This is a genomic window from Ancylobacter dichloromethanicus (assembly GCF_018390645.1).
GTDB lineage: Bacteria > Pseudomonadota > Alphaproteobacteria > Rhizobiales > Xanthobacteraceae > Ancylobacter > Ancylobacter dichloromethanicus.
Genome location: NZ_JAHBGC010000004.1, coordinates 129609 through 185551, shown reverse-complemented (window position 1 = coordinate 185551; position 55943 = coordinate 129609). Strand labels below are relative to the sequence as shown.

General features: G+C 69.7%; 52 protein-coding genes and 1 other annotated feature (2 of these 53 cut by a window edge). Of the genes, 30 read left to right on the top strand and 22 right to left on the bottom strand.

Annotated elements, in window-relative coordinates; genetic code table 11:
- The 3 genes in view from tkt to KHC23_RS01060 are tightly spaced (at most 14 nt apart) and all read right to left on the bottom strand, a layout consistent with a single transcriptional unit that may run on beyond the window.
- On the bottom strand, positions 1-246 hold the start of the coding sequence (gene tkt, locus KHC23_RS01070) for a transketolase (RefSeq protein ID WP_213368459.1). Its footprint begins 1776 nt before the window's first position; the window shows 246 of its 2022 coding nt (coding positions 1-246); the start codon lies at positions 244-246; the stop codon falls past the left edge of the window.
- Between the two features lie 14 nt (positions 247-260).
- Positions 261-1136 (bottom strand): phosphoribulokinase, encoded by an 876-nt coding sequence (locus KHC23_RS01065; protein WP_213368457.1) that lies wholly within the window; start codon positions 1134-1136, stop codon positions 261-263.
- A gap of 13 nt (positions 1137-1149) precedes the next feature.
- On the bottom strand, positions 1150-2175 hold the full coding sequence (locus KHC23_RS01060) for a class 1 fructose-bisphosphatase (protein ID WP_213368456.1): 1026 nt from the start codon (positions 2173-2175) through the stop codon (positions 1150-1152).
- 180 nt (positions 2176-2355) lie between these two features.
- On the opposite strand from KHC23_RS01060, the gene KHC23_RS01055 reads away from it, so the two are divergent.
- Positions 2356-3321: a LysR family transcriptional regulator gene (locus KHC23_RS01055; protein WP_213368454.1), complete on the top strand. Its 966-nt coding sequence runs from the start codon at positions 2356-2358 to the stop codon at positions 3319-3321.
- 146 nt (positions 3322-3467) lie between these two features.
- Here the strand turns inward: KHC23_RS01055 and KHC23_RS01050 are convergent, their stop codons facing one another.
- Positions 3468-4469 carry a DUF2778 domain-containing protein gene (locus tag KHC23_RS01050; protein WP_213368452.1) on the bottom strand — a complete coding sequence of 334 codons (1002 nt, stop codon included), beginning with the start codon at positions 4467-4469 and terminating at the stop codon, positions 3468-3470.
- 434 nt (positions 4470-4903) lie between these two features.
- Between KHC23_RS01050 and KHC23_RS01045 the strand changes: the two genes are divergently transcribed.
- The 4 genes from KHC23_RS01045 (at position 4904) to KHC23_RS01030 (ending at position 11305) form a co-directional block, all read left to right on the top strand.
- Positions 4904-6739, top strand: a complete 1836-nt coding sequence (locus tag KHC23_RS01045; RefSeq protein WP_213369073.1) for a heavy metal translocating P-type ATPase — start codon at positions 4904-4906, stop codon at positions 6737-6739.
- A 130-nt stretch (positions 6740-6869) separates the two neighbouring features.
- Positions 6870-7289 (top strand): Hsp20/alpha crystallin family protein, encoded by a 420-nt coding sequence (locus tag KHC23_RS01040; RefSeq protein WP_213368451.1) that lies wholly within the window; start codon positions 6870-6872, stop codon positions 7287-7289.
- A gap of 16 nt (positions 7290-7305) precedes the next feature.
- The gene (gene lon, locus KHC23_RS01035; RefSeq protein ID WP_213368449.1) at positions 7306-9732 is read left to right on the top strand and encodes an endopeptidase La; all 2427 of its coding nucleotides are present in this window, start codon (positions 7306-7308) and stop codon (positions 9730-9732) included.
- A 139-nt stretch (positions 9733-9871) separates the two neighbouring features.
- Positions 9872-11305: a phospholipase D-like domain-containing protein gene (locus KHC23_RS01030; RefSeq protein WP_213368447.1), complete on the top strand. Its 1434-nt coding sequence runs from the start codon at positions 9872-9874 to the stop codon at positions 11303-11305.
- A gap of 81 nt (positions 11306-11386) precedes the next feature.
- Here the strand turns inward: KHC23_RS01030 and KHC23_RS01025 are convergent, their stop codons facing one another.
- Positions 11387-13204 (bottom strand): ABC transporter ATP-binding protein, encoded by a 1818-nt coding sequence (locus KHC23_RS01025; RefSeq protein ID WP_213368445.1) that lies wholly within the window; start codon positions 13202-13204, stop codon positions 11387-11389.
- Positions 13205-13608: 404 nt separating this feature from the next.
- Entirely contained in the window at positions 13609-14643 is a 1035-nt protein-coding gene (locus KHC23_RS01020) for a glutamine synthetase beta-grasp domain-containing protein (RefSeq protein ID WP_213368444.1), read from the bottom strand.
- Positions 14644-15096: 453 nt separating this feature from the next.
- Between KHC23_RS01020 and KHC23_RS01015 the strand changes: the two genes are divergently transcribed.
- The gene (locus KHC23_RS01015) at positions 15097-15294 is read left to right on the top strand and encodes a DUF2735 domain-containing protein (protein WP_213368442.1); all 198 of its coding nucleotides are present in this window, start codon (positions 15097-15099) and stop codon (positions 15292-15294) included.
- 147 nt (positions 15295-15441) lie between these two features.
- On the opposite strand, the gene KHC23_RS01010 is transcribed toward KHC23_RS01015, so the two are convergent.
- The gene (locus KHC23_RS01010; protein WP_246544029.1) at positions 15442-16326 is read right to left on the bottom strand and encodes a glutaminase; all 885 of its coding nucleotides are present in this window, start codon (positions 16324-16326) and stop codon (positions 15442-15444) included.
- A 288-nt stretch (positions 16327-16614) separates the two neighbouring features.
- Here KHC23_RS01010 and KHC23_RS01005 point away from each other — a divergent pair, with 288 nt between their 5' ends.
- Positions 16615-17451 (top strand): alpha/beta hydrolase, encoded by an 837-nt coding sequence (locus KHC23_RS01005; RefSeq protein ID WP_213368438.1) that lies wholly within the window; start codon positions 16615-16617, stop codon positions 17449-17451.
- 50 nt (positions 17452-17501) lie between these two features.
- The gene (locus KHC23_RS01000) at positions 17502-17966 is read left to right on the top strand and encodes a nuclear transport factor 2 family protein (RefSeq protein ID WP_213368436.1); all 465 of its coding nucleotides are present in this window, start codon (positions 17502-17504) and stop codon (positions 17964-17966) included.
- Between the two features lie 36 nt (positions 17967-18002).
- On the opposite strand, the gene KHC23_RS00995 is transcribed toward KHC23_RS01000, so the two are convergent.
- From KHC23_RS00995 to KHC23_RS00970, 6 genes are all read right to left on the bottom strand, one after another.
- Positions 18003-19367 carry an APC family permease gene (locus tag KHC23_RS00995; RefSeq protein WP_213368434.1) on the bottom strand — a complete coding sequence of 455 codons (1365 nt, stop codon included), beginning with the start codon at positions 19365-19367 and terminating at the stop codon, positions 18003-18005.
- 89 nt (positions 19368-19456) lie between these two features.
- Positions 19457-19642 (bottom strand): hypothetical protein, encoded by a 186-nt coding sequence (locus KHC23_RS00990; protein WP_213368432.1) that lies wholly within the window; start codon positions 19640-19642, stop codon positions 19457-19459.
- Between the two features lie 188 nt (positions 19643-19830).
- On the bottom strand, positions 19831-20274 hold the full coding sequence (locus KHC23_RS00985) for a DUF2934 domain-containing protein (protein WP_213368430.1): 444 nt from the start codon (positions 20272-20274) through the stop codon (positions 19831-19833).
- A complete protein-coding gene (locus KHC23_RS00980; protein WP_271188721.1) occupies positions 20271-21056 on the bottom strand; it encodes an endonuclease/exonuclease/phosphatase family protein in 786 nt (261 codons plus the stop codon). Before KHC23_RS00980 ends, KHC23_RS00985 begins: the two co-directional genes overlap by 4 nt.
- Positions 21053-23209: a VTT domain-containing protein gene (locus tag KHC23_RS00975; RefSeq protein WP_213368428.1), complete on the bottom strand. Its 2157-nt coding sequence runs from the start codon at positions 23207-23209 to the stop codon at positions 21053-21055. Before KHC23_RS00975 ends, KHC23_RS00980 begins: the two co-directional genes overlap by 4 nt.
- Before the next feature lie 113 nt (positions 23210-23322).
- On the bottom strand, positions 23323-23640 hold the full coding sequence (locus tag KHC23_RS00970) for a hypothetical protein (RefSeq protein ID WP_213368426.1): 318 nt from the start codon (positions 23638-23640) through the stop codon (positions 23323-23325).
- A gap of 163 nt (positions 23641-23803) precedes the next feature.
- Between KHC23_RS00970 and ku (KHC23_RS00965) the strand changes: the two genes are divergently transcribed.
- Positions 23804-24625 (top strand): non-homologous end joining protein Ku, encoded by an 822-nt coding sequence (gene ku / locus KHC23_RS00965; protein ID WP_213369071.1) that lies wholly within the window; start codon positions 23804-23806, stop codon positions 24623-24625.
- A gap of 9 nt (positions 24626-24634) precedes the next feature.
- Here ku (KHC23_RS00965) and KHC23_RS00960 read toward each other — a convergent pair whose 3' ends face one another.
- From KHC23_RS00960 to ku (KHC23_RS00950), 3 genes are read right to left on the bottom strand one after another with little or no spacing between them, the layout of a single operon-like run.
- On the bottom strand, positions 24635-25171 hold the full coding sequence (locus tag KHC23_RS00960; RefSeq protein WP_213368424.1) for an MgtC/SapB family protein: 537 nt from the start codon (positions 25169-25171) through the stop codon (positions 24635-24637).
- Between the two features lie 11 nt (positions 25172-25182).
- Positions 25183-27777, bottom strand: a complete 2595-nt coding sequence (gene ligD, locus KHC23_RS00955; protein ID WP_213368422.1) for a DNA ligase D — start codon at positions 27775-27777, stop codon at positions 25183-25185.
- 5 nt (positions 27778-27782) lie between these two features.
- Positions 27783-28667 (bottom strand): non-homologous end joining protein Ku, encoded by an 885-nt coding sequence (gene ku, locus KHC23_RS00950; RefSeq protein ID WP_213368420.1) that lies wholly within the window; start codon positions 28665-28667, stop codon positions 27783-27785.
- A gap of 228 nt (positions 28668-28895) precedes the next feature.
- Here ku (KHC23_RS00950) and KHC23_RS00945 point away from each other — a divergent pair, with 228 nt between their 5' ends.
- The 8 genes from KHC23_RS00945 (at position 28896) to KHC23_RS00910 (ending at position 36042) form a co-directional block, all read left to right on the top strand.
- Complete coding sequence (locus KHC23_RS00945; protein ID WP_213369065.1) at positions 28896-29753, top strand: SDR family oxidoreductase; 858 nt, start codon at positions 28896-28898, stop codon at positions 29751-29753.
- Between the two features lie 120 nt (positions 29754-29873).
- Positions 29874-30155 (top strand): hypothetical protein, encoded by a 282-nt coding sequence (locus tag KHC23_RS00940; RefSeq protein WP_213368413.1) that lies wholly within the window; start codon positions 29874-29876, stop codon positions 30153-30155.
- Between the two features lie 4 nt (positions 30156-30159).
- A complete protein-coding gene (gene coxB / locus KHC23_RS00935; RefSeq protein ID WP_213368411.1) occupies positions 30160-31146 on the top strand; it encodes a cytochrome c oxidase subunit II in 987 nt (328 codons plus the stop codon).
- Entirely contained in the window at positions 31143-33665 is a 2523-nt protein-coding gene (gene ctaD, locus KHC23_RS00930; RefSeq protein ID WP_213368409.1) for a cytochrome c oxidase subunit I, read from the top strand. The genes coxB and ctaD overlap by 4 nt, the downstream gene beginning before the upstream one ends.
- A 12-nt stretch (positions 33666-33677) precedes the next feature.
- Complete coding sequence (locus KHC23_RS00925) at positions 33678-34046, top strand: hypothetical protein (RefSeq protein ID WP_213368407.1); 369 nt, start codon at positions 33678-33680, stop codon at positions 34044-34046.
- A complete protein-coding gene (locus tag KHC23_RS00920) occupies positions 34043-34687 on the top strand; it encodes a cytochrome c oxidase assembly protein (protein WP_213368405.1) in 645 nt (214 codons plus the stop codon). The genes KHC23_RS00925 and KHC23_RS00920 overlap by 4 nt, the downstream gene beginning before the upstream one ends.
- On the top strand, positions 34684-35781 hold the full coding sequence (locus KHC23_RS00915) for a c-type cytochrome (RefSeq protein ID WP_213368403.1): 1098 nt from the start codon (positions 34684-34686) through the stop codon (positions 35779-35781). The genes KHC23_RS00920 and KHC23_RS00915 overlap by 4 nt, the downstream gene beginning before the upstream one ends.
- A gap of 123 nt (positions 35782-35904) precedes the next feature.
- On the top strand, positions 35905-36042 hold the full coding sequence (locus KHC23_RS00910; RefSeq protein ID WP_213368401.1) for a hypothetical protein: 138 nt from the start codon (positions 35905-35907) through the stop codon (positions 36040-36042).
- Between the two features lie 33 nt (positions 36043-36075).
- Here KHC23_RS00910 and mdoH read toward each other — a convergent pair whose 3' ends face one another.
- Both mdoH and KHC23_RS00900 read right to left on the bottom strand, forming a co-directional pair.
- Positions 36076-38307, bottom strand: a complete 2232-nt coding sequence (gene mdoH / locus KHC23_RS00905) for a glucans biosynthesis glucosyltransferase MdoH (protein ID WP_213368400.1) — start codon at positions 38305-38307, stop codon at positions 36076-36078.
- A complete protein-coding gene (locus KHC23_RS00900) occupies positions 38304-39830 on the bottom strand; it encodes an OpgD/OpgG family glucan biosynthesis protein (RefSeq protein ID WP_213368398.1) in 1527 nt (508 codons plus the stop codon). The genes mdoH and KHC23_RS00900 overlap by 4 nt, the downstream gene beginning before the upstream one ends.
- A gap of 292 nt (positions 39831-40122) precedes the next feature.
- On the opposite strand from KHC23_RS00900, the gene KHC23_RS00895 reads away from it, so the two are divergent.
- The 4 genes from KHC23_RS00895 (at position 40123) to KHC23_RS00880 (ending at position 43417) form a co-directional block, all read left to right on the top strand.
- Positions 40123-40842, top strand: coding sequence for an SDR family oxidoreductase (locus KHC23_RS00895; RefSeq protein WP_213368396.1), 720 nt, complete (start codon positions 40123-40125; stop codon positions 40840-40842).
- A gap of 10 nt (positions 40843-40852) precedes the next feature.
- A complete protein-coding gene (locus KHC23_RS00890; RefSeq protein WP_246543955.1) occupies positions 40853-41344 on the top strand; it encodes a carboxymuconolactone decarboxylase family protein in 492 nt (163 codons plus the stop codon).
- Between the two features lie 9 nt (positions 41345-41353).
- A complete protein-coding gene (locus KHC23_RS00885; protein ID WP_213368394.1) occupies positions 41354-41701 on the top strand; it encodes an Atu4866 domain-containing protein in 348 nt (115 codons plus the stop codon).
- Between the two features lie 115 nt (positions 41702-41816).
- Positions 41817-41872 (top strand) — a sequence feature (sul1 is cis-regulatory element that is thought to sense ions involved in sulfur or methionine metabolism; They are found in Alphaproteobacteria).
- Between the two features lie 63 nt (positions 41873-41935).
- Positions 41936-43417 carry a SulP family inorganic anion transporter gene (locus tag KHC23_RS00880; protein ID WP_213368392.1) on the top strand — a complete coding sequence of 494 codons (1482 nt, stop codon included), beginning with the start codon at positions 41936-41938 and terminating at the stop codon, positions 43415-43417.
- Positions 43418-43474: 57 nt separating this feature from the next.
- Here the strand turns inward: KHC23_RS00880 and nhaA are convergent, their stop codons facing one another.
- The 4 genes from nhaA to KHC23_RS00860 form a co-directional block, all read right to left on the bottom strand.
- Positions 43475-44845, bottom strand: coding sequence for a Na+/H+ antiporter NhaA (gene nhaA / locus KHC23_RS00875; RefSeq protein WP_213368391.1), 1371 nt, complete (start codon positions 44843-44845; stop codon positions 43475-43477).
- A 155-nt stretch (positions 44846-45000) separates the two neighbouring features.
- Entirely contained in the window at positions 45001-45822 is an 822-nt protein-coding gene (locus tag KHC23_RS00870; protein ID WP_213368389.1) for an FAD binding domain-containing protein, read from the bottom strand.
- 9 nt (positions 45823-45831) lie between these two features.
- On the bottom strand, positions 45832-46374 hold the full coding sequence (locus tag KHC23_RS00865; RefSeq protein WP_213368387.1) for a (2Fe-2S)-binding protein: 543 nt from the start codon (positions 46372-46374) through the stop codon (positions 45832-45834).
- Between the two features lie 43 nt (positions 46375-46417).
- On the bottom strand, positions 46418-46918 hold the full coding sequence (locus KHC23_RS00860) for an SRPBCC family protein (protein WP_213368385.1): 501 nt from the start codon (positions 46916-46918) through the stop codon (positions 46418-46420).
- 431 nt (positions 46919-47349) lie between these two features.
- Here KHC23_RS00860 and KHC23_RS00855 point away from each other — a divergent pair, with 431 nt between their 5' ends.
- The 9 genes from KHC23_RS00855 to KHC23_RS00815 all read left to right on the top strand — a co-directional run.
- Positions 47350-48579, top strand: a complete 1230-nt coding sequence (locus tag KHC23_RS00855) for an amino acid ABC transporter substrate-binding protein (protein ID WP_213368383.1) — start codon at positions 47350-47352, stop codon at positions 48577-48579.
- An 89-nt stretch (positions 48580-48668) separates the two neighbouring features.
- Complete coding sequence (locus KHC23_RS00850) at positions 48669-49532, top strand: branched-chain amino acid ABC transporter permease (RefSeq protein ID WP_213368381.1); 864 nt, start codon at positions 48669-48671, stop codon at positions 49530-49532.
- On the top strand, positions 49529-50479 hold the full coding sequence (locus KHC23_RS00845; RefSeq protein ID WP_213368379.1) for a branched-chain amino acid ABC transporter permease: 951 nt from the start codon (positions 49529-49531) through the stop codon (positions 50477-50479). Before KHC23_RS00850 ends, KHC23_RS00845 begins: the two co-directional genes overlap by 4 nt.
- On the top strand, positions 50476-51234 hold the full coding sequence (locus KHC23_RS00840) for an ABC transporter ATP-binding protein (protein WP_213368377.1): 759 nt from the start codon (positions 50476-50478) through the stop codon (positions 51232-51234). The genes KHC23_RS00845 and KHC23_RS00840 overlap by 4 nt, the downstream gene beginning before the upstream one ends.
- The gene (locus tag KHC23_RS00835) at positions 51227-51943 is read left to right on the top strand and encodes an ABC transporter ATP-binding protein (RefSeq protein ID WP_213368375.1); all 717 of its coding nucleotides are present in this window, start codon (positions 51227-51229) and stop codon (positions 51941-51943) included. Before KHC23_RS00840 ends, KHC23_RS00835 begins: the two co-directional genes overlap by 8 nt.
- 100 nt (positions 51944-52043) lie before the next feature.
- On the top strand, positions 52044-53540 hold the full coding sequence (locus tag KHC23_RS00830) for a pyridoxal-phosphate dependent enzyme (protein WP_213368373.1): 1497 nt from the start codon (positions 52044-52046) through the stop codon (positions 53538-53540).
- Positions 53541-53549: 9 nt separating this feature from the next.
- Positions 53550-54506 (top strand): CoA transferase subunit A, encoded by a 957-nt coding sequence (locus KHC23_RS00825; protein ID WP_213368372.1) that lies wholly within the window; start codon positions 53550-53552, stop codon positions 54504-54506.
- Positions 54496-55293 carry a CoA-transferase subunit beta gene (locus KHC23_RS00820; protein ID WP_213368370.1) on the top strand — a complete coding sequence of 266 codons (798 nt, stop codon included), beginning with the start codon at positions 54496-54498 and terminating at the stop codon, positions 55291-55293. The genes KHC23_RS00825 and KHC23_RS00820 overlap by 11 nt, the downstream gene beginning before the upstream one ends.
- Before the next feature lie 31 nt (positions 55294-55324).
- On the top strand, positions 55325-55943 hold the 5' portion of the coding sequence (locus tag KHC23_RS00815; RefSeq protein ID WP_213368368.1) for an LLM class flavin-dependent oxidoreductase. 326 nt of this gene lie beyond the right edge of the window; only the first 619 of its 945 coding nucleotides appear in the window; its start codon is at positions 55325-55327; its stop codon lies off the right edge, out of view.

The following is a 55943-nucleotide window of genomic DNA, read 5'->3' as shown; positions in this document are numbered from 1 at the left end:
GTGGCCGGCGGAGAGGATGAAGCGGTCGCGGTCGGGCCAGTCGGGACGGGCGGGGTCCAGCGTCACGAAACGCGCGAACAGGGCGGTGGCGACGTCCGCCATGCCCATCGGCATGCCGGGATGGCCGGACCTGGCCTTCTCCACCGCGTCCATGGCAAGGGCGCGCAGGGCGTTGGCCATATCGTCATGGGGGATTTCGGCGAGGTCCTGGTACGGACGCAGGGCGGTCGAATGGCTGGTCAACATGCTGTCCTCCCGGTTCACGCGGCGCGCCGCTTCTTCTCGACGAGGTTGAGGATCATCGGCGTGAGGATGAGCTGCATCGCGATGTCGAGCTTGCCGCCAGGGATCACGATGGAATTGGCGCGGCTCATCCAGGAGCCCTGGATCATCGAGAGCAGGTAGGGGAAATCGATCCCGCGCGGGCTCTTGAAGCGGATGACGACGATCGATTCGTCGGCCGTGGGAATCCAGCGGGCGATGAACGGGTTCGAGGTGTCGACCGTCGGCACGCGCTGGAAGTTGATGTCGGTATGGGTGAACTGGGGGCAGATGTAGTTCACATAGTCCGGCATGCGACGCAGGATGGTGTCGGTCACCGCCTCGGTGGAATAGCCGCGATGCGACCGGTCGCGGTGGATCTTCTGGATCCATTCGAGGTTGATGACCGGCACCACGCCGATCTTCAGGTCGGCATAGCGGGCGACGTCGATATTGCCGCTCGCCACCGCGCCGTGCAGACCCTCGTAGAACAGCAGGTCGGTCGGTGTCGGGATCGGCTCCCAGGGGGTGAAGGTGCCCGGCGCGCCGCCATATTCGGCGGCTTCCTTGTCGTCATGGACATAGTGCCGGTACTTGCCGGTGCCGGTGTGGGAATAGGAGCGGAAGGTCTCCTCCAGTTCCTCGAACAGGTTCGAATCCGGCCCGAAATGGCTGTAGTGATGGTTGCCGCGGGCGGCCTCCTCGGCCATGACGCGCTTCATCTCGGCGCGGTCGTAGCGGTGATAGGCGTCGCCCTCGATATAGGCAGCGGCGACATCCTCGCGGCGGAATATCTGCTCGAAGATGCGCCGCACCGAGGTGGTGCCCGCGCCGGAGGAGCCGGTGACGGAGATGATGGGGTGATGGATCGACATGGGTCCCTCTCCGTCAGGCGCGCAGAAGGCCGCGACGGGCGAACAGGGGCGAGCGCTCCGGCATGGCGGCGGCGTCGCGGTGATAGCGGGCGATGCGCTCGACCTCGGCGCGCGAGCCGAACACCAGCGGCACGCGCTGGTGCAAATGCTCGGGCACGATATCGAGGATCGGCAGCCGCCCGTCGGTGGCGGAACCCTGCGCCTGTTCCATCAGGAAGGCGACCGGATTGGCCTCGTAGACCAGCCGCAGCCGGCCCTGGCCATAGCCCCGGCGGGCGTCGCCGGGGTAGAGATAGACCCCGCCGCGCACCAGGATGCGGAACACGTCGGCCACCATGGAGGCGACCCAACGGGTGTTGAAATCCTTCGCCCGCGGGCCGTCGGCGCCGGCCTGGCAGTCCTCGACATAGCAGCGTATGGCGATGTCCCAATGCCGCAGGTTGGAGCCGTTGATGGCGTATTCCGCCGTTTCCGGCAGCACCAGCGCACGCTCCTCGGCCAGCAGGAAGGCGCCGCTGGCGCGGTCGAGGATGAATATCTGGGTGCCGACGCCCACCGTCAGCACCAGCGCGGTCTGCGGCCCGTAGAGCAGGAAGCCGGCGGCGAGCTGGGCCCGGCCCGGCTGCAGCAGCGACCCCGGCCCGGCATAGGGCAGGATCGAGAAGATGGTGCCCACCGTCGCGTTGCTGTCGATGTTGGACGAGCCGTCCAGCGGGTCGACCGCCACGGCCAGCGTGCCGGCGGCGTCGAGCAGCACGGCCTCGTCGGCTTCCTCGGAGCCGAACAGCGCGACCGGCGCGGCCGCCAGCGCCTCGCGCACGAGGGTGTCGGCGATCAGGTCGAGTTCCTTCTGGCTGTCACCATCGGCGTGGAAGCCGCGAATGGTGGCGAGCGGGCCCGCCAGCGGACCGGCGGCCAGAAGCTCGGAAATCTTGCAGCCGGCGGCGGCCAGCGCGCACACGGCGCTGGCGACGTCACGACGCAGGGCGTCGGCCTCGGACCACCTTTCCAGGTGATCCTGCAATGTCGGGCGTGTCATGGCGTTCCCCAGTTAGGTCTTGGGCTTGAGCCCTTTGGCGCATCATTTCCGTAAGGCCTTCGAGCGGGGAACCCGAAGCGGCGGACGCCTCTTGTTGTCAGAAGGTTGCCTCAATTGCCGGCGTAAGGAAATTCGAATAATCTAACCTTCAACTTCAATTTATCTGAAATGTAATGTTCCATGCGTAATGCCACGCTCAAGCAGCTTCGCGCCGTCGCCGCCATCGTCGAAACCGGCAGCGTCACCGGCGCGGCCAGGAAGCTGAACGTCACCCCGCCGGCGGTGACCATGCAGGTGCAACTGCTCGAACAATATCTCGGCCTGCCGCTGCTCGACCGCGCCGGCGACCGCTTCCAGCCCAGCGCCGCCGGCCGCGAAGTGCTTGCCGCCACCGCCCGCATCGAGCAGGCACTGGCCGATTGCGGCGCCGCGCTCGATTCGATGAAAGGGCTGCGCTCGGGCCGGGTCTCGGTCGGGCTGGTCTCGACGGCGAAATATTTCGTGCCGGCGGCGCTCGGCGCCTTCACCCGGGCCCATCCCGGCATCGACGTGGTGATCTCGGTCGGCAATCGCGAGGCGATCATCGCCGGACTGCGCACCGATGCCATCGACGTGGCCGTCATGGGCCGGCCACCGCTCGACATCGAGGTCGACAAGACCCTGATCGGCGACCACCCGCATGTGCTGATCGCCCCCGCCGACCATCCCCTGCTCGGCCGGCGCATCCCGGCGGCGGCGCTGGCCAACGCCACCTTCATGTCGCGCGAGCCGGGCTCGGGCACGCGCGGGCTGATGGAGCGGTTCTTCCTTCAGTCCGGCATCGAGCCGCGCATCGGCATGGAGATCGATTCCAACGAGACCATCAAGCAGGCGGTGATGGCCGGGCTGGGGCTCGCCTTCATCTCCGCCCACACCATCGCCGCCGAAGTGGCCGACGGGCGCCTCGCCGTGCTCGACGTGGAGGGACTGCCGGAGGTGCGGCAATGGTTCGTGGTGAAGCGCTCGGCCAAGCGCCTGACGCCGCCGGCGGCGGCGCTGACCGAATTTCTCGCCCGGCGCGGGCCGGAATTCCTGCCTGACACGCTGCACCTGCCCGGCGTGGCGGAGGCACGGCAGGCGCGCGAGGCGGCGGCGCGGGTGCCGTAAGGGTCCGCACCGGGAATCGCGACCGCCGGCGGCCGCTTTACTGAAGGGAGGAAGCGCGGTTTTCCGGCGCCACCCTCCGGCGTCGGGAAACCCGGCGGGTCAGAACCCGGCTGGTCATGCGTTCCGGATCGGCCGCGCTCGCCGGATCAGCTGCGCTTGCCGGCCAGCCAGGAGAGCAGCGGATTGGCCGGCTCGGCCGATTTCGGCATGGCCTCCACCACGATGACCTCCTCGACCTGCCCCTCCTTGAAGGCGGCGAGGAAGGTGTCGTAGTCGGCGAGCGAGATGCAGCCATTGGAATCGCCGCGCGGCCCCAGCAGGTAGGGGTGCAGCAGGAAGCCGGTGCGGCCATACATCTTGCCGTCGCCGACCGGCGTCATCCGCACCGCTTCGGTGCCGTGGAACAGTGCCTCGCGCATGCGCAGCTTGTAGCGGTTCGGCGGGGTCGGGCCGCGCATCTTCACATGGACGTAGCGGACATCGTCGAACTTGTCGCCATAGCCGGAATGCGCCTCCAGCTTGCGGCCGCCGGGCAGATGCAGCTTCTTGGCGCCGATGTCGTAAATGGCGAACTTGTCCTCGGCGGTGGGGTAGCGCAGCTCGGCCTCGGGCGCCTCGGTGGCCGCCGGCGGGGCCGTCTCGTCCGGCATCTCGTCCTCCGCCATCGGCGGGGGAAGCGCGGCGAGCTGGGTCTCGGCGTCGGGCTTGCGCGGCGGGCGTGGCGCCAGCGTCAGCGTGTCCTCCGGCTCGTCGCCGGGCATCACCCGGCCGGCAAAGAGCGGGTTGGCCATGGGCAGCGGCACCGTGCTCACCGTCTCCATCGGCGGCACCACCTCGCCGGGAGCGGCAGCGACGGCGGGCGGACGGGCGACCATCGGGGCGGGATCGAACAGCCAGTCGCGCGGCGGCGCGAAGGCGCCGGAGGTACGGAAATTGCGGACGTCCATCACCGTGTAGACCGGCGGCGGCGACGGCTCGTCCACCACCACGCTGGCCACCTCGGGGGCGACCGGCTCCATGAGCAGCGGAGGATCGACGCGCGCGGCATCGGCCGGCGTGGGAAGGGCCGTGTTGGAAATCCACGCCACGGCCACCGCCACGCCGACGAAACCTGCCGAGCCGATGAGGAACGAGCCAACTAGCCGCATAGGCATCTCTACACAGATGACAAACCTTCGCGCGCGGCCCTCGGGCTGCCCACGTCCGGCGTCAGTCTTCGGTTGCACACGGCACCGGCGCCCAAGCCATTGTCCGCCGATGGCCCCCAAGCCAATTCGGTTTCTAGTCAAGTTTAGGTAATATTTCATTAATGCCGCGCCGACAACCCGACCGTGGCACCGACTCTTCGCATCTGCACAGCCACCCGAGACGCCCCGAACCCGCAGCACATAAGGGCTATCCGGCGTCATGCCGATGGCGCCCGCCCCAGTCTGGAATTATTAAAGAGTTTGATGCCGGCGGCGCCTCCGCCGGCACGGAGCGCGGGGCCGTCGTGACGCCACTCTCTTTCGCCAGGCTTGGTTTTGCCGATCTTGGTTTCGCCGAGCTTGTGCCCCGGGCCGGGCGGGCTCTCCGGCGGGCGATGCTGCCGGCACTGCTGCTCGCGCTGGCGGCGAGCGCGCTGGCCTGGGTCGCGGGGCAGGACACGCTCGCGGAGCGGATCTGGGCCGCCGCGACGGCGGCGGTGCTGGCCGTGCTGGTCGCCCACATCTTCGCCAGCCTGCGGCGCGGCGCGTTCGGGCTCGATCTCATCGCCGCCCTCGCCATGGGTTCGGCCCTCGCTTTCGGCGAGAACCTCGCCGGCGCCATCGTGGCGCTGATGTTCACCGGCGGCGAAGCCCTGGAGGCGTTCGCCCAGCGCCGCGCCGCCCGCGAGATGACGGCGCTGCTGGCGCGGCTGCCGCGCACCGCCTCGCGCTATGCCGACGGCCATCTGGCGGATGTTCCGCTCGAAGACCTCGCCCCCGGCGACCGCATTCTGGTGCGACGCGGCGAGGTGGTGCCGGTCGACGGCACGCTCGACGGCCCGACCGCGGTGCTCGACCAGTCGGCGCTGACCGGCGAGCCGCTGCCCGTGCGCCACGGGCGCGGCGATACCCTGATGAGCGGCTCGACCAATGCCGGCGACCCGTTCGATCTCCGCGCCACCCGCGCCGCGGCCGAGAGCACCTATGCCGGCATCGTCCGGCTGGTGGCCGCCGCCCAGCAGTCCCGGGCGCCGATGGCCCGGCTCGCCGACCGCTATGCGCTCGGCTTCCTGGTCATCACGCTGGCGCTCGCCGGGGCGGCGTGGGGGTTCAGCGGCGACCCGGTGCGGCTGCTGGCGGTGCTGGTCATCGCCACCCCCTGCCCGCTCATCCTCGCCGTGCCGGTGGCGATCATCTCCGGCATGTCGCGCTGCGCCGGGCGCGGCGTGCTGGTGAAGGATGGCGGGGCGCTGGAGCGGCTGGCCAAGGTGCGCGCCGTCGTCATCGACAAGACCGGCACACTCACCGGCGGGCGACCCCGCCTCGTCGACACCAAGGCGGGCCCCGGCTTCACGGACGACGAGGTGCTGCGGCTCGCCGCCTCGCTCGACCAGGGCTCGGCGCATGTGGTCGCGGCCGCGCTGGTGGAGGCGGCGGGCGAGCGCGGCCTCCGCCTCGATACCCCGGCGCAGCTCCGCGAGGAGGCCGGGTCGGGCCTCACCGGGCAGGTCGGCGGCCATCTCGTGGCGGTCGGCGGCCGAGGCTTCGTCGCGGCGCGCGGCGCGGCGCGCGGCATGGACGGCGCCATCGCCGACTGGGCCGGCCGGCCCGGCACCGTCATCGTCGCGGTCGCGGTGGACGGGGTGTTCGCCGGCGCGCTGCTGCTCGCCGACGCGGTGCGCGAGGAGGCGCGCTCGGTGCTCGCCGCCCTGCGCGGCATGGGCGTCACCCGCCTTGTGCTGGCCACCGGCGACGAGGAAGGCCGGGCGCAGGCGGTCGCCGCCGGGCTCGGCTTCGACGCCGTGCTGAGCGCGATGACGCCGCAGGACAAGGCGCGCACGGTGGCGGCCGAGCGCGCCAACGGCCCGGTGATGATGATCGGCGACGGGGTCAACGACGCCCCGGCGCTGGCCGCCGCCGATATCGGCGTCGCCATGGGGGGCGGCGGTTCGGGCGGGCACGCCTCGGTGGCGTCGTCGGAGGCCGCCGGCGTGGTGCTCCTGGTCGACCGGCTGGACCGGCTGATCGACGCCATGCGCATCGCGCGGCGCTCCCGCGCCATCGCGCTGCAGAGCGTCACGGCCGGCATCGGGCTGTCGACGCTCGGCATGATCGCCGCCGCCTTCGGGCTGCTGGCCCCGGTCGAGGGCGCGCTATTGCAGGAGGTCATCGACGTCGCGGTGATCCTCAACGCGCTGCGGGCGCTGCGCGCGCCCGGCCCCGGCCGGTAGGGGCCTCTTGCCGCCGCGCCCGGCCGTCGACGGCCACGCGCGCCCCGCCACTGGTGTTGCCGATCAGCATCACCATATGAGCCCCCGTGGGCCAGACCTGAGAGGGAAAGCGGCCTGCCAGGAGATGCCCATGAAGAAGACTGATCCCCGCCTGTGGATGTGGTCCGACGCCGTCGACATGCTCAACCGGGCCGAGCGGATGCACCGGCAGATGTTCCAGCCGGCCCAGCGCGCCGAAGCACCGGCGCGCCACCGCGCGCCGTGCTGGGAGCCGCCGGTCGACATGCTGGAGACCGAGCGCGAATTGCTGGTGCTGGCCGCCTTGCCCGGCGTCGACCCGGACCGCATGACCGTGTCGATCCAGAACGGCGTGCTCACCATCGCCGGCGAGCGCGTGCTGCCGCCCGAGCTGCGCCGCGCCACCATCCACCGCATGGAGCTGCCGCAGGGACGCTTCGAGCGCCAGCTCGCTCTGCCGCCCGGCCGCTACGACGTCGCCCACCCGCGCGTGGTCAATGGCTGCCTCGCCATTGTGCTGCGCAAGGTTTGAGGAGGGGACCCAACCGATGACACACCCCGATTTCGACAGATACGCCCCGCTGCGCATGGCCGATGCCGGCGCCGGCGCCGGAACCAACGGCAATGTGCCGGACGACCAGATGATCATCCTGCCGGTGCGCAATTTCGTGCTGTTCCCCGGCGTGGTGATGCCGGTGGCGGTGGCGCGCCCGGCCTCCATCGCCGCCGCCCAGCAGGCGGTGCGCGAGGGGCGCCCGGTTGGCATCCTGATGCAGCGCGACCCGGCGGTGGAGGAGCCCGGCCCGACCGACCTGCACCGCATGGGCGTGATCGCCAACATATTGCGCTATGTCACCGCACCGGACGGCACGCATCATCTGGTCTGCCAGGGCGAGCAGCGCTTCCATGTCGATGCGTTCGTGCGCGAAAAGCCCTTCCTGACCGCCCGCGTGACGCGGATCGAGGAGAGCGAGGAGCGCACCTCCGAGGTCGAGGCCCGCTTCGTCCACCTGCAGACGCAGGCCAATGAGGTGATGGAACTGCTGCCGCAGGTCCCGGCCGAGCTGGTCGCCGCCGTGCGCGGCGCCAATTCGCCGACCGGCCTCGCCGACCTCGTCGCCGCCTATGCCGACATCTCCCCGGACGAGAAGCAGGAACTGCTGGAGACGGTCGACGTCGCCGCCCGCATGACCAAGATCTCGCGGCTGCTCGCTCACCGCATCGAGGTGCTGCGGCTGTCGCAGGAAATCGGCCAGCAGACGCGGGCCTCGCTGGACGAGCGCCAGCGCGAGGTGCTGCTGCGCGAGCAGATGGCGGCGATCCAGAAGCAGCTCGGCGAGGATGGCGGCAACAGCCAGGAGATCGCCGATCTGGAAGCCGCGATCGCGGATGCCGGCATGCCGGAGGATGTGGAACAGATGGCCCGCAAGGAACTGGGCCGGCTGCGCCGCATGCCGGACGCCAGCGCCGAATACGGCATGATCCGCACCTATCTCGACTGGCTGATCGCGCTGCCGTGGAAGCTGCCGGAAACGGCGCCGATCGACATCGCCGAGGCGCGCCGCGTGCTCGACGAGGACCATTTCGGCCTCGACAAGATCAAGCGCCGCATCGTCGAATACCTCGCCGTGCGCAAATTGGCACCGAACGGCAAGGCACCGATCCTGTGCTTCGCCGGGCCTCCGGGCGTGGGCAAGACCTCGCTCGGCCAGTCGATCGCCCGCGCCATGGGCCGCAAGTTCGTGCGCGTGTCGCTCGGCGGCGTGCATGACGAGGCGGAGATCCGCGGCCACCGGCGCACCTATGTCGGCGCGCTGCCGGGCAACATCATCCAGGGCATCCGCAAGGTCGGCACCCGCGACTGCGTGATGATGCTGGACGAGATCGACAAGATGGGCTCCGGCATCCAGGGCGACCCGTCGGCGGCGATGCTGGAAGTGCTCGACCCCGAGCAGAACGGCACCTTCCGCGACAACTATCTCGGCGTGCCGTTCGACCTGTCGCGCGTGGTGTTCATCGCCACCGCCAACATGCTCGACACCATCCCCGGCCCGTTGCGCGACCGCATGGAGATTATCCCGCTCACCGGCTACACCGACCAGGAAAAGCTGCAGATCGCCCGCCGCTACCTCGTGCGCCGCCAGCTCGAGGCGAACGGGGTGACGCCGGAACAGGTGGAGGTCGAGGACGAGGCGCTCAGCGCCATCATCCGCGCCTATACCCGCGAGGCCGGCGTGCGCAACCTGGAGCGCGAGATCGGCCGGGCGGTGCGCCATGTCGCGGTCGACATCGCCGAAGGCACGGTCGCCACGGCGAAGATCGGCGTCGGCACGCTGCCCGAGTTGCTCGGCCCGCCTGTGTTCGAGGACGAGGTGGCGCTGCGCGTCTCGGTGCCGGGCGTGGCCACCGGCCTCGCCTGGACCCCGGTCGGCGGCGACATCCTGTTCATCGAGGCGACCCGCATGCCCGGGCGCGGCGGGCTGATCCTCACCGGCCAGCTCGGCGAGGTGATGAAGGAAAGCGCACAGGCGGCGTGGAGCCTCGTCAAGAGCCGCGCCGTCGAGCTCGGCATCGACCCTGGCCTGTTCGCCACCAGCGACGTGCATGTGCACGTGCCGGCCGGCGCCACGCCGAAGGACGGGCCGAGCGCGGGCGTCGCCATGTTCACCGCCCTGGTTTCCCTGCTCACCGGCCGCACGGTGCGCAAGGACACGGCGATGACGGGCGAGATCAGCCTGCGCGGTCTGGTGCTGCCGGTCGGCGGCATCAAGGAGAAGGTGGTGGCGGCGGCGCGGGCGGGACTCACCCGGGTGATGCTGCCGGCCCGCAACCGGCGCGACTATGAGGACATCCCCGAGGACGCGCGGGACCGGCTGGAATTCGTCTGGCTGGAGCGGGTGGACGATGCCATCGCCAACGCGCTGGAGCCGGTGGCGGCGGCCGGCGAGGCGCCGTCGCTCAAGGCGGCGAGCTAGCCCCGCCGCGCGGCACGAAGGCCCAGGGCCGTCCCGGACTCCCCGGGGCGGCCTTTCTTCCGCCGTGGCGGCCGGAGATGACCGCGCCGGGGAATCCGGCTAGAGACGCCAGCCTGGACCCGGTCGACGGATATTCGCCATGGAGAGTTTCTGGTCGCATTACTGGCCGCACCTCGTGCTGGTCACGAGTGGCACGGTCGGCGTCGTGGCGGCCATCCATGCCGCCATGACCAAGGACGACGTGCGCGCCGCCATCGGCTGGGTCGGCGTCATCCTGCTCTCGCCGCTGATCGGCGCCTTCCTCTATCTGGTCGCCGGCATCAACCGCATCCGCCAGAGCGCCGCCGGACGCCGGCGCGCCAGCCAGGATCGCCACCGCCGGCTTGGGCGCCCGCCCATCGCCATCGCCCTCTCGCCCAGCCTCTCGGCGATGAAGCGGCTGGGCGACCGCGTCGCCGCCTTCCCGCTGACCAGCGGCAACGCGGTGCAGATGCTCGACAGCGGCGACGCCGCCTATCCCGCCATGCTCGCCGCCATAAACGGAGCGAAGCGGCATGTCGCGCTCTCCTCCTACATCTTCGACAACGACCCGGTCGGCGTCGAATTCGCCGGGGCGCTGATCGCCGCCCACCAGCGCGGGGTCGCGGTGCGGGTGCTGATCGACGCCATCGGCGCGCGCTATTCGCGCCCCTCCATCGTCGGGCGGCTGCAGGCCGGCGGCGTGGTCACCGACCTGTTCATGGGCAATCTCATCGGCCCGCGCCTGCCCTATGCCAATCTGCGCAGCCACCGCAAGATGCTGATCGTCGACGGCACGCTGGGCTTCACCGGCGGCATGAACATCCGCGCCCAGTTCACCAGCGCCCATGCCGGCGACGACCCGGCGCGCGACACCCATTTCCGCGTCGAGGGGCCGGCGGTGGAGCAACTGCTCACCGTGTTCGCGCAGGACTGGGCCTTCACCACCGACGAGCATCTCGACGGCCCGGCCTGGGCGGAGGGCGACCACGCCACGCCGCGCGGGCCGGTGGCGGTGCGGGTGGTGCCTTCCGGCCCCGACCGCAACCTCGCCTGCGCCCACTCGGTGATCATGGGCGCGCTCACCATGGCGCAGAACCGGGTGCGGCTGTGCTCGCCCTATTTCCTGCCCGACCAGCAGCTCATCGGCGCCTTCGCGGTGGCCGGCCGGCGCGGCGTCGAGGTGGATGTCGTCATCCCCTCGGCCAACAATCTGAAGCTGGTCGACTACGCCATGACCGCCCAGCTCGACCAGGTGCTCGCCGGCGAGTGCCAGGTGTGGCGGGCGGCCGGCATGTTCGACCACTCCAAGCTGATGACGGTGGACGGCTGCTGGGCCTATGTCGGCTCGTCCAATCTCGACCCGCGCAGCCTGCGGCTGAATTTCGAGCTCGACCTCGAACTCTACGATCCCGCCATCGCCGGCGCGATCGAGGCCCGCATCGGCGCGATGGTGGCCGCCGGGAGCCGCGAGACATTGGCCACCCTCGCCGCGCGCCCGTTCCTGAAGAAGCTGCGCAACCGCGCCATCTGGCTGGCCTCGCCCTATCTGTGAGGGACGACGGCGCGGACCCGCGCCCGCGCCGTCACCCGCTCATCCCACGCCGCCACGACTTGCCGCCCGCGCGCCGGGACGTCACTCGGCCAGCTGTCGCTCTTCGCTGCCGGTCGCGGCGATCGGCGTCATCCCGTCCGACTGGCGCTCGAACAGCCGGCGGTAGCGCCCGCCCGGACGGGCGAGCAGCGCTTCGTGCCGGCCGTCCTCGAGGATGCGGCCATGCTCGAACACCAGGATACGGTCCATCGCCCGCACCGTGGAGAGCCGGTGCGCGATGACGATCGCCGTGCGCCCCTGCATCAGCCGCTCCATCGCCTGCTGGATCGCGCCTTCCGATTCCGAATCGAGGCTGGAGGTCGCCTCATCCAGAATGAGGACCGGCGCGTCGGCGAGGAAGGCGCGGGCGATGGCCACGCGCTGGCGCTCGCCGCCCGACAGCTTCACGCCCCGCTCGCCGACCAGCGTGCGATAGCCCTTCGGCAGCCGCTCGATGAAGTCGTGCGCATTGGCGAGACGCGCCGCGCGCTCGATCTCCGCCGCGCTGGCGCCGGGCCGGGCATAGGCGATGTTCTCCGCCAGCGTGCGGTGGAACAGGATCGGCTCCTGCTGCACGATGGCGATCTGCTGGCGCAACGAGGCCTGCGCCACCTCGCGCACATCGTGGCCGTCGATCAGCACCCGGCCGTCGCTGACGTCGTAGAGCCGCTGCAGCAGCTTCACGAAGGTGGTCTTGCCCGAGCCGGACGGCCCCACCAGCCCCACACGCTGCCCCGCCGGGATCACTACGTCGAGACCCGCGAACAGCGGCGCGGCGTGCTGGCCATAGTGGAAGGTGACGTCCTCGAACCGCACCTCGCCGCCGCGCACCGCCAGCGGCTGCGCCGCGTCGCGGTCGGCGACGCCGGCAGCGAGGCCGTGCAGGTCGACCATCTCCTCCATGTCGTTCACCGCCCGCTGGAGGTTGTGCACATGCTGGCCGATCTCGCGCAGATAGCCATGCAGCACGAAATAGGTGGTCAGCACATAGGTGACATCGCCCGGCGTGGCGCGGCCCTGCCACCACAGCCACAGCGCCGTGGCGGTGACCGCGGTGCGGATCACCCACAGCAGCGCGAACTCGCCGCTGGCGCTCCAGGTCGCCAGCATCCAGGTGCGCCGCACCCGCCGGCGCCAGCGCGTCACCACCGTGGCGAGGCGCGCGTCCTCACGGTCCTCGGCGCCGAACGCCTTGACCACCTGGTTGGCGCCCAGCGTGTCGGACAGTATCCCGCCGATGCGGGTGTCCCACGTGTTGGACAGCCGCGCCGCCGGGGCTACGACGCGGGTGGCGAGCGTGACGGTGAGCGCGCCATAGGCCAGCGCGCCGACCGCCATGACCAGCCCCATCAGCGGCCAGTGCAGCATCAGCAGCAGCACCGTGCCCGCCAGCACCACCACCGAAGGCAGCAGCGAGAGCAGCAGCACGTCGTTGATGACGTCGAGCGCCCACATGCCGCGGGTGATCTTGCGCACGGTGGAGCCGGCGAAGCTGTTGGCGTGCCAGTCGCTGGAAAAGCGCTGCACGCGATGAAACGCCTCGCGCACCACATCCGACATGATGCCGATGGTGAGCGGCACCACGGCCCACCAGGCGAGATGGCGCAGCCCCACCATGGCGAGGCCGAGGCCCGCCATCATGAGGAAGGCATCGAGCGCGGCCGGGGCCTCGCTCCTGCCGGCGGTCAGGGCGTCGATCAGCCGGCCGGCGTAGAGCGGGACGAAGACCTCGGTCAGCGTCGCCAGGACGATGGCCGCGCCGATGCCCGCCGCCATCGGCCAGCGGCGCGCCCAGTGGCGGAAGGTGTAGGCAAGGACGTTGCGCAGCGCGTCGGCGCCGCGTTTGGACGAGATGGACATGGGAATCGCAGGCGCGAAAGGCGCGCCTCTCCTGCGAAGGAAACGAGCACAGCGGGGAAATCAGGTGACCGGATGGCGGGGGAGCGCGGCTCCGCGGCCTGCCGAACTAACCGTGTGGCTTCACAGCCGGGGTGGGCTGACGAAACAGAATATTCATTCGCGCCCCTCCCTGGTTCGCAGTGTCACTGGCGGCTTCCTACCACGGCCGGGCCGCCCGGGCAATCTCGCCGGGCCCGGGCCGGCGGGTCCGCAGAGGCCACACGGAGCCGGCATGGCGCCGGCATGGCGCCCGGGCGTCGACACCCGAAAAAACAAAAGCCAGCCCCGGCAGCGGGGCTGGCTTGAAGGAGACGGACGGTCCGTCTCGGGAGGCGCGGCGGCGGGAAGCGCCCGCCGCGTGTTCCTTACGCAGCGGCGACGGCTTTGATGTCGACTTCCGAGATCGTCTTCAGGACCTGGGAAGCGATCTTGTAGGGGTCCCCCTGGGAATTCGGGCGGCGGTCCTCAAGATAGCCCTTGTAGTCGTTGCGCACGAAGGAGTGCGGCACGCGGATGGAGGCGCCACGGTCGGCCACGCCATAGGAGAACTTGTTCCACGGCGCGGTCTCGTGCTTGCCGGTCAGGCGCATGTGGTTGTCGGGGCCGTAGACGGCGATGTGGTCGTCGAGGTTCTTCTCGAACGCCGCCATCAGCGCCTCGAAATACTCCTTGCCACCGACTTCGCGCAGATACTTGGTGGAGAAGTTGCAGTGCATGCCCGAGCCGTTCCAGTCGGTGTCGCCGAGCGGCTTGCAGTGGAACTCGATGTCCACGCCGTATTTCTCGGTCAGGCGCAGCAGCAGGTAGCGGGCCATCCACACCTCGTCGGCGGCCTTCTTGGAGCCCTTGCCGAAGATCTGGAATTCCCACTGGCCCTTGGCGACTTCCGCGTTGATGCCTTCGTGGTTGATGCCGGCCTCGAGGCAGAGTTCGAGGTGCTCCTCGACGATCTCGCGGGCGACGTCGCCGACATTCTTGAAGCCGACGCCGGTGTAGTAGGGACCCTGCGGCGCGGGGTAGCCATGCTCGGGGAAGCCGAGCGGACGGCCGTCCTTGTAGAAGAAGTATTCCTGCTCGAAGCCGAACCAGGCGCCTTCGTCGTCAAGGATGGTGGCGCGGGCATTGGACGGGTGCGGGGTGACGCCGTCCGGCATCATCACTTCGCACATCACCAGGGCGCCGTTCTTGCGGGCCGGGTCGGGATAGACCGCGACGGGCTTGAGCACGCAGTCGGAGTTGCGTCCCTCGGCCTGCTCGGTGGACGAGCCGTCAAAGCCCCACAGGGGCAGTTCCTCGAGCGAGGGGAAGTGGTCGAATTCCTTGATCTGCGTCTTGCCGCGCAGGCCCGGCGTCGGCGTGTAGCCGTCGAGCCAGATATACTCGAGCTTGTACTTCGTCATTGCGTGTCTCTCATCACTTAAGACCGGGTGCCGAACAGCCCTGGTCGTTGCGCCGGCCGTGCGAGGAAGGTCGGCCGCCAACGGCTAGCTTCACACAAGCATATGCTGTGCCAAATGCGTCCGACCCGTGCCGTCCAGCTACCCCGGCACGCTATGCAGCACGGGCCCGGGGGCGCTGCGGGTGACCGGCGCCGAGCGTGATTCGCCTGAGTCCTGCGGGGCTTGCGGCGGCCGCCCCGGCGCGGCCGCGCTGTTGCGGCGCATCGCGCCGTGCAACCGGGAGGAGGAGAGCGGCGTTATACATCAAGCTTTTGCGTCAGCATGTGGCAGTGCACATATTCTATGCGTTTTGTGATTGTAAAATGTGCATCTTGCGCAAACGCCATGCAAAAGATGTTATATGTAAATCAAGGGCTGGCGCAGGAACGCGCAGCCGGAAAGGAGAAACGTGCCATGAATACGCATATCGATGCCGCGACCCGGCGCGAAAGCGCGCAGATCGTTCAGTTCCCCGTCGGCGGCCGTGCCGGTCTCGCCACCCGCCGGCCGGATCTGCTGTCTTCCGAGGCCCTCAAAGTATCGCCCCGCGTGAATTTCGGGAGCTGGTACCATGAAGAGGCGATCAAGGAAGACAGCGGACGCACGAACTGAGCCGCATCCGTGTTTGCCACACCGATGCTGCCGCGTGCCCCGCACGTCGCCGAACGCCTTTGCACCACGCCCGCAAGAGGGCCGCGACCGACCGTCCGGCCCTCTTGTCATGTCTGAGCCGCGCCGGCCGCTGCCCCGGCCCCGCGGCTAGCCGAAGATTGACCAGCCCAGCCGCTGGGTCAGCTTTTCCAGCGCGATGCGGCCGAGATGCGAATTGCCGCTGGCGTCCAGCCCCGGCGACCACACCGCGATCGAGGCCTTGCCCGGCGCCACCGCCAGGATGCCGCCCCCCACTCCGCTCTTGCCCGGCAGGCCGACGCGATAGGCGAATTCGCCCGAGCCGTCATAATGGCCGCAGGTCAGCATGATGGCGTTGATGCGCCGCGCCCGCTCCGGCGACACCACCGAGAAGCCGGTCGCGGGGTTGCGCCCGCAATGGGCGAGGAAGCGCCCGGCCATGGCGAGCTGGCGGCAGCTCATGGCGATGGCGCAGTGGTGGAAATAGACGCCGAGCGTGAAATCGACCGGGTTCTCCAGCACGCCGAACGACTTCATGTAGTTGGCCAGCGCCCGGTTGCGGAAGCCGGTGCGCTGCTCGGAGGCGGCCACCGCCTCGTCGATGCCGATCGCCGGGTCCTCGGCGAGGAACTGCAGGAAGCGCAGGATCTCGCCCAGCGTGTCGCGCGGCTGGTGGCCGGAAAGGATGACGTCGGTGACGGCGATGGCGCCGGCATTGATGAACGGGTTGCGCGGAATGCCGTGCTCGTTCTCCAGCTGGACGATGGAGTTGAACGGGCTGCCCGAGGGTTCGCGCCCCACCCGCCGCCACAGCCGGTCGCCGATCTTGCCCAGCGCCAGGGTGAGGGTGAAGACCTTGGAGATGCTCTGGATCGAGAACGGCACATCGGCATCGCCGCCCACCACCGTGCGGCCCTCGCCATCGACCACGGCGATGCCGAAGGCGCCGGCGTCGACCCGCGCCAGTTCGGGAATGTAGCTCGCCACCTCGCCGCGATCAGGACGGGCGCGCATCTCGTCGGCGATGTCGCGGACGACGGTTTCGAGTTCGGGCACGGGTCTGTCACCTCGGGCTGCGGCGGGACGCGGGGTCGTGTAGCGCAGCCGGGACCTGCAAGGCCAGTGCCGCGCGGGCGACACGGCGCCGAGCCACCGCCGTTGCAAACGGGAATGTCCCGTCCATCCCGAAAGAGCCGCGCGGCGGGCGAGGCTAGGGTTCGGACATTCGCTGCGTCCCGCCGCTTCTCCGCCCCCTCGGCCGCGACGCCCCCGCTTGCCGCACCAACCGATGGAGTGAAGCCGATGCCGTCCCGTCATACCCGCGCCTCACTGGCGCTCGCCGCAGCCTTCAGCCTCCCGCTCCCCGCGCTGACGCTGGCCTGCGTCCTCAGCCTTCCGCTGCCGGCCGTGGCGCAGGCTCCGACAAATGCCGCCCCGCTGCACAACATCGTGCTGGTGCACGGTGCCTGGGTCGATGCTTCCGGCTGGAAGGGCGTCTACGACCGGCTGGTGGCGAAGGGCTTTCACGTCACCATGGTCCAGGAGCCCGAGACCTCGCTGGAGGACGATGTCGCCGCCACCAAGCGCGTGCTCGACCAGCAGGACGGCCCGACCCTGCTGGTCGGCCATTCCTATGGCGGCTCGATCATCACCGAGGCCGGCATCCACCCCAGGGTGGCGGGCCTCGTCTATGTCGCCGCCCACGCTCCCGATGTCGGCGAGGACGAGGCCGAGCTCGGCAAGTCCATGCCGAGCGTGCTGGGCCGGACCGAGGGCGCCATCGAGAAGACCCCGGACGGCTTCACCTACCTGAAGCCGGACCTGTTCCCGAAGCTGTTCGCCCCCGACCTGCCGAAAGAGAGGGCGGAATTCGAGGCCCGCGCGCAGGTGCTTGCCGCGGCCCGCGTGTTCAGCACCCCGCTCACCGCCGCCGCCTGGCAGGGCAAGCCGAGCTGGGGCATCGTCGCGGGGTCCGACCAGATCATCAACCCCGACCTCGAACGCTTCTATTACGAGCGCGCCGGGGCGCCGATCACCGTCATCGCCGGCGCCAGCCATTCGGTCTATGAATCGCATCCCCGCGAGGTCGCCGCCGTCATCGAGCAGGCCGCGCGCGAACTGGGCAAGGCGGCCGACTGAGCCGCCGGCGTCCCCGACCCCCGAAACGCCTGGAAACGAAGGAGCCCGCCATGTCCCGCCCGCCGCTGCCACCCTTCACCCAGGAGAGCGCCACCGAGAAGGTTCGCCTCGCCGAAGACGGCTGGAACGGCCGCGATCCGGCGAAGGTGGCGCTCGCCTACACGGTCGACAGCTACTGGCGCAACCGCGCCGAGTTCGCCAACGGCCGGGAAGCGATCGTCGCCTTCCTCACCCGCAAATGGGCCCGAGAGCTGGATTATCGGCTGATCAAGGAACTCTGGGCCTTCACCGGCAACCGCATCGCGGTGCGCTTCGCCTATGAATACCATGACGACAGCGGCAACTGGTTCCGCGCCTATGGCAACGAGAACTGGGAGTTCGATGCCGACGGCCTGATGCGCCGGCGCCTCGCCAGCATCAACGAGCACCCGATCACCGAGGCCGAGCGCAAATTCCACTGGCCGCTCGGGCGCCGGCCGGACGACCATCCCGGCCTCAGCGCTCTCGGGTTCTGAGCCGGGCCGGGCCGGGCGGCGAGCGTCGGGCGCCCGTCAGGCCGGCGCCTGACGCCCGATCGTCGGCTTCAGCAGCACCAGCGCGCCGCCGAGGGCGATCCAGAAGGCGACCAGATAGGGCCACAGATTGTCCGGGAAGGCCGGCACCGGGTAGATCGAATTGTACAGCGGCCACAGCATCGCCAGCGTGCCGAGACCGCCCAGCACCAGCCACAGCCGGCTGCCGGCCCGCACCGCGTGCATGGCGGCGGCGGCGGTGACGCCGAGATAGGCGACGATCAGCGCGATGACGCCGATGGTGGCGACGTTGTCGTAGTAATCGGCCGGGCCGATGAACGGCGCCCAGGCCAGCAGCCCGGCCAGCATGGAAAAGCTGACCACGCCGACCGCGACGGAAGGCGTGCCATAGCGCGGATGCACCCGGGCCAGCGTCGGCGACAGCCCGCCCCGGCCGAGCACGAACAGCATGCGCGCCCCGGCCGAGAGCGTGCCCAGCACGCAGGAGATGGCCGAGACGGAGGCGGCGAGGTCGAGCGCGGTGGCGATGTGGATGTTGCCGTATTTCAGCGCCAGCGTGTTGAGTGGCGCATCGCTCGCCGCCAGCGCCTTCATGTTGTCGAGCCCGAAGCCGATGACCTGGATGTAGGAGGCGAAGACGAAGAACAGGCCCGCCAGCACCACCGAGCCGACCAGCGCGATGGGAATGGCGCGCCCCGGCTGGCCGGTCTCCTCCGCCAGCGTCGTCGCCGCCTCGAAGCCGGCGAAGGACAGCACCGCGAACACCACGGCATAGCCGATGCCCCACCAGCCGATGGTCGGGTCGGGATGGAACGGGGCGAGGCTGAGGCCGCCGGCGTCGTTCACCGCCGTCAGGATGCGGATGCCGAGATAGACGATGACGGCGATGGAGGAGAGTTCCAGCACCAGCATCAGCCGGGTGGCGAGGCGCACGTCGCGCCAGGCCAGCAGCGTGCCGCCGGTGAGAGCGGCGACGGCGACCGGCAGCCACCAGCCGCCCAGATTCACGCCATGGTCGTCCAGCGCGGCGCGCAGGAAGTCGCCCACCAGCGCCGCGCTGCCGGAGCCGGCGGCGACGTAAAGCAGCACCATGCACCATCCGGCGATGAAACCGGCACGCGGGCCGAAGGTCTTGCCGATATAGGCATAACCCGAGCCGGCGCTGGTGACCCGGCTGGCGAAAAACACGAAGGACAGGCCGACCAGGGCCACCACCACGGTGCCGACCGCGAAGCCGAGCGGGGCGGCGACGCCGGCGGCGCCGACCGCGAGAGTGACGTTGAGAGCCATGCCCATGGTCGGGGCGATGACCGACAGCGAGAGCCCCACCGCCTCCACCGGCCCCAGAGTGCCCTTGAGAGCTTCGCCGCCCGTCTTCGCCATGCCGTCCCCCCTTGCGCGGGGCTAGTCATCCGGCAAGGGGCAGGGCGAGGCAATGGCGAAATTTGATCTTATCGGCGCAACCGAGGCCGCTATTTCGACGGCTCGTAATGCGCGTCGCGGCCTTCCGGCTTGCGCTCGCGCTCGCCGGCCTTGTCATCCTGCTGCGGGTTGGCGCTGCGCGAATGGCCGTCTTCGGTCGGCGCGCGGTTCTTCTTCTCGTCGCGGCGGTCGCCCGGCTTCAGCGGGTGCTTGCCGTGCTGGTCGGCGATGATCATGGAAACCTCCATCGGTGTGAGTATGCTCCCGGGTCAACGAACCGGGGGGCTGCTGCGTTCCGCGGGCGGGCCTTCTCCCTCGCGAGGGGCTGCGTCGCGGCAGGGCGCGCGCGTTTCCGCCTCGGCGCGAGGACGCTTCAGGCCAAGCTCCACCAGAAGCTGCGCGAACCAGTCGGCCATGGCGCCGCTCACGAGCGCTGGCGGGTTCCGGCGCGGCCACTCATCGCCCCGGTCCGGTCGTCGGTCGGCGAGCCGCGGCCGCGCCGGCTCTTCGGCACTTCCAGCGTGCGGCGGATGGTGTCGATCTCGCTGATCGGCGCGTTGCCGCCCTGCCCCGGATCGGTCAGCACATTCGGGTCGATCGCGGGGTCCAGCGGAGGGCGCTCGGCGGTCACGATCCCTCCGTCGTCGGAAGGCGCGGGAAAGCCGGCATCGGGATCGCGGCCCTCGATCGGCTCCGGCGGCGCCTCCGCCGCGTCGACCGGCCGGAAGGCGGGACCGCCCTGCGCGCGCCCCTCGGCCAGCATCTCCCGCGCCCGGAACCAGTAATGGTCCGACTGGCCCTCCGGCCTTCCATCCGCCTCCCAGAGCCTGTGGGCCCGCTCGCGGATATCTTCCTCGGTGATGTTCATGGACGTCCTCCCTGTTGCACCGGGTCAACGTGCGGCGAGGACGCCTGTTCCGGCGCCGCACGCGGTCCGGCGGGGGACGGGGCGGGTGGAATGGCGATATCGGCGATGACCGGCAGATGGTCGGAGGCGTGGCGCCCCTGCGCGTCGGTAAAGCTGTCCGCCAGCATGCCGGCATGGCTGCAATAGACCCGGTCCAGCCGCAGCGCCGGCCAGCGGGCGGGAAAGCTGCGCGGGGCGGCCCGCTCGGCCAGCACCGGCGCCAGCGCGCGCCGCACCAGCCGGAACGAGAACCAGTCGTTGAAATCGCCCATCATCACGGTCGGCGTGCCATTGCCGGCGCGGGCGAGCCGGGCCAGCGCGTGCGCCTGCCGCCGGCGCTCCAGCAGGGCGAGGCCGAGATGCACGGCGACCAGCCGCAGCCCGCCCTGCGGGGTCTCGATGCGGGTGTCGATGGCGATGCGCGGCTCGCGCCGGTGCACCGAAAGGTCGTGCAGCACGGTGTCGCGCGTCGGCCAGCGCGAGAACAGCACATGGCCGTAATGCCCGTCCGGCACGGCGATGGTGCGGGCCTCGGCGCGATGGCCGATGCCCAGCCCCTGCAGCGGCGCCAGGCATTCGACCCCGCGCCCGCGGGTGTCGATCTCCTGCAAAGCGAGAATATCCGGCCGGTGGCGGGCGATGAGGGCGGCGATGCGGTCGAGGTCGAAGCGCCCGTCGGGGCCGATGCCGCCATGGATGTTCCAGGTCATCAGCCGCAGCCGCGCCGGCAGCGCTTCGCTCACGCCGTCCTCCGCAGCCGGGAGACGACGAATTGCAGGCCGAGCGAGCAGGCGATCCACAGCAGCACGAAGCCGACCAGCAGCGCCACCCGGCCGAGCGAGGGCTGCGAGATCACCTCGACGATCTGGTGGCCGAGCGCGCTCAGCACCACCAGCCCCGGCAGCAGCCCGATGGCGGTGCCGATGACGAAATCCGTCAGCCGCAGCCCGGCCGCGCCGGCGACGAGGTTGATGAAGGTGAACGGCGCCGCCGGCACCATCCGCATCGTCGCCACGGTGAGGATGCCCTGATCGGCGAGGCCGCGCCTGATGCGGTTGATGCGCGGCCCGATGAAACGGCGCACCACCCCGGCGCCCAGATGCCGGCCGATCAGGAAGGTCACCACCGCGCTCACCACCGCCCCCAACCCGGCCAGCAGCGCGCCGGTCCAGCCGCCATAGACTGCGACGGTGGCGACGATCAGCACCGAGACCGGGAACACCACCAGCCCGCCCACCACATAGATCGCCACCACGGCGGCGGCGCCCCAGGGGCGGTCGGCCATGGTGTCGAGCGCGGCGACGATGCGGTCCGGCTCGGCGAAGGGCGAATTGGCCCAGGCGACCACCAGCGCCGCCAGCACGGCGAGGCCGACCAGCGCGGCGGCGATCGGCCATTTGCGGTTGCGCCCCGCGGGCCCCGGCGCGGCGCGCTCCTCATAGAGCGGCTCGGGCGGGTCGGCCAGCGCGCCGATCTGCGGCAGCGAGACGTCGCCCGCCTCCACCGCGGGAAGATCGGCGAGGCGCCGGCCGCACGCGCTGTCGCGCGCGACGGCCAGCAGCCCCTCGCGCGCGAGCTTCTCCGCCACCGCCGCCGGGGCGAGGCCGACATGCTCGCCGAGCAGCCGGTCGCGGATCGCCGCCACGCCCGCCCGTTCGGTCTCATTGCGGGCCTCGACGACGAGGTCGCATTCGCTGTCGAAGCCCATCGAGCGGTTGCAGATATTGGCCGAGCCGATACGCAGCAGGGCGTCGTCGACGATCAGCACCTTGGCGTGGACGAACACCTCGGTCGCCGCGCCGCCGCCCTCTGCCGTCACCTGCGGGAACACCAGCCGCGCCCGATGCGCCAGCCCTTCCTGCTCCAGCCGCGCCCGCAGCCGGGCGCGCGGCACGCCCATCACCTGCTGCTCGATCCAGGAGCGGTAGGCGTCGGGCGTGACCATCAGCACTTCGAGATGCGGCCGCTCGTGCATCCGCGCCACCAGCCGCTCGGTGAAGCGCTCGCAGGTGATGAACTGGTTCTCGACATAGATCGACCGCTCGGCGGCATCGATCATGTCGAACAGCAGCGCCTCCACCTCGCGGGTGCCGCGCTGCCCCTCATAATCCGGCAGGGTGCGGGCGATGCCGACCTCGATGTCGCTGAAATCCACCGGCAGGCCGGCGGGCCAGCGATTGCCGGTGACCCGCGCCGGCGCCAGCCGCTCGGAGGCGGCGCGCGCCCAGCGCTCGCGGAACAGCGCGCCGAGCGCACCCGCGGCCTCGCCGTCGACGGCCATCTGCACGTCGTGGAACGGGCCGTAGGCGCTGCCCTGCGGGTCGAGACGGAGCGGGTCGCCGGGCCGGTGGCCGGACGTGTCCCAGCGCCGGCCGGTGAGGTCGAGCCCGCCGGAAAAGGCAAGCGAATCGTCGATGACGACGATCTTCTGATGGTGCGAGGCGCCAAGCGGCAACGCATCGTCGAGGCAGAGTTCGATCTGCTTGGGTGTCGCCCACAGGAAGGAGAACACCGGCGTCAGTTCGCGCTCCAGCGCGAACATCACCGAATAGTCCCACAGCAGCAGCCGGATGCGCAGGCGCGGGTTGCGCGCCACCAGCGCCGAGAGGAACGCCGCCAGCGTCTCGGGCAGCCCGTCCTCGGCGGTGCCGCTCTCGCCCACCAGCCTCATCCGGCTGTCGAGGTCCCAGCCGGCGATGTGGATGGTCTCGCGCGCCTCGCGCATCGCCGCCCGCAGCGCGCCGAAATAATCCGCGCCGTCGACCAGCACCCGCGCCCGCCCGGCATCCGCCACCCGCCAGACATTGCGCCCGGTCTTCAGCACCGGGCCGCCGGCCGTGCCGTCCGCCGGACGCGGCGGGGGGCTGGTCGCCGCCGGCGCGGGACGGACGGCCATGGCGCTCTCGATCGCATCCTGATTCAGGGACATCGCTTCGCAGGCTGGAGGACAGGAACGCGGCGCTAACCCGCGGGGGACCTCGCCGGTTCCATCCCCGGCGCCGGTCACCCTCAGCCCATCGCCACGCCGACCACAGCGGCGACGCCGAGGACGGCCACCAGCAGGCCGATGACGGCGGTGGTGAAAGACACGCCGGGCACCGTGACACCCTTATCGTCATAGGCGCGCCCGCGCTCGTCGGTGCCGCTTCCCGGAGCGGAGGCGCGTGGCGCGGTGCCGGCGCCGAGAACGATCCTTTCGGCCGCGGGCGCACCGCCGGCCGCCTCGTCATCGGTGCCGAGCGGGGCGGCGGCAGGGTCGGAAAACGCCACCTTGTCGCGGGTGCTGCCGGCGTCGATGTCGTCGCGCAGGCGGTTGGCATCTGACATGATCGGTCTCCCTTCGAAAGCTCCGTCGACCGGCGTTGTCGGCGCCGCCGGCCTCGTTTCCAACGCCCCAGCCAGCGATCGGTTCACCTTCCGCGCCGGCTCGGGGAACCGGTGGCCGCGCCGGGGATTGTCCACCGGGGCAACATGGGACGAGGACCTGACGGTGGCGCCACGCGGCTTCTGGAAAGGCTATCTCAAGCTCTCGCTGGTCACCTGCCCGGTGGCGATGGCGCCGGCCACCAGCGAGGCGGAGAAGATCCGCTTCCACACTCTCAACCGGGCGACCGGCAACCGGGTGGAAGGCATCTATGTCGATGCCGAGACCGGCAAGACGGTGGAGTCGGACGACCAGGCGCGCGGCTATGAGCGCGCGCCGGACAGCTATGTGATCCTCGACGACGACGATCTCGATTCCGTCGCGCTGGAGAGCAACCGCACCATCGACATCGAGACCTTCGTGCCGGCCGACAGCGTGGAATGGATCTGGTACGACACGCCGCATTTCCTGCTGCCGGACGATCCGGTCGGCGAGGAGGCGTTCGCCGTCATCCGCGAGGCGATGGAAGCGACCGGCAAGGTCGGGCTCTCGCGCGTCGTGCTGCACCGGCGCGAGCGGCCGGTGATGCTGGAACCGCGCGGGCGTGGCATCGTGCTGTGGACGCTGCATTATTCCGACGAGTTGCGCCGGCCGGACGGCTATTTCGAGGACATCGCGGAAAAGGCCGATTCCGAGCTCGTCACCCTTGTCGGCCGGCTGATCGACAAGCGCACCCGCGACTGGGCGGCCGAGCTGGTGCATGACCCGTTGCGGGACAATCTCAAGCAGCTCATCGCGTCCAAAAGGAAGAAGAAGGCGCCCGCCAGGCGCCGCGCCGCCCACAGCACGGAGGACGCGGACGACACGCCGACCAATGTGGTCAACATCATGGATGCGCTGAAGAAGAGCCTCGCCGCCGAGCGCAGGTCCGGCGGCCGCAAAAGCTGACGCGGCGCCTCAGCGCGGCGGCTCCTCGTCGGCATCGTCGGACAGCGGGCGGGCCCGGCGCGGCGGCGGTTCCGCCCGTGCCTCCAGAAGCCGTTCCAGCGGCAGCATCATCGCCAGCAAAGCGAGGGTGGTGGCCAGCGCCAGAAACACCAGGTGCCACGAGGCGATGGCGCAGGCGACGCCGAGCGCCGCCGTCACCCACACCGTCGCCGCCGTGGTCAGCCCGTGCACCTCCAGCCGGGTGCGGTCGCGCAGCACCACGCCGGCACCGAGAAAGCCGATCCCGGTCATCACCCCCTGCACGATGCCCTGCACCACGCGGCTGGTGGCATCCGGATGGCCGTCCATGCCCTCGACATTCATCGCCGAGAGCGAGATCAGCGCGGCGCCGAGCCCGACGAGGCCGAGCGTGCGCATGCCGGTGGGCTTGCCGCGCATGTCGCGATTGATACCGACGACCATGCCGCAGCCGGCGGCCGCCATCAGCCGCAGCAAGGTTTCGATTTCTTCCGGCGCCAGCCACCAGTCCTGCGGCAAACCTTCCATCGCGCCCTCCCTCAGCTGGCCCGGCGCCGCCGGCCGCCCGCGCTCTCCGGCAGCGGCACGGCGGCGGCGCGGAAATCGTCCCACGGGTCGGCGGCGAGATTGGCAAGGCGGGAGGGCGCATCGGCCAGCGTGAAGTGGGCGCCGCCGGCAATGGCGTCGATCTCGTCCCAGGCCACCGGCATCGAGACCCCTGCCCCGGCGCGGGCGCGCGGGCAATAGGCCGCCACGGCGGTGGCGCCGCGCCCATTGCGCAGATAGTCGATGAAGATGCGCCCCTTGCGCCGGGCCTTGGTGGCGACCGCGACGTAGCGGTCGGGATCATCGGCGGCGAGGGAATCGGCCAGCGCCTTGGCGAAGCCCTTGGCGGCCTCCCATCCGGCCTTCGGTTGCAGCGGCACCACCACATGCAGCCCCTTGCCGCCGGAGGTCTTGACGAAGGCCGGCAGGCCCTGCGCCTCCAGCCGCGCACGTATGTCGCGCGCGCCGGCCACCACCCCGTCCCAGCCGACCGCCTCGCCGGGGTCGAGGTCGAAGATCAGCATGTCCGGCCGCTCGATATCGGTGAGCGGCGCGCCCCAGGGGTGGATTTCCAGCGCTCCGGACTGGACCAGCGCGATCAGCCCGTCGAGGTCTTCGATGAAAAGCAGTTCCTCGCCATCGGTATCCTTCTTCACCCTGATCGCCTTGTTCATCCCCCGCCAGGAATGCTTCTGGAAGAAGCACTGGCCGGCAATGCCGTCCGGGCAGCGCAGCAGCGCCAGCGGCCGGGCGACGACGAACGGGGCGATGAAGCGCCACACCTCGGCGTAGTAATCGGCGAGGCCCTGCTTGGTGATGCCGTCCTCCGGCCAGTAGATGCGGTCGGGATGGGTCAACTTCACATTCGAGCGCGGCGCGTCGCCGGCGGAAGCCCGATTGTCGCCCTTGGCCATCTCCTTGCCCTCCACCGGCGTCTCGCGCACGATCTCGCGCGCCGGCTTGTCCTCGCGCAGGCCGCGAAAGGCGGCATGGCGCAGATGCTGCTCGCCGGTCCAGCCGCGGAACTCGACTTCGGCAACCAGTTCGGGCGCGGCATAGCTGACGCCGCGCCGCTCCTCCGCCGTCAGCGGTCCCGCGAACGGGCTGCGTGTCCGGCCGAGCTTTTCGAGCCGCGCATGGAGATCGCGCGCCACGGCCTGCGAGAAGCCGGTGCCGACCCGTCCGACATGGCGCAGGCGCCCCTCCTCATAGACGCCCAGCACCAGCGAGCCGATGGCGCTCTTCTGCGCGGTGGAGGGCACAAATCCACCGATGACGAATTCCTGCCGGAAGGCGCATTTCGACTTCACCCAGTCCTTGCCGCGGCCCGAGCGATAGGGCGCGTCGGCCCGCTTCGACACCAGCCCCTCCAGGCTCAGCCGGCAGGCATGACGCAGCATGGCCTCGCCATCCGCCGCCAGATGCTCGCTGTAGCGCAGCCCGTCTGCAGCTTGTTTTAGCAGCACTTCCAGCAGTTTCTTTCGCACCTTCAGCGGCGCCCCTCGCAGGTCCCGCCCGTCGAGATGCAGGAGATCGAAGGCGTAGTAGACGAAGCGGTCATGCCTGCCCTCCGCCAGATCCCGCTGGAGGAGGCCGAAATTCGACGCGCCGGCACCGGTCTCGACCACCAGTTCGCCGTCGATCAGCGCGTTTTCCGCTGGCAGCGCCTCCAGCGCGGCGGCCAGCGCCGGGCCGAAGCGGGCGCTCCAGTCGAGGCCGGAGCGGGTGAGCAGCTTCACCCGGCGCTGGCCTCTGGCGGTGGTGTCGATCCGTGCCTGGAGCCGGTAGCCGTCGAATTTGATCTCGTGAATCCAGGCCTTTCCGACCGGTGCCCTGGCAACGAGCGTCGCCAGTTGCGGCTCGACGAAATCCGGCAGCGGCGCCTCGGTCCCGGTCGGGGCGGGCGTTTTTGTCTTCGCGTCGGAGCCCGTCGACGCCTTGGTCGCGGATCTGGACGCGGATTTGGCGCGAGCGGCCGGGGCCTTGCGCGTGCCCGCCTTTCGGGTCGGCGGGGGCGGCTCGCCATCTTTGGCGATGGCGTCGAGGGTGCGGCCGGTCTTCACCGAATCCGGCCTCTCGTCGAGAATATCCGGCGCCCCTTCCGGCCGTGCGGCGGCGTCCTCGGCCTTGATCAGCAGCCAGTTATCGGCCTTCTCGCCCTTGCGCTGCGCCATCCGCACCAGATGCCAACGCCCGTGCAACTTGTTGCCGTGCAAGACGAATTCGAGATGCCCCTTGCTGTAGCCCCTGGCCGCGTCGCCGACCGGCTCCCAGCTCCCGGTGTCCCACAGCATGACCGTGCCGCCGCCATACTGGCCCTTGGGAATGGTGCCCTCGAAGCTGCCATAGTCGAGCGGGTGGTCCTCCACATGCACGGCGAGCCGCTTCTCGCCCGGCACCAGGCTGGGCCCGCGCGTCACCGCCCAGCTCTTGAGGACGCCGTCCATCTCCAGCCGCAGGTCGTAATGCAGCCGCCGCGCCGCGTGTTTCTGGATCAGATACCCACGCCCGGCCGCCGCGCCCCCTGTCCCCTGCGGCTCCTGCGTGCGGGTGAAGTCGCGCTTGCGGCGATAGACATCGAGCGCCATTGCCGTCACCCCGCCTTGCGGGTGCGCGCGGCCAGCTTGCGCGCCGCGGGCTTCCTTCCCGCCCTGTTGCTGCCCGCCTTGGTACTGCCCGGTTTCCTGCCGGCCGACTTCTTGTCCCCGGACATCCCCGCGCTCTCGCGCAGCGCGTCCATGAGGCTCACCACCTTGGCCGGGGGCGGCTTCGGCGGGGCAGTCGCGCGGCCCTCCATCTTGGCCCGCACCAGTTCCGCCAGCGCCGCGTCGTAGCGGTCGTCGAAGCTCTCGGGCTGGAAGCGGTCGGACTTGGTCTCGATGATGTGGCGGGCGAGATCGAGCATTTCCGGCTCCATCTTCACCTCCCTGATATCCTCGAACGCCTCCGCGGCCGAGCGCACCTCGTAATCATAGTTCAGCGTGGTGGCGATGATGCCCTCGTCATAGGCGCGGATCAGCAGGCTGCGCGGCCGGCGAAAAAGCACCGCGCGCGCCACCGCCGCCACCTGCTTGCTGCGCAGCCCCTCGCGGATCACCGCGAAGCTGGCCTGCGAGGCCGCGTCGGCCGGGCGCAGATAATAGGGCCGGTCGAAATACAGATCGTCGACCTCGGCGCAGGGCAGGAAGCTCTCGATGGTGAGCGCCTTGTCGCCCTTGGGCGTCACCTCGGCGATCTCGTCCGGCTCCAGCACGACGAAGTCGCCTGAATCGACCTCGTAGCCCTTCACCTGCGCCTCGCGCTCGACCACCTTTCCGGTCTGCGAATCGACGAAGCGGCGCGACAGCCGGTTGCCGGTCTTGCGGTTCACCATGTGCAGGCTGACACGGTCGCTGGCGCTGACGGCGGTGTAGAGCCCGACGGCGCAGACCAGTTCGCCCAGCCTCAGAAACCCCTTCCATGTCGCCCGCGCGGCCATGCCTGCCTCTGTCCTGTCCTGCGCTGAGGATTCCTCGACGCCTCGGCACCAACGCTTCCCGCCGTCGCGCGTTCCACCGCCCGCGCGGCACCATCCGCCCGGACGGTTCAGAGCCTTTGGCGGAGATGAAAGGGCCGGGCCGGTTCCGCTCAAGCGTTCCGGAACCAACGCGGCGCCAAGCCGTTGGCAAACGTCCCCACCGCCGACCTTCCGCCAGAGGAGCACATGATGCAGGAGCATCCGCGCCCGCCTTTCCAGGAGCAGCAGCAGGATATGCCCGGATGGACACAGGCGATGTCGCCGCGTCCCGACCATGGCGAGACCAGCTACAAGGGCTCGGGCCGGCTGGAAGGGCTGAAAGCCGTAATAACCGGCGGCGACAGCGGAATCGGCCGCGCGGTGGCGCTGGCCTATGCACGCGAGGGCGCCGACGTGCTGATCTCCTATCTCGACGAACACGAAGACGCCGAGGCCACCGCCGCGCTGGTGGGCGAGGCGGGCCGGCAGGCGGTGCTGGTGCCGGGCGACATCCAGCACGCCGCCCATTGCCGCGCGCTGGTGGAGAAGGCGGTGGAGGCGTTCGGGCGCATCGACCTGCTCGTCAACAACGCGGCGCATCAGGCCACCTTCGACGACATTGGCGCGATCAGCGACGCCGAATGGGAGCTGACCTTCAAGGTCAACATCCACGCCATGTTCTACCTCACCAAGGCGGCGGTGCCGCACATGAAGCCGGGCAGCGCCATAATCAACACCGCCTCGATCAATTCCGACAAGCCGAACCCGAGCCTGCTCGCCTACGCCACCACCAAGGGCGCGATCCAGAACTTCACCGCCGGGCTGGCGCAGTTGCTGGCGGAGAAGGGCATCCGCGCCAATGCGGTGGCGCCGGGGCCGATCTGGACGCCGCTGATCCCCGCCACCATGCCGGCCGAAAAGGTGGCGCATTTCGGCGAGCAGGTGCCGATGAAGCGGCCGGGCCAGCCGGCGGAGCTTGCCACCGCCTATGTGATGCTGGCCGATCCGCTGTCGAGCTACGTCTCCGGCGCGACGATTGCCGTCACCGGCGGTGGGCCCATGCTCTAGAGCCCGTCCGGCGAAAGCCGGGTTGCCGAACGGGCTCCAGGTATTTGTTTTTACGCATTTTCGCCACGCGAACCGGAACCCGCTTCGCTCGAAAATGCTCTGGCAATGAAGGAGAACGCGATGCAGACGCAGACATCCGGCCGGGCCGCGAGCTTCCGGCTTCGCGGCCGCGAGGGCGAATGGCGGGTCGACAGCGACGGCGGCGTCGGCATGGCCTATGCAAGCAAGGAAGCGGCGTTCGAGGCCGCGGTCGCCGCCGCCTCCAACGCCATTCGCGATGGCTACGACGTGACCATCACGGTGCCCGGCGCCAGCGAGACCATGCTCGGCGTCGCCGATACCGGTCGCGGCGCCGACGCGCCCGCAGTCTCCCCGGAAAACACCTCGCGCCGCCTGACCTGATCGGATGGGCGCGAAAGGGGGCAGGGCGTTCGAAGGGCTGGAGAAGGCTGCGCTCGTCGCCGGCGCCGGCCTGCTGCTCGGTGCCTGCTCGGGCCCGCAATCCGCGCTCGACCCGGCCGGGCGGGAAGCCGCCGAGGTGGCGCGCCTGTTCTGGGTGATGCTGGCCGGCGCCGCCATCATCTGGCTGGCGGTGATCGGCACGGCGGTGTTCGCCGGCCGTTTCCAGAAGACGCCGCTCGGCGAACGCGCCGGGTTGCGGATCGTGCTGTGGGCGGGTGCGATCATCCCCACCCTCATCCTCGCCGCCCTGCTGACCTTCGGGCTGCGGCTGATGCCGGTGCTGCGCGCCGGCGAACCCGCGCTGACGGTCCATGTCTCCGGCGAGCAATATTGGTGGCGCGTCACCTATCGAACCGCGCAGGGCGAGGTCGAGACCGCCAACGAACTGCGCCTGCCGGCCGGACGCCCGGCGGAGATCCTGCTCGACAGCGCCGACGTGATCCATTCGTTCTGGATTCCGGCGCTGGCCGGCAAGCTCGACATGATCCCCGGCCGCACCAACCGGCTGGTGCTCAACCCCGAGCGCACCGGCACCTATCGGGGCGTCTGCGCCGAGTTCTGCGGCCGCGCCCATGCCTTCATGGCGTTTTCCGTCGAGGTGATGGAGCCGGCGGCGTTCGAGGCGTGGCTCGCCCGCGAGCGCGCGCCGGCCGCCGCCACCGCCGATGCCGGGGCCTTTCTCGCCAATGGCTGCGGCGGCTGTCACAGCGTGCGCGGCACCCCGGCAACCGGCACCATCGGGCCGGACCTCACCCATGTCGCGGCGCGGCCGACGCTCGGCGCCGGCCTCCTGGCCAACACGCCGGCGAACCGCCGCCGCTTCGTCAGCGAGACCGAAAAGCTCAAGCCCGGCGTGCGCATGCCCGCCTTCGGCGCGCTGGAGTCGGACCAGCTCGACGCCATAGACGCCTATCTGGGGAGCCTGCGATGAGCGCCGTCGAGCCGCGGACCGAGACCGACGACGCGCGCATGCGCCGGGAGGAGGCCGAACTGCGGGCGGCGTGGGAGACGCCCCGCGGCTGGCGCCATTTCTCCGCCTGCAACAACCAGACGGTGGGCCTCTGGTACACCGGCGCCTCATTCTTCTTCTTCCTCTTCGCCGGCGTGCTGGCGCTGATCATCCGCGCACAGCTCGCGGTGCCGGGCAACGACCTCGTCTCGCCCGGCACCTACAACCAGCTGTTCACGCTGCACGGCACGATGATGATGTTCCTGTTCGCCGTGCCGATCTTCGAGGCGGTGGCGATCCTCATCCTGCCGCAGATGCTGGCGGCGCGCGACCTGCCCTTCCCGCGCCTGTCCGCCTTCGGCTTCTGGTGCTTCCTCATCGGCGGCGTGTTCGTCGGCGGCTCGATCCTGTTCAACGCCGCGCCGGACAGCGGCTGGTTCATGTATCCCCCGCTCGCCACCGACACCGAACAGACCGGCATCGGCGCCGACATCTGGCTGCTCGGCCTGTCCTTCATCGAGATCGCCTCCATCGCGGCGGCGGTGGAGCTGATCGTCGGCGTGCTGAAGTGCCGCCCGCCCGGCATGCGCATCAACCTGATGCCGCTCTACGCCTGGTACGTGCTGATCGTCGGCGGCATGATCCTGTTCGCCTTCCCCCCACTGATCGCCGGCGACATCCTGTTCGAGATGCAGCGGCTGTTCGACTGGCCGTTCTTCGATGCGGCGCGCGGGGGCGATCCGGTGCTGTGGCAGCACCTGTTCTGGATCTTCGGCCACCCGGAAGTCTACATCATCTTCCTGCCCTCGATCGCCCTGCTGGCGATGATCGTGCCGACCTTCGCCCGCCGGCCGATCCTCGGCTATGGCTGGATCGTTCTGGCGGCGGTCGGCACCGGCTTCCTCAGCTTCGGGCTGTGGGCGCACCACATGTTCACCATCGGCCTGCCGTGGCTGTCGCTCGGCTTCTTCTCGGCCGCCTCGGAGGCGGTGGCGATCCCCACCGGGGTGCAGATCTTCGTCTTCGTCGCCACCCTGCTGGCCGGGCGGGCGATCTTCTCCATCCCCATGCTGTTCGCCACCGGGGCGCTCGCCATCTTCGTGTTCGGCGGGCTGACCGGGGTGATGGTGGCGCTCGCCCCGTTCGACTGGCAGGCGCATGACAGCTATTTCATCGTCGCCCACCTGCACTACACGCTGATCGGCGGCATGTTCTTTCCGCTGATCGCCGGCCTCTATTATTTCTACCCCTTCGTGGTCGGGCGGATGCTGTCGGCACGGCTCGGGCGCTGGTCGTTCTGGCTGATGTTCGCCGGCTTCAACATCGCCTTCCTGCCGATGCACATCACCGGGCTGCGCGGCATGCCGCGCCGGGTCTACACCTACCCGGAAGGGCTCGGCTGGGACTGGCTGAACCTCGTCTCCACCGTCGGCGCCTTCACCATGGCGGCCGGCGTGCTGGTGATGGTGTGGGACGCGCTGCGCCCCGGCAAGCCGCGCGCGCCGCGCAACCCGTGGAATGCCGGCACGCTGGAATGGGTGGCGGGCGACCCGTCCGAGCCCTGGGGCATACGCTCGGTGCCGCCGATCCGCAGCCGCTACCCGCTCTGGGACCAGCCGAACCTCATCCGCGAGATCGACGAGGGGAAGTTCTACCTGCCCGGCGCGCCGGAGGGAAAGCGCGAGACGCTGATCACCGACGTGCTCGACGCGACGCCGCTGCAGGTGCTGCGGGTGCCCGGCAACAGCTTCAAGCCGCTCATCGCCGCGGTGCTGATCGGCGGCAGTTTCATCGCCACCACCTTCCACTGGTGGCTCCTTGCCATCGCCTCCGGCGCGCTCGGCATCGCCGCCATCATGGTCTGGCTGTGGACCGGCACCGCCGCCATTCCCGAGAAACCGGAGCGCGGCGCCGGCCTCGGCGTCACCCTGCCGCTCTACGCCTCCGGCCCGGCCTCGGTCGGCTGGTGGGCGATGTTCATCACCATGGTCGGCGACGGCACCGCCTTCATCAGCCTGGTGTTCGCCTATTTCTACTACTGGACCATCCACCCGGCCTTTCCGCCCGCCGGCATGGCGCCGCCCGATGGCGCCCTGATGCTGGGTGGCGGCGCCGCCGCGCTCGCCGCCTGGGCCGCCATGCTGGGCGCCCGCCGGGCCAATGGCGGCGGCCATGCGGGCCGGGTCCGGCTGCTGATCGGCGCGGCGGCGCTGCTCTCGGTGGCCGGCGCGGCGCTGCTGCTGCTGGCGCCCTGGCAGGCCGGGCTCGACCCCGTCGCCCATGTCTATCCCGCCACCGTGTGGGTGCTGGTGCTGTGGACCGCGCTGCACCTCGGCGTCGGCGTGCTGATGCAGGGCTATTGCCTGGCCGGCGCGCTGGCCGGCCGCCTCACCGCGCGGCACGACATCGACCTGCGCAACGTGGTGCTCTACGGGCACTTCGCCTTCCTCACCGTGGCGACGACGCTGGCCGTGCTGGTGCTCGCGCCGCGGGCGACGTGAGGGGCGCCCATCATGCTGTTCCGCCGCGAGACCCCGAACCTGTGGACGCTGCTGACGCCCCCCGCCGTGTGGGCGCTGCACTTCCTGTTCTGCTACGTCGCCGGCGCTATCATCTGCGCCAAGGCGCCGGAGGCGCTGGGCGAACTGCGCCTCGCTATCGCCGCCGCCACCGGGCTGGCGCTCGTCATCATCGCCGCCGCGGGCGCGCAGGCGGTGCGTCATTGGGGCTTCGGCTCCGATGCGCCGCCGCACAACCAGCCGACCGACGAGGACCAGAAGCACTTTCTCGCCTTCGCGACCCTGCTGCTGGCCGGGCTCAGCGCGGTCGCGGTGCTGTTCGGCGCGCTGCCGGCGCTGTTCATCGCGGAGTGCGGGGCATGAGGCGGGCGGCACTCCTCACCGGCCTGATCGTCCTTCTCATCGTCTGGGGCGGCCCGCTGCCGGCGTTGGCGGCGCAGTCCTTTGCGGCGCATATGACGATGCACATGGCGGTGGTGGCGTTCGCCGCCCCGCTGATCGCCGTCGGCGTGGTGGAGACGCGGCTCGATCCCTCGCGGCGGCTGCCTTGGCTGTTCGCCCCGCTGCTCGCGGCGATGCTGGAATTCGCCATTGTGTGGGGCTGGCACATGCCGGCGCTACACGGCGCGGCCCGCGCCGGGGGGCCGCAATTCGTCGCCGAACAGGCCAGCTTCCTGCTTGTGGGGCTGCTGCTGTGGATCTCCTGCCTCGGCCGCGCCAGTGCCGGCACGATGGCCGGCGCGCTGGTCGGCACGATGGGCCTGCTGCTGACCTCGATGCACATGACGCTGCTCGGGGCGCTGCTCGCCTTCGCCGGCCGGCCGCTTTATGTCGAGAACGGCGTGCCGATCTGCGGCGCCGACCCGGCGACGGCGGTGGCCGACCAGCAGCTCGGCGGCGTCATCATGCTGCTGGCCGGCGGCCTGGTCTATCTCGCCGGCGGGCTGGGGCTGATGGCGCGGGTGGTGGCCGATCCCCCCCCGGCGCGGGAGCCAGCATCATGAATCTTCGCCGCCGCCTGTCCTTCCGCGTCACCCCGCGCCGGGCGCTCGCCGCCATCGGCAGCGCGCTGGCGCTCGCCCTGCTGGTCGCCTGGTCCGGCGTCATCGACATCGGCGCCAGCGGCGGCCATTGGCGGATCACCTCATGGGGGCTGCACTGGGTGATGCAGAACGCGACCCGAACCTACGCCATGCTCGAGCCCGAGCCGCCGGCCGATCTCGACAGCCCCGCCCGTATCCGCCGCGCCGCCGGGCATTTCGAGACCTCCTGCGCCTTCTGCCACGGATCGCCCGAACACCCCTCGCCGACGCTCGCCCCGCACATGACGCCGATGCCGCCCGGGCTGACGCAAGTAACGGCGAAATGGACGCCGCGCGAGTTGTCGCGGATCGTCCGCCACGGGGTGAAATATACTGGCATGCCGGCCTGGATCGCGCCGCAGCGCAGCGACGAGGTCTGGTCGATGGTGGCGTTCCTGCGCGCCCTGCCGGAGATGTCCGGCGAGGAGTATCGCCGCCTTGCCTTCGGCGAGGCGGTGCCGGCGCCTGCCGCCGACCCGGCGCTGGAAGGCTGCGTGCGCTGCCACGGGCGCGACGGCACCTCGTCCGGCGGCGCCTTCCCCGTCCTTGGCGGCCAGAGCGAGGCATATCTCCTCGCAACGCTCGAGGCCTTCGCCGACGGCACCCGCCCCAGCGGCATCATGCAGTTCGCCGTCGACGGGCTCCCGCCGGAGGACCTGACGCGGCTGGCGGCGTATTATGCGGGCCGCGGCGGGGTGCGCGAGCAGGCCGCGCCCGATGGCAGCGAAGGCGCGCGGATCGCCTTTCAGGGCCAGCCCGAGAACGACGTGCCGGCCTGCCAGAGCTGCCACGGCGCGTCCCCGCGCCGCAACCCGCGCTATCCCTATCTGGGCGGGCAGGATGCTGCCTATCTCGCCACTCAGTTGCGCCGGATGAAGGCGAGCGAGGCGCGCGGCCCCACGGCGCGGGTGATGCATCGCATCGCCGAGCGGCTTCCGGACCAGGCGATCGACGCGGTCGCCGAATTCTATGCCGGCCAGGGCCGGGATCCGGATCCGGCCAACGCGGCGCGCTGATGGCCGAAAATTCGCCGGATCGGAACAGGCCCGGCCCGCCGGCGTTGGCCCATGAGACCCGGCGGCAGGTCGGGCGATGCGCCTGCGGGCGCCTTTCACCGCACGGACACGGACGAAGCAGCCATGGAAATGCTATACGGTGTCGGAGCCCTGCTCCTTCTCGCAGTGATGGCCTATGCCATCCGCCAGTCGCAGCAGCGCCGCAAGGCGAAGGGCATCGAGCTCCCCGAGGAAAAGGTCGATCGCAACAGCCCGCTGTGAAGCAGGAGTGCCCCACAGGGCGCGAGCACCGGGTCAGGGCTGCGCAGCCGCGACCTCGGGCCCGTGCAGCGGCGCGGCGGGGCGCCCGCCCGCGCCAGCATCAGGCGGCAGGGCCTTGCCGGCCTCCGCCGCGACGAGAGCCAGCAGGGCCTCCAGCGAGCGGAAATCGCCCAGCGCGGCGGCCTTCTCGCGCGCGGTGAGGAGCCGGCGGACCGTATCCAGATCGGACGCATCCTCGATCTTGGCCCGGGCGATCAGCCTTTCCGGCGCGTAGTCGCCGGGCCGGCGTTCACCATCGGCAAGCTGCGCCCGGTGGAATGCCAGCAGGGCCGGGGCGGAGGCGAGCCGGTCCACCGCTTCGCGCGTCGTCGCCGAGGTGGGAGCCTCCCGCAATTGCCGCGCCCGCGCCACCACCGCCGGCGGCTCGTGCTCCTCCGGGATGCGGAACAGGGCCTGCGTCGCGGGGCGCGCCGCCCCGGTCCACAGCACCAGCGGAATCGCCAGCGCGAGGCCCAGCACCACCGGCGTCATCCACAGGAACAGCGGCAGCGAGATGCTGAGCGCCGCTGCGCCGAGCAGCCATCCGCACGCCGTATGGGGCAGGAAGAAGCGGACGACGGAGGCGGTGTCGATGCGGTCGTCGTCGCGCCGCTGCGGCTGCCAGCCGCCATCGCGCCCGGCGAGAATGCCGACCACCGCCACCGACTGGGTGAACATCGTCACCGGCGCCAGCAGGCCGGAAATCAGCGTCTCCCCCAGCATGCCGACAAGGGCCCGGCCGCCGCCGCCGAAGCGCCGGCGCCGCACCGGCGTCGCCAGCAGCGCGATGAAGGCGAACAGCTTGGGCAGCAGCAGCACCGCCATCGTGCCGACAAAGACCCAGATGGCGCGGATCGGGTCCTGCGCCGGCCAGCTGGGAAACAGCGAGAAGCCGGCGGGGAAATAGTCCGGCGGCACGAAGCGGGCCTGCAGCGCGGTGGCGAGGCCCGCCAGCAGCATCGCCAGCCACAGCGGGGCGGTGAGGTAGGAGCCGATGCCGGTGAGCAGGTGCAGCCGGCTGACCGGGTGCAGGCCGCGCGCCGGCAGCACCGCCATGTGCTGCAGATTGCCCTGGCACCAGCGGCGGTCGCGGATGGCGAGGTCGGTCAGGGTGGGCGGGCCCTCCTCATAGGAGCCTTCCAGCCACGGCACCATGTACATGCCCCAGCCCTGCCGGCGCATCAGCGCCGCCTCGACGAAATCATGGCTGAGGATATGGCCGCCGAACGGGCGCGTGCCCGCGAGTTCCGGCAGTCCCGCCGCCTCGGCGAAGGCGCGGGTGCGGATCATGGCGTTATGACCCCAGTAATTGCTTTCCGGCCCACTCCAACTGGCAAGGCCATGGGCGATCAGCGGGCCATACAGCCGGCCGGCGAACTGCTGCAGCCGGGCGAACAGCGTGCGCCCGCCAATGATCACCGGCAGGGTCTGGATCAGCCCGGCCTTCGGGTTGGCCGCCATGGCGGCGGCGAGGCGCAGGATGCACTCCCCGGTCATCAGGCTGTCGGCATCGAGAATGAGGAAACTCTCATAGGCGCCGCCGAAGCGGGTCACCCATTCGGCGATGTTGCCCGCCTTGCGCCCGGTGTTGCGCGGCCGCCGGCGGTAGAACAGCCGCCGCTCGCCGCCGGTGCGGGCGCGCAGATCGAGGAAGCCCGCTTCCTCCGCGACCCAGATGTCGGCGTCGGTGGTGTCGCTGAGGATGAAGACATCGAAACGGCCGGCAGCGCCGGTGGATTCCAGCGATTCCCAGGTGGCCTGCAGGCCGGCCAGCACCCGCGACGGCTCTTCATTGTAGACCGGCAGCAGGATCGCGACACGCGCGGCCACCGCCGGCAGAGGTCCGTCCGGCTCGATGCCGAGATGCCCGTCCGGCCGGCGCAGCAGGCTGGGCAGCCCGCTCAGCGCATTGGTGAAGGCGAAGCCGATCCACGCGAACAGGATGACGAAAAGGCCGAGGACCAGATATTCCAGCAAGGTAAGGCCGCCGACATCCAGCACCAGGTACATCTCGCGGGCGGCGATGATGGTGAGCAGCCCCGCCCCGCCGATGACGAAGGCGCGGCGCAGGAACAGCCCGGCGCGGCGCGGCGCGGGCCGCCCCGCCACCGGCGCCCGGGCGAGGGACTGCACCGGCATCGCCAGCGGGGCCTCCGGCGGCAGCGCCGGCGCGACGCCATCGCCGGGCGGGCGGTGTGGCGCGTCCGGTCCGCCGGCCCGCCTCATGCCGACCACCGGTACACCCAGCTCTCCGCCAGGCGCTCCTCTCCGCGCAGGAACTCGGCGCGAAGCTCGACATTCTCCGCCCCGCCGGGCAGCAGCGCGAAGGAGACGCGCCAGCCTTTGATCTCGGGATTGGGCTGCAGCACAATGTCCCTCACCTCCCCGGCGCTGGCCGTCACCCGTGCCGAAAGCCCTTCCGGAGGAAGATCCTTCACCGTGTCGCCGACGACATCGAGCACGAACAGCCGCCGTTCGGCATTGCCGCCGACGCGGGTGGCGCCGAAGCGCCCGATACCGGCCGGGTCGGGGCCGGTCCAGCCCCAGTGCAGCCGGTAGGTGGTGCTGTATTCGCGCCCCTTGCGCAGCGGCTCGCGCGGCCGCCAGAAGGCGGCGATGTTGTCGTGTATCTCCTCCGGTGTCGGTATCTCGACCAGCATCACCGAGCCGTCGCCCCAGTCGCCGATCGGCTCGACCCAGACGCTGGGGCGGCGCTCATAGCGCGCTTCGAGGTCCTGATAGTCGAAGAAGGAGCGCTGGCGCTGCATCAGGCCGAAACCGCGCAGGTCGGAGACGGCGAAGGAGGATATCTGCAGCCGCTGCGGGTTGGACAGCGGCCGCCAGAGCCGCTCGCCGCCGCCGGTGACGATGGCGAGGCCATTGGCGTCGCACACCATCGGGCGGAAATCGTCGACGCCGTCGCGATCATTGGGGCCGAACATGAACATGCTGGTCAGCGCGCCGATGCCGACCTGGTCGATATCGACGCGGGGATAGACCGTCATCTCGACCGACATCAGCGTCTCGTCGCCGGGACGGATGGTGAAGCGATGCACCGCCGCCGCGCTGGGGCTGTCGAGCAGCGCATGGACCACCACCGAATCCACCCCCGGGCGCGGCTTCTCCAGCCAGAAGGCGCGGAAGGCCGGGAATTCCTCGCCGCCGGCGTCGCCGGTCTTGATCGCGAGGCCACGGGCGGACGAGCCATAGACCTGCCCCTTGCCGAGCGCGCGGAAATAGCTGGCGCCCTGGAACACGGCGATCTCGTCGAAATAGTCCGGCCGGTTGATCGGGCCGTGCAGCCGGAAGCCGGAGAAGCCGATATCGGTCTTTTCCTGCGGCTGGGCGACTCCATGCTCGAAACGGAACATCGCCGGGTCGTAGGCCAGCCTGCGGGCCTTGCCGTCGGCTACCTGAAAGACATCCACCCGCTCGCGGAACAGGAAGCCGCGGTGAAGCAGCTGCGCCTGGAAGCCGGTGTTGTCGTCGCGCCATAGCGCCTGGTCGGCGTTGAAGCGGATGTTGCGGTAGTCGTCATAGCTCAGTTCGTCGAAGGCGCGGGGCAGGTCGCCCGATGCGGCCTTGAACGGCTTGGACGCGAGATCGCGCGCCAGTTGCCGCACGGTCTGCGCGTCGAAGGCAACGCTCCCCTCCTCGTCCGACCACGCCTCGGTGATGCCGAGGCGCGGGAACGGCACCGGCGACATCGCCAGGAGCCCCAGACCCAGCAACAGGTGTCGTCGATGCATGCCTGACCTCGCGCGTTTCAGGGCGGCACGCCCCGCCCACCAGACAAGTGCGCAGGACGCTCAGGGTTCCCTGGCTCTTGCTGCGCCGCACGCGCCGAACGGCGGCAGGGCCGCGGTTAGAGCCGGCTCGCGCCTCGCCATGCGAGACGAGGCGGGCATGCGGCGCGTCGAGTTCGAGCTGGACAGGTTAGCTGTGCTTTACATTCTGTTAAACATTCAGTGACTTATCGCGACAATCGCCCGGGCCCATCTTTCACCCAGCAGTCAAACGCTTGGTGAAAGGACGAATTTGATGCCCCTCGACAAGATTGTGCTCGTTACCGGCGCCTCCAGCGGCATCGGTGCCGGCATCGCCCGTGAACTCGGCAGGGCCGGCGCCAGGCTCGTGCTCGGCGCCCGCCGCACGGAACGCCTGGAAGCGCTGGCGAACGAGATCGGCGGAGAGGTGCTGGTGCGCCGGCTCGACGTCACCGACCGCGCCGATGTCGCCGCCTTCGCGCACGCCGCCCGCCAGCGCTTCGGCCGCGTCGACGTCATCGTCAACAATGCCGGCATCATGCCGCTCTCGCCGATGGCCTCGCTCAAGGTGGAGGAGTGGGACCGCATGGTCGACGTCAACATCAAGGGCGTGCTCCACGGCATCGCCGCCGTGCTGCCGGAGATGACAGCGCGCGGCTCCGGCCACATCGTCAACATCGCGTCCATCGGCGCGCTGGCCGTTTCGCCGACGGCGGCTGTCTATTGCGCGACGAAATTCGCGGTGCGCGCCCTCTCCGACGGGCTGCGGCAGGAGAATGACCGCCTGCGCGTCACCTGCATCCACCCCGGCGTGGTGGAAAGCGAACTCGCCCACACCATCACCGATCCGGTCGCCGCCGAGGCGATGAGGAGCTACCGCGCCATCGCCCTGCAGCCGGACGCGATCGGCCGTGCCGTCCGCTACGCCATCGAACAGCCCGACGATGTCGATGTGAGCGAGATCGTCGTGCGCCCCACCGCCAGCACCCAATGAGGTGAGACCCATGACTCGCTCCATCATGCCCCTCCCTATCCCGCACCCGGTGCGTGCCCCCCTTGCGGCGCTTGTGCTGGCGGCGGCGCCCTGCGCCGCCGGCGCCGACACCCTGGACGAACGCCGCCAGCGCGGTGACGCGGTAATCCAGAAGCTGAACAAGGGCGCCTCGCAGCCCACGCTCGAACGCATGCGCGAGGCGTTCCCCTTCCTCGCCGAGGCGACTGAAGCCTATGCGCTGGGCGATGTCTGGTCACGGCCCGGCCTCGACGACCGCACCCGCCAGCTCGCGGCCGTCGCCGCTTTCGCCGCCACCGGCCAGACCGCCTTTCTGCAGATTCACGCCGGATACGCGCTCAATCTCGGGGTGTCCGAGGAGGAGCTGAAGGAGGTCGTCTATGTCACCACGGTGACCGCCGGCTTCCCGCGCGCCATCGCCGCCTCGCAGGCGCTGGCGGAACTGTTCGCCGCCCGCCGCGCCGCGGCCGCCGGCAAGCGCTAGGAGGTCTGCATGAAACGGCTTTCCGCCACCGCACTCCTGCTCGCCGCCGCTCCCTTTTTCCCGATCGCCGGAGCCACTGCCCAGATGAACCCGCCCGCGTCCCGCCCGTCGCCGTCACAGGACCATCCCTATGTCGGCATGTGGGTCACGCCCGACCGCCACATCTGGCACGAACTGCTGCCGAATGGCCGCTATGACGAGGCGCGCGGAAACCGCCAGAGCGCCTATCAGGGCCGCTACGAGGTGACCGGCAGCGAGATCTTCTACTGGGACGACACCGGCTTCACCGCCGACGGCGTGTTTGTCGACGCCGACACGCTGCACCATGGCGGCATGGTGTTTCGCCGCCAGAAATGAGGGCCGGCGAGGCCGGGAGACGACGCGCGCGCCCCGCCTGGCCCGGCCTGCGGGCGGCGGGGCGTCAGCCAGATATTGCACTGCGGCACAAATTGATCTAGGTGACGGTCATTCGTCAGGACCCGGTGAAAGCCCGGGTGGCTCTTCCGGCCGCCGATCCGCCGGACCACGCATCGTCAGCGCCCGTCTCACCGCCTTGCCGGCGGGCGCCTGCTCTTTGCGAAGATTGCTCTCATGACATTGACCTCACGCTATTTCCGCGACTGGACCTCCAATATTCGCGGCGACATCCTTGCCGGTATCGTCGTCGCCCTTGCGCTCATTCCCGAAGCCATCGGCTTCTCCGTCATCGCCGGGGTCGACCCGAAGGTGGGCCTGTTCGGCTCCTTCGCCATCGCCTGCGTTTCCGCCATCGTCGGCGGGCGCCCGGGCATGATCTCGGCCGCCACCGCCGCCACCGCCGTGGTGATGGTGTCGCTGGTGCGCGACCACGGGCTGGAATATCTCTTCGCCGCGACGATCCTGATGGGGCTGATCCAGTTCCTCGCCGGCCTGCTGAAGCTGGGGCGGGTGATGCGCTTCGTCTCGCGCTCGGTCATCACCGGCTTCGTCAACGCGCTGGCCATCCTCATCTTCATGGCCCAGCTGCCCGAACTGATCGGCGTGCCGATGGAGACCTACCCGATGATCGCGGTCGGGCTCGCCATCATCTACCTGTTTCCGCGCCTGACCAGGGCGGTGCCCTCGCCGCTCGTCGCCATCGCCGCGCTCACCCTGTTCGCGTGGTGGAGCGGGATCGACCTGCGCACGGTCGGCGATCTCGGCGACCTGCCCTCCGGCCTGCCGATGCTGACGCTGCCCAACGTGCCGCTGACGCTGGAGACGCTGCAGATCATCCTGCCCTATTCGCTCACGCTGGCGGCCGTCGGGCTGCTGGAATCGCTGCTCACCGCCCAGATCGTCGACGACATGACCGACACGCTGAGCAACAAGAGCCAGGAATGCGTCGGCCAGGGCGCCAGCAACATCGCCTCGGCGCTGATCGGCGGCATGGGCGGCTGCGCCATGATCGGCCAGTCGGTGATCAACGTCACCTCCGGCGGGCGCGGGCGGCTTTCCACCTTCGTCGCCGGCAGCTTCCTGCTGTTCCTGATCCTCGTGCTCGACGACCTGGTGCGCATCATCCCGATGGCGGCGCTGGTGGCGGTGATGATCATGGTCTCGATCGGCACCTTCTCCTGGCGCTCGATCCTCGACCTGCGCACCAACCCGCGCTCCTCCTCGCTGGTCATGCTGGCGACAGTGGTCACCGTGGTGACCACCCACGACCTCGCCATCGGCGTGCTGGTGGGCGTGCTGCTCTCGGGCGTGTTCTTCGCCGGCAAGGTGTCGCAGCTGGTGGCGGTGGGCGAGATCATCGACGAGGCGGCCGGCCGCATCACCTTCGTCGTCGAGGGGCAGATATTCTTCGCCTCGTCCGAGGTGTTCCTCGCCGGCTTCGATTTCGACAACCCGGCGCGCGAGGTGGTGATCGACCTTACCCACGCCCATTTCTGGGACATCACCTCGATCGGCGCACTGGACAAGGCGGTGCTGAAGTTCCGCAAGGCGGGGGCCAGCGTCGAGGTGATCGGGCTCAACGAGGCCAGCGCCACCATGGTCGACCGCTTCGGCACCCATGACAAGGACATGCCGGCGGCCACCAGCCTGCACTGACGCCGCCGGGGTCGCCGCAGGACGACGGCGGCGCGCCGCCGCCCTGTGGCAATCCATCTAATGCGTGGCCGCTTCCGCCTCCGCCCGCTGGCCACCGCGCAGGCGCAGCGCGCCCCATATGAGCCCGAGCACCGCCGCGCTCACCGAGGCCAGTAGCACGCCGAGCTTGGCGGCGCCGAGCAGGGCGGCATCCTCGAAGGCCAGCGTGGCGATGAAGATCGACATGGTGAAGCCGATGCCGGCGAGCAGGCCGACCAGCAGCACGCCCGCCCAGTTCACCCCCGCCGGCAGCGTGGCCCAGCCCATCCGCACCACCAGCCAGCTGGCGCCGACCACGCCGAGCGGCTTGCCCAGCACCAGCGCCGCGACGACGCCGACCAGGATTCCCTGCGCCTCCGGCCGCGCCAGATCGAGCCCGTCGAGGCTGACGCCGGCATTGGCAAGTGCGAACAGCGGCATGACGAGATAGGCGACCCACGGGTGCAGCGTCATCTGCACCCGGGTCACCGGCGGCACCAGTTCGCGCTGCGCGAGCCGAAGCTCGTCCGCCGACGCGATCACCTGGGACATCGAGGCCCGCGGCGCATCGGCGGCGCGGCGGATATCTTCCAGCGCCCGCGCGGCGGCCTGGAGCGGCGGCTCGCGCCCCGCCACCGGCAGCACCGGCGTCATCATGCCCAGGATCACGCCGGCGAGCGTGGGGTGGGCGCCGGTCTGCAGCAGGCCGATCCACAGGATCGCGCCCGGCAGGATGTAGGCATAGGCGCTGCCGATGCCCGCCATCTGCAGCACCACGACCAGCGCGATGCCGCCACCCGCCACCAGCAGGCCGCTATAGTCCAGCCCGCCGGAGTAGAACAGGGCGATGATCAGGATGGCGACGATGTCGTCGATGATGGCGAGCGCCAGCAGGAAGATGCGCAGGTTCACCGGCACCGCCTTGCCGAGCAGGGCCAGCACGCCCACCGCGAAGGCGATGTCGGTCGCGGTCGGCACCGCCCAGCCATCGCGCGCCGGCGGCGCGCCGTTGAAGGCAAGATAGATCGCCGCCGGGACGATCACCCCGCCCAGCGCGGCAACCATCGGCAGCGCGGCCGAGCGCATGTCGGCAAGCGAGCCCTCATGGATCTCGCGGCGGATCTCCATGCCGACGACGAGGAAGAACACCGTCATCAGCGCGTCGTTGATCCAGAAATGCAGCGATTGCGAAATGACGAAGGGGCCGAGGCCCAGGCTCAGCGGCGCGTGCCAGAGGTCGTGATAGCTCTGCGCGGCGCTCGAATTGGCCCAGGCCAGCGCGATCACCGCCGCGCCAAGCAGGACGACGCCGCTGACGGCCTCGATGTGGAGAAAACGCTGGACGGAGACGAAGGCACGTTCGGAAGCGAGGCGCGTGCGCAGGCGCACACGGGAAAAGCGTCTTCTCATCAAGTCAGGTCCCTGCGCGGCGGCCCGACCTGCGCACTTACCTGTCCTCGCCGCAGAATGCGGCTGACGACACCCGGGCCTGTTTTAGGGCAGGAGGACGGCCGTTCCAAGCCCCGACGCATCCTCACCGGGCAGGAACCATGCGAGGCGCCGCGCTAGCCGGCTCCCGCCATCCGCGTCACCGCGCGCCGTGCCATCACGCCGGCGAGATGCGCCCGATAGGCTCCGCTGCCATGAATGTCCTCGATCATGTCCTCGGCCGGAAGGCCCAGCGGCTCCAGCGCGGCAGCGGAAAAATCGGCGGCGAGCGCCGCCTCCGCCTCGGCCCAGCGGAACACCCCGCCCTGCCCGGCGCCGGTGACCGCGACGCGCACCAACTCCTCGCCGGAGCCGCCCGCGCCGCGCCAGACGAAGACGCCGGCCATGGCGTAGCGCGAGGCCGGGTTGGGGAATTTCGCATAGGCCCCTTCCCCGCCCAGCGGAAACATCACCCTGACCACGATCTCGTCCGGTTCCAGCACGGTCTCGAACAGGCCGGTGAAGAAGTCCGCCGCCGCGATCTCCCGGCGGTTGGTGACAATGGTCGCCGCCAGCGCGAGGCAGGCGGCCGGATAGTCGGCCGAAGGGTCGTTATTGGCGAGCGAGCCGCCGAGGGTGCCGCGATTGCGCACCGCCGGATCGCCGATCAACCCGGCCAGCGCCGCCAGCGCCGGCAGGCTCGCGCGCACCAGCGGCGAGGCTGCGACATCGGCATGGCGCGCCATGGCGCCGACCACAAGCCGCCCATCCTCCAGCGCGATGGCGCGGAGTTCCGGCACGGCCGCAAGGTCGACGAGATCGCCCGGCGCGGCCAGGCGCTGCTTCAGCGTCGCGATCAGAGTCTGCCCGCCGGCCAGCGGCTTGGCCTCTTCATGGGCGCCGAGCAGCCCGACGGCATCGGCCAGGGAGCGGGGACGGTGATAGGCAAAGGCGAACATGGCGCGCTCCTATTCCGCCGCCGCGACGGCCGGGCCGGCGGCCATGGCCCGCGCCCCGGCGATGATCGCCCTGACGATGTTGTGGTAGCCGGTGCAGCGGCAGATATTGCCCTCCAGTTCCGTCCGTACCGTGCGCTCGTCCAGCTCGTGGCCGTGACGGCGCACCATGTCCATGCCGGCGAGGATCATGCCCGGGGTGCAGAAGCCGCATTGCAGGCCGTGATGCTCGCGAAAGGCGTCCTGCATCGGATGCAGCGCGCCCCCGCGCGCCAGCCCCTCGATGGTGAGCACCTCGCCGCCATCGGCCTGCACCGCCAGCACGGCGCAGGCTTTGACCGCCTCGCCGTCGACATGAACAGTGCAGGCGCCGCACTGGCTGGTGTCGCAGCCGACATGGGTGCCGGTCAGCGCCAGTTGGTCACGCAGCAGCTGTACCAGCAGGGTGCGCACATCCACGGTGGTGGAGACAGGGCTGCCGTTCACGGTCAGCGCGATGGCCTTGGAGACGCTGTCTTCCTGAAGTGAGCTGTCTCGGAATGAACTGTCTTGCATCGGATGGCTCCCCGTTCGCGGGCGACGCGTCTCGCGCGTAAGGTCAGGGCGCGGCCTCGTCCGCCGCCGAGGGCGAGGCATTCGCCAGCGACTCACGCGCATCGGGCGCGACGGCCCGGGCGAAGGCGGCGAAGAACTCGCCCGCCAGCTTTCGCGAGGTACTGTCGATCAGCCGCGCGCCGAGCTGGGCGATCTTGCCGCCGACCTGGGCCTGGGCGCCATAGGTCAGAAGGGTCGCTCCGTCCTCCCCCGGCTCCAGACGGACATCGGCTCCCCCCCTGGCGAAGCCGGCAACGCCGCCCTGTCCCTCGCCGGCGATGCGGTAGCGGTGGGGCGGGTCGAGATCGGACAGCGTCACCGCGCCGGAAAAGGTGGCTTTCACCGGCCCGATCTTGAGCACGACCCTGGCGGTGAAGCTCGTGGGCGAGGATTGCAGCAGTTCCTGGCAGCCGGGGATGCACTGCCTGAGGATGTCGGGGTCGTTCAGAGCCTGCCACACCGCCTCGCGGGGGGCTTCGATACGCTGCGCGCCGGTCAGTTCCATGTGCCACCTGCCTCAATAGCCTCGCGCCGACCCCTCGGCCGCGCGCAGGCACAAACATGGCCGCCTCGCCCGCCTGACCGCGGGCGGCGACATGGACGCCGGGCACGAAGGCGTCGCGACTGAACGAAGCAACACCCGTGCCAAGCCTTTCCCAGCCTTCCCTTACCGTAGCTTGGCGCAAGGGACCGCACGGCCCGCACAATCGCGAGGGCGCCGATGCCCCCTTGTTCAGCGTCGGCTGCCCAAAATTAACTCATCTCACAAGATCATTAAATATTGAGCAAATCAGCTTGAATGGTATCGTTACATAGCACACCATACCATCCGATCTCGGCGCTGACCCGCCCGACCTCGGAGGCGCGCGACACGAAGGCCCCGCCGGGCAGGGGCCAAAGCGACCTTTTGGCGTTTCCAGCACAGGGAAGAATCGCATGTTCGCACAGGGTATCCTTCGTTCCGCACGCACCGGCCTGCTGGCGGGTGGATTGGCCTCCGGCCTTCTCGCGGCCGGGCTGATGGCGTCCTCCCCCGCCCTCGCGCAGGAGACCATCAAGATCGGCGCCCCGCTCGCCCTCACCGGCGGCCTCGCCGACGAGGGCCACAAGCAGGACGTCGTGTGGAAGATGTGGGTCGAAAAGGTGAATGCCGCCGGCGGCATCCCTGTCGGCGACAAGAAGCTCAAGGTCGAGCTGATCGAGTACGACTACCAGTCGGAAGGTCAGCGCGCGTCCCAGCTGGCCGAGAAGCTGATCAATGACGACAAGGTGCAGTTCCTGTTCTCGCCCTTCGGCTCCGGCCATACCAAGATCGTGGCCGGCGTCGGCGAGCGCTACCAGGTGCCGACCATCGCCTGCGTGGCCTCCTCGGAAAGCGTGTACGACCAGACGCTGAAATACCTGTTCGGCACGCTCTCGCCCAATGGCGGCATGACCACCGCGATGGTGGCGTTCTTCAAGGAGAAGTTCCCGCAGACCAAGACGATCGCCGTGCTCGGGCGTGACGACGTCTTCCCCAAGTCGATGGCCGAGGGCATCGCCAAGGCGGCCGAGGCCGGCGGGCTGAACGTGGTCTACAAGGAGCTTTACCCGGTCGGCACCATGGACCACGCCGCCGCCCTGTCCTCCATCAAAGCCGCCAAGCCGGACTGGATCTACGTCACCGGCTACACCCAGGACCTCATCCTCGCGCGCAAGCAGATGCAGGACCTCGGCGTCACCGCGCCGATCGTCACCATGGTCACCGGCCCGTCCTACAAGGAATTCACCGAAGGCCTCGGTCCGCTCGCCAACGGCATCTCCTCGTCGAGCTGGTGGCACCACCTCACCTCCTATGAGGGACAGGGCGTGTGGCCGACCACCGCCGCCTTCTACGAGGACTTCAAGGCCCGCACCAAGGGCGACCCGGACTATGTGCACGGCTCCTGCGCCGCCGCTGGCGAGGTCATCGTCGACGCGCTCGCCCGTGCCGGCTCGCTCGACAAGGCCAAGGTGCGCGACGCCATCGCCGCGACCGACATCCAGACCTTCTACGGCCCGATCAAGTTCGGCCCCAACGGCATGAACCTCTCGCGCGAGCTGCCGATCATCCAGGTGCAGGACGGGACCATCAAGGTTCTGGCCCCGGCCGCCATCAAGAACGCCGACATGATCGCGATGCCCTGACGGCCTGCGTTCCGAGCGCGCGCCGGGCCTTCCGGCGCGCGTCCCTCTCACCAGCTTGAGGCTGCTCCGGCGGCCGCGACCAGGGCGACATGGCGATCTACCTGCAGATCATCTCCAACGGCCTGATGCTCGGCGCGCTCTATGCGTGCCTGGCGGTCGGCTTCTCGCTGGTCTGGGGCGTGTTGAACGTCATCAACATGCTCCACGGCTCCTTCATCATCCTCGGCGGCTATCTCACCTTCTTCGCCTGGCATCTCTACGGCATTCATCCCGTGGTGATGCTGCCGATCGTGGCGGCACTGATGTTCGCGCTCGGCTTCGCGCTGCAGAAGCTGGTGATCAACCGGGTGGTCAGCGCCCCCGTCCTCACCACGCTGACGCTGACCTTCGGCCTCGACATGATCCTCTACAACGCGATGACCTACTGGTTCACCGCGACCCCGCGCCGGATCACGCTGGATCTCGGTGCCGTCGATCTGGGCTCCGTCGTGCTGCCGGTGGACCGGCTCATCGGCACCGCCCTCGCCCTTGTCCTCACGCTGTTGCTCTATGGCGTGATGCGCGGCTCCTCCATCGGCCGGGCCATCGTCGCCGTGCGCATGGACCGCTCGGCGGCCGAACTGATGGGCATCCGCACCGACCGCATCTACGCCATCACCTTCGGCATCGGCGCGCTGATGGCGGGGGTGGCGGGCGTGGTGTTCGCCACCGTGTTTCCCATCACCACCAACGTCACCGGCATCTGGCTCGGCAAGGCGTTCGTGGTGTGCGTGGTGGGCGGCCTCGGCTCGGTGCCCGGCGCGCTGGTCGGAGGGCTGGTGCTGGGGCTGGTCGAGAGCTTCGCAGGCCACTGGTTCGGCCCGCAGCAGGCGATCACCGCCGGCTTCGTGCTGATGCTGGTGCTGCTCGTCACCCGGCCCACCGGCCTGATCGGCGTGAGGGGGTACGAATGAGATCCGGCTTTCCGCTCTACGCGGCGATGATCGCCGGCCTGCTGGTGCTCGCCACCACGCCGCTCTATGCCGACAATTACGTGGTGCGCACCGCCGCCATCGTCGCCATGTATGGCGCGCTGGCGACCTCGTGGAACTTCATCGGCGGCTTCACCGGCTACCCCTCCTTCTCCACCGCCGCCTTCTTCGGCCTCGGCGCCTATGTCGGCGCGATCTGCCAGCGCCACGGCATTCCGATGGGCCTCGCCTGGGCGATCGCGACCGTCGTGGTCGCCGCCTTCGCCGCGCTGCTCGGCGGCATCATCCTGCGGCTGCGCGGCCACTACTTCGCCATCGGCTCCATTGCCGTGGTCGAGCTGTGCCGGCTGGTGATTTCCTCCTGGTCGAGCCTGACCGGCGGCGGCGATGGGCTGAACCTGCCGCTGATGCCCTGGCCGCCGGAACAGCTGATGCGCTTCTTCCTGTTCGTGATGCTCGCCATCCTGCTCGCCAGCCTCATCGCCACGATCTTCGTCGACCGCTCGCGGCTCGGCTTCGGCCTGCGCTGCATCCACCAGAACGAGGATGCCGCCGCCATGGTCGGCATCAACACCACCGCCTACAAGATCGCCGCCTACACGCTCTCGGCCATGTTCTGCGCCACCGCCGGCGCCGCCTATGCCTCGTGGACCGGCTATATCGACCCGACAGATTCGTTCCAGATCGTCATGACCGTGAAGGTCGTGGTGATGGCGCTGCTCGGCGGGGCCGGCACCATTCTCGGGCCGGCGCTCGGGGCGGCGGCGTTCGTGCTGCTGGAAGAACTGTTCTGGGCCAATTTCCTTGACTGGAACCGCGCCATTCTCGGCGTCGTCATCGTGCTGCTGATCTTCTTCCTGCCCGGCGGGCTGCTCAGCCTCGGCGTGCTACGGCGCCTGCGCGCGGCCAAGGTGGGGGGCGGCAAATGATCGAGCCGATCCTGCGCCTCGATGGCGTCTCCAAGCAGTTCGGCGGGCTCAGCGCGCTCACCGATGTGTCCTTCTCGCTCAATGAGGGCGAGGTGGTCGGGCTGATCGGACCGAACGGAGCGGGCAAGACCACGCTGGTCAATGTGGTCACCGGCAATCTGCGCCGCTCCTCCGGCCGCATCCTGTTCAGGAGCGAGGATGTGGGGCTGCAGAAGCCCTATCAGGCCGCCCGCCGGGGGCTGGCCCGCACCTTCCAGATCGTCCAGCCGTTCCCGGCGATGACGGTGCTGGAGAACGTCACCGCCGGCGCGCTGTTCGGCGGCGGTGCCGGCTCGCTCGGCGATGCGCGCGACATGGCGATGGAAAGCCTCGCATTCGTCGGTCTCGACGCGCTGGCCGACCGGCCCGCCGCCAATCTCGCCCTCGCCGCCCGCAAGCGGCTGGAACTGGCCAAGAGCCTCGCCATGAACCCGAGGGTGCTGATGCTCGACGAGGTCAATGCCGGGCTCAACTCGTCCGAGATCGACGGCGCGCTCGACCTGATCCGCCGGATCGCCGATCGCGGCGTCACCGTGCTGATCATCGAGCACCTGATGAAGGTCGTCCTTTCCCTGTCGAAGCGCCTGCTGGTGCTGCATCACGGCCAGCTCATCGCCGACGGGCCGAGCGCGGAGATCGTCGCCGACGAGCGGGTGATCGAGGCCTATCTCGGCGCCAAGTTCGCCGCCCGGCTGAAGGAACTCAACCATGGCTGAGCCGCTGCTGGCGCTGGATGGCGTGACCTCCGGCTATGGGCAGATCCAGGTGCTGTGGGGCATGGACCTCGTGGTCCATCCCGGCGAGATCGTCGCCCTGGTCGGCTCCAACGGCGCCGGCAAGAGCACGCTGCTGCGCACCATCTCGGGCCAACTCGCCCCCCGGGCGGGGACGATCCGTTTCAATGGCGCCTCCATCGGCGGCGCCCGGCCCGATGTCGTGCTCAAGGCCGGCCTCGCCCATGTGCCGGAGGGCCGCCGCCTGTTCCGCGGCCTGACCGTGCGCGACAATCTGATGCTCGGCGCCTATCTGCGCACCGACCGCGAGGCGATCGCGCGCGACCTCGACTGGGTGTTCGAACTGTTCCCGATCCTGCGCGACCGCCAGCGCCAGGATGCCACCACGCTCTCCGGTGGCGAGCAGCAGATGTGCGCGGTGGGGCGCGGAATCATGTCCCGCCCGCGCCTTCTCATGATCGACGAACTCTCGCTCGGCCTCTCCCCGCGCATGGTGGAGCATCTGGGCGAGGCATTGCTGGCGTTGAACAGGGCCGGCCAGACCATCCTGCTGGTCGAGCAGGACGTGATGACCGCCTTCGAGCTCTCGCACCGCGCCTACATCGTGGAAAACGGACGCGTCGCCCGCTTCGGCGCTTCCGCGGAACTGGCGCGCGACCCAACGGTCAGCGAGGCTTACCTGTCGATTTAATCGCGGTTATATAAGAATAATTTGCATGAATGGTTCTATCATTAGTATCATCAGTCGCCATTGAGTGGATGACCATCGCCCGACTCTCCGCAGGAACCGCATGAACCCGTTCGAGCTGCCCTCCGCCGTCGCCGACGCCCCGACCTACCAGCGCAACGTCGCGCATCTGCGGGCGCGGGGGATCGTGCTGCCGCGCTTTTCCGAACTGGCGGCGCCCGACACGCTGCCGGCCGGCGCCCGCGCCATGGCGGCGACGGCCGACAGCAACGCCCCGGACGCGCGCAACCTGTTCGGCCTGCACTGGTTCAACGCGGCGGCCACGCTCGCGGGCAAGGCGGTGCCGGCGCATATCGAGCTGCCGAGTGCGGTCACCGGCGTGCCGGCGCGCATCGTGGTGATGCTCGGCCGGCATTTTCCGATGATCCATGCCCACAAGGTGCTGGCGGCCTATGCCTGCCTTGCCCCGCGCCTCGTCACCGGCATGTTCGATCCCACCCGTCACCGCGCCGTATGGCCTTCCACCGGCAATTACTGCCGCGGCGGCGTCGCCATCTCGCGCATTCTCGGCTGCCATGGCGTGGCGGTGCTGCCGGGCGGGATGAGCGCCGAACGCTTCAACTGGCTGGAGCAATGGGTCACCGACCCCGCCGACATCGTGCGCACGCCGGGCACGGAATCGAACGTCAAGGAAATCTACGACGCCTGCGCGCAGATGGCGAAGGACGAGAGCAACTTCATCCTCAACCAGTTCTCCGAATTCCCCAACTACCTCGCCCACTATGCCATCACCGGCGCCGCCGCCGGGGCGCTGTTCGAGGGGCTGAGCGCGGGCGCGCCCGGGGTTCGTCTCGCCGCCTTCGTGGCAGGCACCGGCTCGGCCGGCACGCTCGGCGCCGGCGACCATCTCAAGGAGACCTACGGCGCCCGCATCGTCGCCATGGAGCCGGTCGAATGCCCGACCCTGCTCTATAACGGCTTCGGCGAGCACAACATCCAGGGCATCGGCGACAAGCACGTCCCGCTCATCCACAATGTCACCAACACCGACATCGTCGCCGGCGTCTCCGATGCAGCCTCGGACGATCTCGCCTTGCTGTTCGGCACGCCGGCCGGCCGGGCCTATCTCGCCGAGCGGCGCGGGGTGGACGCGGCGACGCTGGACGGGCTCGCCTCGCTGGGCCTGTCGGGCATCGGCAATGTGCTGGCGGCGATCAAGACCGCCCGCCGGCTCGACCTCGATGCCGACGACCTCGTCCTCACCGTCGCCACCGACGGCGCCGCGCTCTATGCCAGCGAGCGCGCCCAGCACCTGGCGCGCAAGGGCGGCAGCTTCGACCAGGTGAGCGCCGGCGAAGCCTTCGGCCAGCACCTGCTCGGTGCCGGTGCCGACCATGTGCTGGAACTCGACCACCGCGACCGCCAGCGCGTGTTCAACCTCGGCTACTACACCTGGGTCGAACAGCAGGGCATCAGCGTCGAGGATTTCGAGCGGCGCCGCCACCAGAGATTCTGGCGCGGGCTGCGCGAGCATCTGGCCGTCTTCGACGAACTCATCGCCCGCATGAACCGCGACATCGGCATCGCGCAGGCGGCGTAGGAGAGACATGTGACGATCCCCTCCTATCTCGAACTGCGCCGCAAGACCCGCGAGCGCGACCGCAGCCTGCGCGACAAGGTGATGTCGCTGGAAGAGGCGGCGGCGCTGGTGGCGGATGGCGACAGCCTCGCCATTGGTGGCTGCACCGCCTCGCGCACACCGATGGCGATGATCTGGGCGCTGATCCGCGCCGGCAGGCGCGACCTCGAAGTCTCGCGCTCCATCGTCTCCACCGAGGGCGACCTGCTCTACGCCTCGGGCGTCTCCCGCCACATCATCACAAGCTGGTTCAGCCAGGGCATCGTGTGGGGCGTGTCCAAGGTGATGCGGGCCTATACCGAGACCAGGCGCGCCCGCTTCGAGGAGTGGAGCCACATGGCGATGGGCCTGCGCTACCGCGCCGGAGCCATGGGCGTGCCCTTCATGCCGATGCGCTCCATGCTCGGCTCGGGCGTGCTGGACCGCACCGAGGGCGCCAAGGCGATGGAATGCCCGTTCACCGGCGAGACGCTGCTGCTGGTGCCGGCGCTGAACCCGGAAGTCGCGATCATCCATGTCCAGCGCTGCGACGCCTATGGCAACGCCCAGATCGACGGGCTGACCTTCATGGACATCGACATGGCGATGGCCGCCAACAAGGTCATCCTCACCACCGAGCGCATCGTCTCCAACGAGCAGATCCGCCGGCATCCGGACCAGACCAAGATCGGCTTCTTCACCGTGGATGCCGTGGTCGAGGTCCCCTTCGGCAGCGCGCCGCATGAATGCTACGGCCTCTACGAGCCGTTCTACAGCCACATGGACCTTTACGCGCAGATGACCTCGAAGGACCCCGACATGGGGGCACAGGCCTATCTCGACCGCTTCTATCACGAGCCGAAGAACTGGGCCGACTATCTCGGCCGCATCGGCATGGCGGAACTGCTCGACGCCCAGCGCCGCGGGAGTGGCATCTATGACGACTGAACGCGCGCGGATCAGCCTTTCCGTCGCCCCGGCCTATACCGGCTCGGAACTGCTCGCGGTGATGAGCGCGCGCCTGCTCAAGGACGGGCAGACCGTGTTCGCCGGCGTCGGCATCCCGCTGCTGGCCGCCATCCTCGCCCAGAAGACCCACGCGCCGGGCCTCACCATCCTGTTCGAGGGCGGGGTGATCGGGCCGTTCGTGGAGGCGGGCAAGCTGCCGCCTTCCACCAATGAACAGCGCTGCTCGCGCCGCGCCAACATGCTGGTGTCGATCACCGAGGTGCTGCTGCTGCTGCAGCGCGGCTATGTCGATGTCGGCTTCATGGGCGGGGCGCAGATCGACCGTTTCGGCAATCTGAACTCCTCCTTCATCGGCGATGCCGAGAATCCGAAGATCCGCCTGCCCGGCACCGGCGGGGGCAACGACATCGCCTCGCTGGCCGACATGATCGTCGCCATGAAGCACGAGAAACGGCGCTTCGTGGAGAAGGTGGACTTCATCACCTCGCCCGGCTTCATCGACGGTGGCGACACGCGGGCACAGGCCGGCCTGCCCGCCGGCGGCATGTTCCGGGTGGTGACCGATCTCGGCATTCTCGGCTTCGCGGCGGAAAGCCGCGCCATGACGGTGCTGGCGCTCCACCCCGGGGTGTCGGCGGCGGACATCAAGGCCAATACCGGCTTCGACCTGCCCGTGCCCGACGATGTCGAGGTGACGCCCGCCCCAACCTTGGGCGAACTCGCCATCCTGCGCGAACTCGACCCCGAACAGCTCTACACGGCCTGATCGGCCGTCATCGGCAAGCGTGGAGACGATCATGAATGTGCCGGCCTTCGGCGTGGCGATGCGCAACTTCACCCGTTTTCCGGAGCTGCCGGACGCGGGCGCGCTGATCGACTATGGCGTGCGGATGGAGGAACTCGGCTTCGAGTCGCTGTGGGTGTGGGACCACATATTACTCGGCACCGACCCGCATTTCCCGATCCTCGATTCGCTTTCCCTGCTCACCGCGGTCGCCGCGCGCACCAAGACGATCAAGATCGGCACCGGGGTGCTGGTGCTGCCGCTGCGCAATCCGGTCATTCTGGCGAAGCAGCTCTCCACCATCGACCTGATCTCCAATGGTCGCCTCATGCTTGGCGCGGCGGTCGGCTGGTACAAGCGCGAATTCGACGCCGTCGGCATCCCCTATGAGCGTCGCGGCAGGATCATGGACCGTAACCTCGACATTCTGAAGCGGCTGTGGACCGAGGATTCCGTCAGCGGCGAATGGGACGAGTTGGACCTGCGCAAGGCGGTGATGTTCCCCAAGCCGGTGCAGAAGCCGCACCCGCCCATCCTCATCGGCGGCTATGTCGATGTCGTGCTCAAGCGCGCCGCCACCCGGGGCGACGGCTGGCTGACCTACTTCTATACTCCCGAGGCCTACAACGAAT

Excerpts from the sequence above, each read along its gene's own strand:
- KHC23_RS01015 (WP_213368442.1), top strand. The coding sequence starts at position 15,097 with ATGAATACGCATATCGATGCCGCGACCCGGCGCGAAAGCGCGCAGATC.
- KHC23_RS01020 (WP_213368444.1), bottom strand. The coding sequence starts at position 14,643 with ATGACGAAGTACAAGCTCGAGTATATCTGGCTCGACGGCTACACGCCG.
- KHC23_RS00820 (WP_213368370.1), top strand. The coding sequence starts at position 54,496 with ATGACGACTGAACGCGCGCGGATCAGCCTTTCCGTCGCCCCGGCCTAT.
- ku (WP_213368420.1), bottom strand. The coding sequence starts at position 28,667 with ATGGCCGCGCGGGCGACATGGAAGGGGTTTCTGAGGCTGGGCGAACTG.
- KHC23_RS00995 (WP_213368434.1), bottom strand. The coding sequence starts at position 19,367 with ATGGCGAAGACGGGCGGCGAAGCTCTCAAGGGCACTCTGGGGCCGGTG.
- KHC23_RS00915 (WP_213368403.1), top strand. The coding sequence starts at position 34,684 with ATGAATCTTCGCCGCCGCCTGTCCTTCCGCGTCACCCCGCGCCGGGCG.
- KHC23_RS00885 (WP_213368394.1), top strand. The coding sequence starts at position 41,354 with ATGAAACGGCTTTCCGCCACCGCACTCCTGCTCGCCGCCGCTCCCTTT.
- KHC23_RS00900 (WP_213368398.1), bottom strand. The coding sequence starts at position 39,830 with ATGCATCGACGACACCTGTTGCTGGGTCTGGGGCTCCTGGCGATGTCG.
- KHC23_RS00920 (WP_213368405.1), top strand. The coding sequence starts at position 34,043 with ATGAGGCGGGCGGCACTCCTCACCGGCCTGATCGTCCTTCTCATCGTC.
- KHC23_RS00910 (WP_213368401.1), top strand. The coding sequence starts at position 35,905 with ATGGAAATGCTATACGGTGTCGGAGCCCTGCTCCTTCTCGCAGTGATG.
- KHC23_RS00990 (WP_213368432.1), bottom strand. The coding sequence starts at position 19,642 with ATGATCATCGCCGACCAGCACGGCAAGCACCCGCTGAAGCCGGGCGAC.
- KHC23_RS00870 (WP_213368389.1), bottom strand. The coding sequence starts at position 45,822 with ATGTTCGCCTTTGCCTATCACCGTCCCCGCTCCCTGGCCGATGCCGTC.
- KHC23_RS01060 (WP_213368456.1), bottom strand. The coding sequence starts at position 2,175 with ATGACACGCCCGACATTGCAGGATCACCTGGAAAGGTGGTCCGAGGCC.
- KHC23_RS01045 (WP_213369073.1), top strand. The coding sequence starts at position 4,904 with ATGCTGCCGGCACTGCTGCTCGCGCTGGCGGCGAGCGCGCTGGCCTGG.
- KHC23_RS01025 (WP_213368445.1), bottom strand. The coding sequence starts at position 13,204 with ATGTCCATCTCGTCCAAACGCGGCGCCGACGCGCTGCGCAACGTCCTT.
- KHC23_RS01010 (WP_246544029.1), bottom strand. The coding sequence starts at position 16,326 with ATGCGCGCCCGTCCTGATCGCGGCGAGGTGGCGAGCTACATTCCCGAA.
- KHC23_RS01055 (WP_213368454.1), top strand. The coding sequence starts at position 2,356 with ATGCGTAATGCCACGCTCAAGCAGCTTCGCGCCGTCGCCGCCATCGTC.
- KHC23_RS00970 (WP_213368426.1), bottom strand. The coding sequence starts at position 23,640 with ATGTCAGATGCCAACCGCCTGCGCGACGACATCGACGCCGGCAGCACC.
- KHC23_RS00890 (WP_246543955.1), top strand. The coding sequence starts at position 40,853 with ATGACTCGCTCCATCATGCCCCTCCCTATCCCGCACCCGGTGCGTGCC.
- nhaA (WP_213368391.1), bottom strand. The coding sequence starts at position 44,845 with ATGAGAAGACGCTTTTCCCGTGTGCGCCTGCGCACGCGCCTCGCTTCC.
- KHC23_RS01030 (WP_213368447.1), top strand. The coding sequence starts at position 9,872 with ATGGAGAGTTTCTGGTCGCATTACTGGCCGCACCTCGTGCTGGTCACG.
- KHC23_RS00840 (WP_213368377.1), top strand. The coding sequence starts at position 50,476 with ATGATCGAGCCGATCCTGCGCCTCGATGGCGTCTCCAAGCAGTTCGGC.
- KHC23_RS00830 (WP_213368373.1), top strand. The coding sequence starts at position 52,044 with ATGAACCCGTTCGAGCTGCCCTCCGCCGTCGCCGACGCCCCGACCTAC.
- KHC23_RS00940 (WP_213368413.1), top strand. The coding sequence starts at position 29,874 with ATGCAGACGCAGACATCCGGCCGGGCCGCGAGCTTCCGGCTTCGCGGC.
- KHC23_RS00850 (WP_213368381.1), top strand. The coding sequence starts at position 48,669 with ATGGCGATCTACCTGCAGATCATCTCCAACGGCCTGATGCTCGGCGCG.
- KHC23_RS01050 (WP_213368452.1), bottom strand. The coding sequence starts at position 4,469 with ATGCGGCTAGTTGGCTCGTTCCTCATCGGCTCGGCAGGTTTCGTCGGC.
- KHC23_RS01005 (WP_213368438.1), top strand. The coding sequence starts at position 16,615 with ATGCCGTCCCGTCATACCCGCGCCTCACTGGCGCTCGCCGCAGCCTTC.
- KHC23_RS00925 (WP_213368407.1), top strand. The coding sequence starts at position 33,678 with ATGCTGTTCCGCCGCGAGACCCCGAACCTGTGGACGCTGCTGACGCCC.
- KHC23_RS00880 (WP_213368392.1), top strand. The coding sequence starts at position 41,936 with ATGACATTGACCTCACGCTATTTCCGCGACTGGACCTCCAATATTCGC.
- KHC23_RS00960 (WP_213368424.1), bottom strand. The coding sequence starts at position 25,171 with ATGGAAGGTTTGCCGCAGGACTGGTGGCTGGCGCCGGAAGAAATCGAA.
- ligD (WP_213368422.1), bottom strand. The coding sequence starts at position 27,777 with ATGGCGCTCGATGTCTATCGCCGCAAGCGCGACTTCACCCGCACGCAG.
- mdoH (WP_213368400.1), bottom strand. The coding sequence starts at position 38,307 with ATGAGGCGGGCCGGCGGACCGGACGCGCCACACCGCCCGCCCGGCGAT.
- KHC23_RS01000 (WP_213368436.1), top strand. The coding sequence starts at position 17,502 with ATGTCCCGCCCGCCGCTGCCACCCTTCACCCAGGAGAGCGCCACCGAG.
- KHC23_RS00865 (WP_213368387.1), bottom strand. The coding sequence starts at position 46,374 with ATGCAAGACAGTTCATTCCGAGACAGCTCACTTCAGGAAGACAGCGTC.
- KHC23_RS00895 (WP_213368396.1), top strand. The coding sequence starts at position 40,123 with ATGCCCCTCGACAAGATTGTGCTCGTTACCGGCGCCTCCAGCGGCATC.
- ctaD (WP_213368409.1), top strand. The coding sequence starts at position 31,143 with ATGAGCGCCGTCGAGCCGCGGACCGAGACCGACGACGCGCGCATGCGC.
- KHC23_RS01065 (WP_213368457.1), bottom strand. The coding sequence starts at position 1,136 with ATGTCGATCCATCACCCCATCATCTCCGTCACCGGCTCCTCCGGCGCG.
- coxB (WP_213368411.1), top strand. The coding sequence starts at position 30,160 with ATGGGCGCGAAAGGGGGCAGGGCGTTCGAAGGGCTGGAGAAGGCTGCG.
- KHC23_RS00975 (WP_213368428.1), bottom strand. The coding sequence starts at position 23,209 with ATGGCCGTCCGTCCCGCGCCGGCGGCGACCAGCCCCCCGCCGCGTCCG.
- lon (WP_213368449.1), top strand. The coding sequence starts at position 7,306 with ATGACACACCCCGATTTCGACAGATACGCCCCGCTGCGCATGGCCGAT.
- KHC23_RS00845 (WP_213368379.1), top strand. The coding sequence starts at position 49,529 with ATGAGATCCGGCTTTCCGCTCTACGCGGCGATGATCGCCGGCCTGCTG.
- KHC23_RS00860 (WP_213368385.1), bottom strand. The coding sequence starts at position 46,918 with ATGGAACTGACCGGCGCGCAGCGTATCGAAGCCCCCCGCGAGGCGGTG.
- KHC23_RS00835 (WP_213368375.1), top strand. The coding sequence starts at position 51,227 with ATGGCTGAGCCGCTGCTGGCGCTGGATGGCGTGACCTCCGGCTATGGG.
- KHC23_RS00855 (WP_213368383.1), top strand. The coding sequence starts at position 47,350 with ATGTTCGCACAGGGTATCCTTCGTTCCGCACGCACCGGCCTGCTGGCG.
- KHC23_RS00985 (WP_213368430.1), bottom strand. The coding sequence starts at position 20,274 with ATGAACATCACCGAGGAAGATATCCGCGAGCGGGCCCACAGGCTCTGG.
- KHC23_RS01040 (WP_213368451.1), top strand. The coding sequence starts at position 6,870 with ATGAAGAAGACTGATCCCCGCCTGTGGATGTGGTCCGACGCCGTCGAC.
- KHC23_RS00945 (WP_213369065.1), top strand. The coding sequence starts at position 28,896 with ATGCAGGAGCATCCGCGCCCGCCTTTCCAGGAGCAGCAGCAGGATATG.